At 74.4% G+C, this 57,671-nt stretch carries 51 protein-coding genes (2 of these 51 cut by a window edge); 15 read left to right on the forward strand and 36 right to left on the reverse strand.

Annotation, left to right across the window (positions count from 1 at the left end; all coding sequences use genetic code 11):
- The 4 genes from GC722_RS08000 to GC722_RS08015 all read right to left on the reverse strand — a co-directional run.
- A protein-coding gene (locus tag GC722_RS08000) for an HAD-IB family hydrolase (RefSeq protein ID WP_331714535.1) crosses the window boundary here: on the reverse strand, positions 1-1,121 show its 5' end (the start). Its footprint begins 1,252 nt before the window's first position; the window shows 1,121 of its 2,373 coding nt (coding positions 1-1,121); its start codon is at positions 1,119-1,121; the stop codon falls past the left edge of the window.
- Entirely contained in the window at positions 1,118-1,870 is a 753-nt protein-coding gene (gene priA / locus GC722_RS08005) for a bifunctional 1-(5-phosphoribosyl)-5-((5-phosphoribosylamino)methylideneamino)imidazole-4-carboxamide isomerase/phosphoribosylanthranilate isomerase PriA (RefSeq protein WP_156609803.1), read from the reverse strand. Before priA ends, GC722_RS08000 begins: the two co-directional genes overlap by 4 nt.
- Before the next feature lie 116 nt (positions 1,871-1,986).
- On the reverse strand, positions 1,987-2,967 hold the full coding sequence (locus GC722_RS08010) for a hypothetical protein (protein ID WP_156609448.1): 981 nt from the start codon (positions 2,965-2,967) through the stop codon (positions 1,987-1,989).
- Between the two features lie 17 nt (positions 2,968-2,984).
- A complete protein-coding gene (locus GC722_RS08015; protein ID WP_156609449.1) occupies positions 2,985-3,878 on the reverse strand; it encodes an N-acetylneuraminate synthase family protein in 894 nt (297 codons plus the stop codon).
- A 160-nt stretch (positions 3,879-4,038) separates the two neighbouring features.
- Here GC722_RS08015 and GC722_RS08020 point away from each other — a divergent pair, with 160 nt between their 5' ends.
- Positions 4,039-5,025, forward strand: coding sequence for a hypothetical protein (locus GC722_RS08020; RefSeq protein WP_156609450.1), 987 nt, complete (start codon positions 4,039-4,041; stop codon positions 5,023-5,025).
- Between the two features lies 1 nt (position 5,026).
- A complete protein-coding gene (locus GC722_RS08025; RefSeq protein WP_156609451.1) occupies positions 5,027-6,220 on the forward strand; it encodes a hypothetical protein in 1,194 nt (397 codons plus the stop codon).
- Here the strand turns inward: GC722_RS08025 and hisH are convergent.
- The 5 genes from hisH to GC722_RS08050 form a co-directional block, all read right to left on the reverse strand.
- The gene (gene hisH / locus GC722_RS08030; RefSeq protein WP_331714536.1) at positions 6,209-6,847 is read right to left on the reverse strand and encodes an imidazole glycerol phosphate synthase subunit HisH; all 639 of its coding nucleotides are present in this window, start codon (positions 6,845-6,847) and stop codon (positions 6,209-6,211) included. The two genes, GC722_RS08025 and hisH, sit on opposite strands and share 12 nt — an antisense overlap.
- Positions 6,844-7,479, reverse strand: coding sequence for an imidazoleglycerol-phosphate dehydratase HisB (hisB, locus tag GC722_RS08035; RefSeq protein ID WP_156609452.1), 636 nt, complete (start codon positions 7,477-7,479; stop codon positions 6,844-6,846). The genes hisH and hisB overlap by 4 nt, the downstream gene beginning before the upstream one ends.
- Positions 7,476-8,648: a histidinol-phosphate transaminase gene (locus GC722_RS08040; protein ID WP_408609298.1), complete on the reverse strand. Its 1,173-nt coding sequence runs from the start codon at positions 8,646-8,648 to the stop codon at positions 7,476-7,478. The genes hisB and GC722_RS08040 overlap by 4 nt, the downstream gene beginning before the upstream one ends.
- Positions 8,645-9,943, reverse strand: coding sequence for a histidinol dehydrogenase (gene hisD / locus GC722_RS08045; protein ID WP_331714537.1), 1,299 nt, complete (start codon positions 9,941-9,943; stop codon positions 8,645-8,647). Before hisD ends, GC722_RS08040 begins: the two co-directional genes overlap by 4 nt.
- A gap of 73 nt (positions 9,944-10,016) precedes the next feature.
- Entirely contained in the window at positions 10,017-10,403 is a 387-nt protein-coding gene (locus GC722_RS08050) for a hypothetical protein (protein WP_156609453.1), read from the reverse strand.
- A 98-nt stretch (positions 10,404-10,501) separates the two neighbouring features.
- Here GC722_RS08050 and ybaK point away from each other — a divergent pair, with 98 nt between their 5' ends.
- Positions 10,502-11,008, forward strand: coding sequence for a Cys-tRNA(Pro) deacylase (gene ybaK, locus GC722_RS08055; RefSeq protein ID WP_156609454.1), 507 nt, complete (start codon positions 10,502-10,504; stop codon positions 11,006-11,008).
- Between the two features lie 10 nt (positions 11,009-11,018).
- On the opposite strand, the gene GC722_RS08060 is transcribed toward ybaK, so the two are convergent.
- The 15 genes from GC722_RS08060 to hisI form a co-directional block, all read right to left on the reverse strand.
- Positions 11,019-11,756 (reverse strand): hypothetical protein, encoded by a 738-nt coding sequence (locus GC722_RS08060; protein WP_197429903.1) that lies wholly within the window; start codon positions 11,754-11,756, stop codon positions 11,019-11,021.
- Positions 11,741-15,268 carry a DNA polymerase III subunit alpha gene (gene dnaE, locus GC722_RS08065; RefSeq protein WP_156609455.1) on the reverse strand — a complete coding sequence of 1,176 codons (3,528 nt, stop codon included), beginning with the start codon at positions 15,266-15,268 and terminating at the stop codon, positions 11,741-11,743. Before dnaE ends, GC722_RS08060 begins: the two co-directional genes overlap by 16 nt.
- Before the next feature lie 186 nt (positions 15,269-15,454).
- The gene (locus GC722_RS08070; protein WP_156609456.1) at positions 15,455-16,918 is read right to left on the reverse strand and encodes a glutamate synthase subunit beta; all 1,464 of its coding nucleotides are present in this window, start codon (positions 16,916-16,918) and stop codon (positions 15,455-15,457) included.
- Complete coding sequence (gene gltB / locus GC722_RS08075; protein WP_156609457.1) at positions 16,911-21,536, reverse strand: glutamate synthase large subunit; 4,626 nt, start codon at positions 21,534-21,536, stop codon at positions 16,911-16,913. Before gltB ends, GC722_RS08070 begins: the two co-directional genes overlap by 8 nt.
- Before the next feature lie 237 nt (positions 21,537-21,773).
- Positions 21,774-21,998, reverse strand: coding sequence for a hypothetical protein (locus GC722_RS08080; RefSeq protein ID WP_156609458.1), 225 nt, complete (start codon positions 21,996-21,998; stop codon positions 21,774-21,776).
- A gap of 52 nt (positions 21,999-22,050) precedes the next feature.
- A complete protein-coding gene (gene lgt / locus GC722_RS08085) occupies positions 22,051-23,049 on the reverse strand; it encodes a prolipoprotein diacylglyceryl transferase (protein ID WP_331714538.1) in 999 nt (332 codons plus the stop codon).
- Entirely contained in the window at positions 23,046-23,822 is a 777-nt protein-coding gene (locus GC722_RS19210) for a DsbA family protein (protein WP_156609459.1), read from the reverse strand. Before GC722_RS19210 ends, lgt begins: the two co-directional genes overlap by 4 nt.
- Positions 23,819-24,454, reverse strand: coding sequence for an SCO family protein (locus GC722_RS08095; RefSeq protein ID WP_156609460.1), 636 nt, complete (start codon positions 24,452-24,454; stop codon positions 23,819-23,821). The genes GC722_RS19210 and GC722_RS08095 overlap by 4 nt, the downstream gene beginning before the upstream one ends.
- Complete coding sequence (gene trpA / locus GC722_RS08100; protein WP_331714539.1) at positions 24,454-25,311, reverse strand: tryptophan synthase subunit alpha; 858 nt, start codon at positions 25,309-25,311, stop codon at positions 24,454-24,456. Before trpA ends, GC722_RS08095 begins: the two co-directional genes overlap by 1 nt.
- Positions 25,308-26,552, reverse strand: coding sequence for a tryptophan synthase subunit beta (gene trpB, locus GC722_RS08105; RefSeq protein WP_331714540.1), 1,245 nt, complete (start codon positions 26,550-26,552; stop codon positions 25,308-25,310). The genes trpA and trpB overlap by 4 nt, the downstream gene beginning before the upstream one ends.
- A 109-nt stretch (positions 26,553-26,661) precedes the next feature.
- Positions 26,662-27,468, reverse strand: coding sequence for an indole-3-glycerol phosphate synthase TrpC (gene trpC, locus GC722_RS08110; protein ID WP_156609461.1), 807 nt, complete (start codon positions 27,466-27,468; stop codon positions 26,662-26,664).
- Positions 27,469-27,481: 13 nt separating this feature from the next.
- Entirely contained in the window at positions 27,482-27,706 is a 225-nt protein-coding gene (locus GC722_RS08115) for an HGxxPAAW family protein (RefSeq protein ID WP_231747705.1), read from the reverse strand.
- Between the two features lie 20 nt (positions 27,707-27,726).
- Positions 27,727-28,389: a Trp biosynthesis-associated membrane protein gene (locus GC722_RS08120; RefSeq protein WP_156609463.1), complete on the reverse strand. Its 663-nt coding sequence runs from the start codon at positions 28,387-28,389 to the stop codon at positions 27,727-27,729.
- Entirely contained in the window at positions 28,386-29,909 is a 1,524-nt protein-coding gene (locus tag GC722_RS08125) for an anthranilate synthase component I (protein ID WP_156609464.1), read from the reverse strand. Before GC722_RS08125 ends, GC722_RS08120 begins: the two co-directional genes overlap by 4 nt.
- A 9-nt stretch (positions 29,910-29,918) precedes the next feature.
- Positions 29,919-30,275 carry a phosphoribosyl-AMP cyclohydrolase gene (gene hisI, locus GC722_RS08130; RefSeq protein ID WP_331714541.1) on the reverse strand — a complete coding sequence of 119 codons (357 nt, stop codon included), beginning with the start codon at positions 30,273-30,275 and terminating at the stop codon, positions 29,919-29,921.
- A gap of 88 nt (positions 30,276-30,363) precedes the next feature.
- Here hisI and GC722_RS08135 point away from each other — a divergent pair, with 88 nt between their 5' ends.
- Positions 30,364-31,005 carry a TIGR03085 family metal-binding protein gene (locus GC722_RS08135; RefSeq protein WP_331714542.1) on the forward strand — a complete coding sequence of 214 codons (642 nt, stop codon included), beginning with the start codon at positions 30,364-30,366 and terminating at the stop codon, positions 31,003-31,005.
- Between the two features lie 41 nt (positions 31,006-31,046).
- Positions 31,047-31,220 (forward strand): hypothetical protein, encoded by a 174-nt coding sequence (locus tag GC722_RS08140; RefSeq protein WP_156609465.1) that lies wholly within the window; start codon positions 31,047-31,049, stop codon positions 31,218-31,220.
- Positions 31,221-31,229: 9 nt separating this feature from the next.
- Here the strand turns inward: GC722_RS08140 and GC722_RS08145 are convergent, their stop codons facing one another.
- Genes GC722_RS08145 through gatC form a run of 4 tightly spaced genes read right to left on the reverse strand, consistent with a single transcriptional unit; the run spans position 31,230 to position 35,072 of the window.
- Positions 31,230-31,781, reverse strand: coding sequence for a DUF6886 family protein (locus GC722_RS08145; protein WP_156609466.1), 552 nt, complete (start codon positions 31,779-31,781; stop codon positions 31,230-31,232).
- A complete protein-coding gene (gene gatB / locus GC722_RS08150; RefSeq protein ID WP_156609467.1) occupies positions 31,778-33,271 on the reverse strand; it encodes an Asp-tRNA(Asn)/Glu-tRNA(Gln) amidotransferase subunit GatB in 1,494 nt (497 codons plus the stop codon). Before gatB ends, GC722_RS08145 begins: the two co-directional genes overlap by 4 nt.
- Positions 33,268-34,776: an Asp-tRNA(Asn)/Glu-tRNA(Gln) amidotransferase subunit GatA gene (gene gatA / locus GC722_RS08155; protein ID WP_156609468.1), complete on the reverse strand. Its 1,509-nt coding sequence runs from the start codon at positions 34,774-34,776 to the stop codon at positions 33,268-33,270. Before gatA ends, gatB begins: the two co-directional genes overlap by 4 nt.
- The gene (gene gatC, locus GC722_RS08160; RefSeq protein ID WP_408609299.1) at positions 34,776-35,072 is read right to left on the reverse strand and encodes an Asp-tRNA(Asn)/Glu-tRNA(Gln) amidotransferase subunit GatC; all 297 of its coding nucleotides are present in this window, start codon (positions 35,070-35,072) and stop codon (positions 34,776-34,778) included. The genes gatA and gatC overlap by 1 nt, the downstream gene beginning before the upstream one ends.
- 191 nt (positions 35,073-35,263) lie before the next feature.
- On the opposite strand from gatC, the gene GC722_RS08165 reads away from it, so the two are divergent.
- A complete protein-coding gene (locus GC722_RS08165) occupies positions 35,264-35,881 on the forward strand; it encodes an ACT domain-containing protein (protein ID WP_156609812.1) in 618 nt (205 codons plus the stop codon).
- 3 nt (positions 35,882-35,884) lie between these two features.
- On the opposite strand, the gene GC722_RS08170 is transcribed toward GC722_RS08165, so the two are convergent.
- A complete protein-coding gene (locus GC722_RS08170; RefSeq protein WP_197429904.1) occupies positions 35,885-36,094 on the reverse strand; it encodes a hypothetical protein in 210 nt (69 codons plus the stop codon).
- Between the two features lie 80 nt (positions 36,095-36,174).
- Between GC722_RS08170 and ligA the strand changes: the two genes are divergently transcribed.
- Together ligA and GC722_RS08180 are read left to right on the forward strand one after the other, a co-directional pair.
- Positions 36,175-38,349, forward strand: coding sequence for an NAD-dependent DNA ligase LigA (ligA, locus tag GC722_RS08175; protein WP_331714543.1), 2,175 nt, complete (start codon positions 36,175-36,177; stop codon positions 38,347-38,349).
- The gene (locus GC722_RS08180) at positions 38,346-39,050 is read left to right on the forward strand and encodes a hypothetical protein (protein WP_156609469.1); all 705 of its coding nucleotides are present in this window, start codon (positions 38,346-38,348) and stop codon (positions 39,048-39,050) included. Before ligA ends, GC722_RS08180 begins: the two co-directional genes overlap by 4 nt.
- Here the strand turns inward: GC722_RS08180 and GC722_RS08185 are convergent.
- The 3 genes from GC722_RS08185 to GC722_RS08195 are packed head-to-tail and all read right to left on the reverse strand — an operon-like array spanning position 39,028 to position 42,335.
- Entirely contained in the window at positions 39,028-40,053 is a 1,026-nt protein-coding gene (locus GC722_RS08185) for a uroporphyrinogen decarboxylase/cobalamine-independent methonine synthase family protein (protein WP_331714544.1), read from the reverse strand. The two genes, GC722_RS08180 and GC722_RS08185, sit on opposite strands and share 23 nt — an antisense overlap.
- A complete protein-coding gene (gene mnmA / locus GC722_RS08190) occupies positions 40,050-41,165 on the reverse strand; it encodes a tRNA 2-thiouridine(34) synthase MnmA (protein ID WP_156609470.1) in 1,116 nt (371 codons plus the stop codon). Before mnmA ends, GC722_RS08185 begins: the two co-directional genes overlap by 4 nt.
- 24 nt (positions 41,166-41,189) lie before the next feature.
- Complete coding sequence (locus tag GC722_RS08195; protein ID WP_331714545.1) at positions 41,190-42,335, reverse strand: cysteine desulfurase family protein; 1,146 nt, start codon at positions 42,333-42,335, stop codon at positions 41,190-41,192.
- Positions 42,336-42,483: 148 nt separating this feature from the next.
- Here GC722_RS08195 and GC722_RS08200 point away from each other — a divergent pair, with 148 nt between their 5' ends.
- Positions 42,484-43,482, forward strand: a complete 999-nt coding sequence (locus GC722_RS08200; RefSeq protein WP_197429905.1) for a hypothetical protein — start codon at positions 42,484-42,486, stop codon at positions 43,480-43,482.
- Positions 43,483-43,507: 25 nt separating this feature from the next.
- Here the strand turns inward: GC722_RS08200 and GC722_RS19215 are convergent, their stop codons facing one another.
- From GC722_RS19215 to GC722_RS08215, 3 genes are read right to left on the reverse strand one after another with little or no spacing between them, the layout of a single operon-like run.
- Positions 43,508-44,215: an acyltransferase gene (locus GC722_RS19215; protein WP_197429906.1), complete on the reverse strand. Its 708-nt coding sequence runs from the start codon at positions 44,213-44,215 to the stop codon at positions 43,508-43,510.
- A complete protein-coding gene (locus GC722_RS08210) occupies positions 44,212-45,177 on the reverse strand; it encodes a class I SAM-dependent methyltransferase (protein ID WP_331714546.1) in 966 nt (321 codons plus the stop codon). The genes GC722_RS19215 and GC722_RS08210 overlap by 4 nt, the downstream gene beginning before the upstream one ends.
- Positions 45,167-45,976 (reverse strand): enoyl-CoA hydratase/isomerase family protein, encoded by an 810-nt coding sequence (locus tag GC722_RS08215; protein ID WP_156609473.1) that lies wholly within the window; start codon positions 45,974-45,976, stop codon positions 45,167-45,169. The genes GC722_RS08210 and GC722_RS08215 overlap by 11 nt, the downstream gene beginning before the upstream one ends.
- A 125-nt stretch (positions 45,977-46,101) precedes the next feature.
- On the opposite strand from GC722_RS08215, the gene glgX reads away from it, so the two are divergent.
- A complete protein-coding gene (gene glgX, locus GC722_RS08220; RefSeq protein ID WP_156609474.1) occupies positions 46,102-48,156 on the forward strand; it encodes a glycogen debranching protein GlgX in 2,055 nt (684 codons plus the stop codon).
- Positions 48,157-48,189: 33 nt separating this feature from the next.
- Here the strand turns inward: glgX and glgP are convergent, their stop codons facing one another.
- Positions 48,190-50,742, reverse strand: coding sequence for an alpha-glucan family phosphorylase (glgP, locus tag GC722_RS08225; RefSeq protein ID WP_331714547.1), 2,553 nt, complete (start codon positions 50,740-50,742; stop codon positions 48,190-48,192).
- Between the two features lie 122 nt (positions 50,743-50,864).
- Here glgP and GC722_RS08230 point away from each other — a divergent pair, with 122 nt between their 5' ends.
- The 5 genes from GC722_RS08230 to GC722_RS08250 form a co-directional block, all read left to right on the forward strand.
- On the forward strand, positions 50,865-52,937 hold the full coding sequence (locus tag GC722_RS08230) for an alpha-1,4-glucan--maltose-1-phosphate maltosyltransferase (protein WP_408609300.1): 2,073 nt from the start codon (positions 50,865-50,867) through the stop codon (positions 52,935-52,937).
- On the forward strand, positions 52,934-54,328 hold the full coding sequence (locus tag GC722_RS08235) for a phosphotransferase (protein WP_156609475.1): 1,395 nt from the start codon (positions 52,934-52,936) through the stop codon (positions 54,326-54,328). The genes GC722_RS08230 and GC722_RS08235 overlap by 4 nt, the downstream gene beginning before the upstream one ends.
- Positions 54,328-56,343 carry a 1,4-alpha-glucan branching protein GlgB gene (glgB, locus tag GC722_RS08240; RefSeq protein WP_156609476.1) on the forward strand — a complete coding sequence of 672 codons (2,016 nt, stop codon included), beginning with the start codon at positions 54,328-54,330 and terminating at the stop codon, positions 56,341-56,343. Before GC722_RS08235 ends, glgB begins: the two co-directional genes overlap by 1 nt.
- Complete coding sequence (locus GC722_RS19220; protein ID WP_156609477.1) at positions 56,340-57,149, forward strand: NUDIX hydrolase; 810 nt, start codon at positions 56,340-56,342, stop codon at positions 57,147-57,149. Before glgB ends, GC722_RS19220 begins: the two co-directional genes overlap by 4 nt.
- A 215-nt stretch (positions 57,150-57,364) precedes the next feature.
- Positions 57,365-57,671 carry the 5' portion of a rhamnogalacturonan lyase gene (locus GC722_RS08250; RefSeq protein WP_156609478.1) on the forward strand. The gene runs 1,574 nt beyond the window's last position, so the window shows 307 of its 1,881 coding nt (coding positions 1-307); its start codon is at positions 57,365-57,367; its stop codon lies off the right edge, out of view.

Raw genomic sequence — 57,671 nt, forward strand, 5'->3', positions numbered from 1 at the left:
ACCGGCTGGCCGACCTCGGGCTCGGTGGCGCAGACCGCGACGATGGCGTTGACCACGAAGTCGCAGGGCACGATGTCGACCACCGAGTCCGGCGAGGCCGGGAACTCGGGCAGCTGGCCCTTGCCGTAGGCCAGGATCAGCGGCTCGGCCATCTTGAAGCCCTCGATCCAGCCCGGGTAGGGGTGCTTCCAGGAGGACTCGACGATGGCCGGGCGGACGATGGAGACGCGGATGTCCTTGCCGACCTCGGCCACCACCTTCTCCCCCAGCGCCTTGGTGAAGGTGTAGACGTCGGTCCAGCCCAGCGAGCGGGCCCGCTCGGTGCCGGCCTCCACCAGCTTGCGCTGCACCCACTCCCGGCGCCGCCGCTCGGTGTCGGCGGCGGTCGTCAGGTAGCCGGCCTGCCGGTGCTCCCGCTCGGCCTCCTTGCGCAGCCGGGTCAGCTGCTCGGCGGTGCGGGACTGGGCCTCGATGAGCTCGAGCATGGCCAGCCCGCGCTCGGTCTCGGCCTGCGGGTCGACGTCGTGCTCGTGGGCGGCCTCGCGGATCGCCCCGCGACGCCGGCCGGCGGTGTAGGCGGTGGAGATGTGGACGTAGTGCGGGATCCGGGTCCGCTCGCCGTCGGGGCCGGTGACCGCGGCCAGCATCTTCTCCATCAGCGCCCGGGTGCCGATGGTGTTGGTGCGGAAGGCCTGGTCGATCGGCGGGTCGAAGGAGACGTCGCCGGCGCAGTGCAGCACCACGTCGAGGTCCGCCGGCAGGTCGGGCACGTTGGGCAGGTCGCCCTCGATCACCCGGATGCGGGCGTCCAGCAGCGCCTCGGCGCCGCCGGCGGCCTCACGCAGCTCGCTGAAGATCTTCTTCTTCAGCAGCGCCACGACGCGGTCGCGGGCCGGCGTGGAGCCCTTGCGGCGGACCAGCAGCGCGGGCGTGGTGTCGGGCAGCTCGGTGAGCATCTTCCACAGGATCTGCTCGCCGATGAAGCCGGTGACGCCGGTCAGCACGACCACCTTGCCGGCCAGCAGGTCCCGCAGCCGGCCGTCCAGCGTGGGCACCCGGGGCCGGGCGGTGGCGGTCTCGGCGTCGGCCAGCCGGCGGAAGGCGCTGGCGGGCGCGCTCACGAGGAGGCCCCGCCGCTCACCGACTCCACCGGCTCACCGGCCGCCACCCGCAGCGCCTCCGGCAGCCGCAGGTCGCCGACGTAGAGCGCGGTGCCGATGATGGCGCCCTCGACCCCCTGCGGGACGAGCGCGTGCAACGCGGCCACGTCGGCCAGCGTGGTGACCCCGCCGGAGGCGACGACCGGCTTGTCGGTGCGGGCGCACACCGTGCGCAGCAGCTCCAGGTTGGGTCCGGCGAGCATGCCGTCGGAGGCCACGTCGGTGACGACGAAGCGGGCGCAGCCGGCCTCGTCCAGACGCTCCAGGGTCTCGGCGAGCTCCCCGCCCTCGCGGGTCCAGCCGCGGGCGGCGAGCCGGGTGCCGCGGACGTCGAGGCCGACGGCGACGCGGTCGCCGTGCTCGGCGATGACCTCCGCCACCCACTCCGGCTGCTCGAGAGCGGCGGTGCCGATGTTGACCCGCCGGCAGCCGGTGGCCAGCGCCCGCTCCAGGCTGGCGGTGTCGCGGATGCCGCCGGAGAGCTCGACCTGCAGGTCGACGGCCTCGATCACCCGGGCCAGCACCTCGGCGTTGCTGCCGCGGCCGAAGGCGGCGTCGAGGTCGACCAGGTGGAGCCAGCGGGCGCCCTCGCGCTGCCAGCGCAGCGCCGCCTCCACCGGGTCGCCGAAGGTCTTCTCGGTGCCGGCGACCCCCTGGACCAGCTGGACCGCGGAGCCGTCGACGACGTCCACGGCCGGCAGCAGCTCCAGCGCCGGGGCGGCGCCGGGGAGGGAGGGCTCGGCAGCGGAGGGTCCGGTGGCGTCAGGATGCACCCGCCGACCCTATCCGGCCGGGCTGGCCGTCCGCACGTCCGCGGAGCCGGCGCTCAGGCCCGCCGGTGCCGGACCCGCTCCAGGAAGCTGTGGGCGTCGCGGGCGCGGGGGCCCGGCACCAGCCAGGACTCGGGCACGTCGAGGCCGGCCACCCGGACGCCGGTGCCGGCCAGCACCGTGGGCAGGGTGTAGAGGACGGTCGAGGGGAAGCTGAGGACGAGCTCCTCCACGGGGCCGCGGGCCAGCTCGACCTCCAGCGGCAGGTCGGGGCGCTGCACCTCGACCCCGAGGGAGGCCACGGCGGCCAGCTTGGCCTCCTCCTCGCGGCGGTGGGCCAGGTACCGGCGCAGCCCCTGCTGCTGCACGAGCCCCGCGACGGCGTCCAGGTAGGCCTCGCCGCGCACCACCCCCGTCTCCACCAGCGAGGACCCGACCAGAGCGGCGCCGGGCAGCACGGCGGGGTGGGGGTGGCGGCGGCGCAGCCAGCGGTAGTGGTTGGGGCGGACCCGCAGCCCCAGGTCGTCCAGCGGCATGGCGGTGAACACCTCGAGCCGGCGTCGCCGCAGCAGGTCGGTGGTGCGGACGGCGCGCCGGTGCTGGCCGCGCCCGGGCGCCGCCACGTGCCAGCGCAGCATCGGCTCACCGGCCTGCATGCGGCTGGCGAACTCGATGGTGGCGGTGCCGTCGTCGACGACCACCACCGTCTGCCCGGGGAAGACCGGCAGCAGCGTCTGGATCAGCCCCGAGAAGGGGTCGCCCAGCACCAGCCGGCGGGCCCGTGCCACCAGGGGCAGCAGCCGTGCGGCCACCTGGCCGGCGTGCCAGGCGCTGCGCCGTGGTTCCAGCCAGCGGACGTGGACCCTGGGCCCGCGGACCAGCTCGACGGTGCCGCGGAGCTGGCGCCGTGACTCCTCACGCCACGGCGCCAGCACCACCAGGTCGGCCTCGATGTCGGGAGTGGCCGAGAGCCACTCCACCGCGTTCAGCAGCTGGGCCGGGCTCTCGACCAGCGCCAGCGTGTCGGTGCGGGTCACCCCCGGGGTGCGCGGGCTCAGACGCCGGCGCCGACCCGGCGCAGCTTCTTCATCGCGGCGAGCTCGCCCTCGTAGATCTTCTTGACGCCGTCGCCGCGGGCGGCCTCGATGACCCGGATGTCGCGGACCAGCCGCTCCAGCCCGCCCGGCTCCACCGAGGCGGCCTGGTCCGAGCCCCACATGGCCCGGTCCAGGGTGATGTGGCGCTCGACGAAGCAGGCGCCCAGGGCGACCGCGGCCAGGGTGGTCTGCAGCCCGGTCTCGTGCCCGGAGTAGCCGATCGGCACGTTGGGGTACTCGGCGCGGAGCGTGTTGATCATCCGCAGGTTCAGCTCCTCCGGCTTGGCCGGGTAGGTGCTGGTGGCGTGCAGCAGCACGATGTTGCTGCTGCCGAGCACCTCGACGGCGTGGCGGATCTGCTCCGGGGTGGACATGCCGGTCGAGAGCACCACGGTGCGCCCGGTGGCCCGCATCCGGCGCAGCAGCTCGTCGTCGGTCAGCGAGGCCGAGGCCACCTTGTAGGCGGGCACGTCGAACTCCTCGAGGAAGTCGACCGACTCCACGTCCCAGGGCGAGGCGAACCAGTGGATGCCCAGCTGCTTGCAGTAGGCGTCGATCTGGGCGTACTCCTCGTGGCCGAACTCGACGCGGTGGCGGTACTCGATGTAGGTCATCCGGCCCCAGGGGGTGTCGCGCTCCACGTCCCACTGGTCCCGCGGGGTGCAGACCTCGGGGGTCCGCTTCTGGAACTTCACGGCGTCGCAGCCGGCCGCCACGGCGGCGTCGATCAGGGCCATCGCGTTGCGCAGCTCGCCGTTGTGGTTGATGCCGATCTCGGCGCACACGTAGACGGGGTGGTCGGCCCCCAGCACGCGGTCGCCGATGGTGCGGGTGGGCTGAGCGATGCTCATGGTGGTCCTCTCCAGCGGTTCTTCAGGTCCCTCCAGAAAACACACCCGCGACCGTGCCGGAGGGCCTGGAGCGGGCTCCCGGAGGCCTTTTCACCACCTGTTCACGGACTCGTCACCGACGACGCCCCGACCGTCCACCGGGGCCGCTTAGACAGCTACCGTGAGCACTCGTGTCGCAGGACCCCAGCAGCACCCCGGCGCCCGGCTGACCGTCGTGGTCCCGGTGCTGTCGTCGGGGGCGAACACCACCGCCAAGACGCTGCTGCGCGGCACCGACGAGCGGGTGGAGCACCTGGTGGTGGACGCCACCGCCGACGCCGACCCCCGTGGCCGGATGCAGCGCGCCGTCGGGCGGCTGCCCCGCAGCCGGGCCGCGGCGATCCACGACCGGACCGCCGGGCCGGGCCGCCGGCGGGCCGAGGCGATCGCCCTGGCGCTGGCCGACCTGCGCACCGACTGGGTCACCGTGGTCGACGCCGGCGACTTCGTCGCCCCCGGCTTCCACCTGCGCGTGCTGGAGGCGGCCGAGCAGCTGGGCGCCCCGCTGGTGGGCTTCGGCCACACCCGGGTGCGCGGCCCCGTGCGGGTGCCCGAGCCGGCGACCGAGGACAGCTCCGGCGTCGTGGTCGCCCCGGCCTGGCGGGGCCTGGTGGGCCGCGGCCACCGGGTCGGACGGCTCTGGTCGCAGCTGGTGCACCGCTCGCTGCTGGACTCCCCCGGCGCGCCGGTCCCCGACGTCCGCCTGCACCACGGCGCGGACCACCTGCTGGGCTGGGCGCTGCACCTGGCGGCCGGCTCCAGCGCCCTGGTCGAGGTGCCGGGCTACTACCGCACCGTCCACGGCGACGCCGACACCTCCGAGGAGGCGCTGCTGGGCCGCGTCCGCGGCCACCAGCAGGCGATCGACCTGGCCCGCGGCCACATCCGCGCCGACGTGCTGGTGCCCGAGGCCGTCCGCGCCGCGCTGCGGATGATCTGCCGGCTGGTGCTGGCCGACCTCGACGCCGGCTCCCGGCCCCGGCCGCGGCTGGTGGAGCTGGCCGACGAGGTGATGACCGGGGTGGGCCGCCGCACCCTGGACGCCGCCCGCGCCGGGCTGGAACCGGGCGACCAGCGGCTGCTCGCCGCGCTGCGGCCGGCCGCCTGAGGTGGTCACCACCCCCACGCCGGGCACCCTCCTCGTCCTCGTCCCGCACAGCACCGCCTGGCTGTTCGTCACCGCCGCGCTGCGGGCCGGGCTGCTCGGCCACCCCGAGCGGCTGGTGCTGGTCACCACCTCCCAGTCGGGGGTCCCCGAGGCCGGCGACGAGCTGCGTCGCACGCTCGGCTGGGACCGGCTCAACACCGACGTGGACGTGGTGCTGGACCACGACGAGCTGGTGGCCCCGCACCACCCGCTGGGGTGGACGCCGACGACGCCGGCCGAGCTGGCCCGCTGGCGCGAGCTGCTCCTGCAGCGGGCCGGGCTGGGCGGCGGGCCGGTGCGGCTGCTGCTGCGCGACCTCCACCTGGCCCCGGCCCGCACGCTGGCCGCGGCCCTGCCCGAGGCGGCGGTGGACGTCTACGCCGAGGACCTGTCCGCCTGGGCCGCCACCCCCACCGTGCTGGAGCCCTCGGTGGCGGGCCGGGTGGGACGTCTGCTGCACGTCGACCTGTGGCCCGGCCTGATCCCGCGGCTGCTGGCCGAGACCGGCTGCCGCCCGGTGGCGCTCGACCCGGCGCAGCTGCGGGCGCTGGCGGGCGAGGTGGCACCACCGTCCGAGCCGGGCCGAGGACGGGTGGCGGTGCTGGTCGAGGAGGACCTCGCCGGTCTCGGGCTGGACGAGGAGGAGGTGGCCGCCCTGGTCGCGCGCCAGCTGGCCGCCGCCCACGCGGCGGGGGCCGACCGGGTGCGGGCGGTGCGCGACCCGCTGCCGGCGCTGGGCAGCGACTCCGAGGCGCTGGCCGAGGCCGGGCTGGTGGAGCTCGACGAGGACGCGGTGCCGCTGGCCGCGGTGCTGGCCGCCGACCCGGTGGTCGTGGTGGGGTGCCGCTCCACCCTGCTGCTCACCGCCGGGGTGCCGGCGGTGGCCGTCCAGCCGGAGGGGGTGCTGGAGCGGCTGCGGCCGTGGGCGCACCCCTCCCGGCTGCCGCTCGTGCTGACGGCGCTGCGCTGCGGGCCGGACGCACCGGCGGCCGGGCTGGCCGAGGTCCAGCAGCTGGTGGACGCGCTGGCCCACACCACGCAGCCGGCGCTGCACCCGGCCGGGGCGACCCCGGCCCGGGCGCTGGCGGCGGAGCGGCCCGGGCTCGCGGAGCGCTTCCTGCTGCCGGGGAACCCGCTGGTGGGCTCAGCCGGCTGAGCCGAGCGAGCCCACCCAGTTGGCCAGCAGCGCGGCCCCGGCCCGCCCCGACTTCTCGGGGTGGAACTGGGTGGCCGCGACCGGGCCCTGCTCGATGCCGGCCACGAACACGTCCCCCTGGTGCTCCGCGGTGGTCACCACGGCGCCCTCCCGGCGCAGCCGCTCGACGTCGCGGACGCCGTAGGAGTGCACGAAGTAGAACCGCTCGTCCTCGACGCGGGCGAACAGCCGCGACCGCGGGTCGGCCTGCACGGTGTTCCAGCCCATGTGCGGCAGCCGGGTGGCGCGGACCTGCTCGACCACGCCCGGCCAGATCCCGCACCCCTCGGTGCGGACCCCGTGCTCGATGCCGGCCTCGAAGAGGATCTGCGCCCCCACGCAGATGCCCAGCGTGGGCAGCCCGGCGTCGCGGCGCTCGCGGACCACCTCGTCGCCGCCGATGCGGCGCAGGCCCTCCATGCAGGCGGCGAAGGCGCCGACCCCGGGCACCACCAGCCCCGGCGCGCTGCGGGCGCGGTCGGGGTCGGTGGTCACCTCGACCCGGGCCCCGGTCGCCTGCAGCGCCCGCTCCGCGGAGTGCAGGTTGCCCGAGCCGTAGTCGAGCAGCACGACCTCCGGGGTGCTCACAGCGCCCCCTTCGTGCTCGGCACGCCGCTGACCCGGGGGTCGGGCTCGACGGCGGTGCGCAGCGCCCGGGCCAGCGCCTTGAACTGGGCCTCCACCACGTGGTGGGGGTCCCGCCCGGCCAGCACGGTGAGGTGGATGCAGATCCCGGCGTGCAGGGCGATGCTCTCCACCACGTGGCGGGTCAGCGAACCGGCGTAGGGGACGCTGCCGCGGCCGCCGCCGATGAGCGCGTACTGCTGGCCCTCCGGCTCGCCGCCGTGAACGACGTAGGGCCGTCCCGACAGGTCGACGACGCACTGGGCCAGCGCCTCGTCCAGCGGCACCAGGGCGTCGCCGAAGCGGCGGATGCCCCGCTTGTCGCCCAGCGCCTGCCGCAGCGCGTCGCCGAGGACGATGGCGGTGTCCTCCACGCTGTGGTGGGCGTCGATCTCGACGTCGCCGCTGGTGCGCACCCGCAGGTCGATCAGCGAGTGCTTGGACAGCGCGGTCAGCATGTGGTCGTAGAAGGGCACGCCGGTGTCGACGTCGGCGGCGCCGGTGCCGTCCAGGTCGAGCCGGAGGCTGACCGAGGACTCGCTGGTGACGCGCTCGAGCTCGACCACGCGGGGCGAGGAGGCGGGGACGTCGCTCATGTGGGCTCTCCTGGGTCGTGGGGTGCGGGCGGGCGCCAGCCGGGCAGGGTCTGCTCGGCGGCGACCTCGGTGAGGGCGGCGCGGAAGGCGGCCATCTCCGCCGGGGTGCCGGCGCTGACCCGCAGCCAGCCGTCGGGCCCCGTCTCGCGGATCAGCACGCCGCGCGCCAGCAGGCCCTGCCAGACGGCGTGGCGGTCGGCGAAGCGTCCGAACAGCACGAAGTTCGCGTCGGACTCGGCCACCTCCAGCCCCCGCCCGGCCAGCCACCCGACCAGGGCGTCGCGCTCGCGGCGCAGCGCGTCCACCTGGGCCAGCATCTCCTCGGCGTGGGCGAGCGCCACCCGGGCGACCGCCTGGGTCACCGCGGACAGGTGGTAGGGCAGCCGCACGATCCGGCAGGCGTCGACCACCGCCGGGGCGGCGGCCAGGTAGCCGAGGCGTCCGCCGGCGAGGGCGAAGGCCTTGCTCATCGTGCGGCTGACCACCAGCCGGGGGTGGTCGGTGAGCAGGGTCAGCGCCGACGGCGTGCCGTCGCGGGCGAACTCCTGGTAGGCCTCGTCGACCACCACGAGCCCGTCGGCGGCGCGCAGCGCGGCCTCCACCACGTCCAGCGGGGTGGAGGTGCCGGTCGGGTTGTTGGGGGTCGTGATCAGCACCACGTCGGGACGGTGCTCGGCCACCGCCCGCTCCACCGTGGCGGCGTCGAGGGTGAAGTCGGCCCGCCGCGGGGCGGTGAGGTAGGCGGTGTGGGTGTTGCGGGCGTACTCGGGGTACATCGAGTAGCCGGGCGTGAAGGAGAGCACCGAGCGGCCGGGGCCGCCGAAGGCCTGGAGCAGGTGCGTCATCACCTCGTTGCTGCCGTTGGCCGCCCAGACGTTCTCCGGGCCCAGGCCGTGACCCAGGTAGCGGGCCAGGTCGGCGCGCAGCTCCCACGCCTCCCGGTCGGGGTAGCGGTTGAGCCCGGCGCCGGCCTCCGACACCGCCCGGGCCACGTCGGCCAGCACCGCCGGGCCGGGCGGGTAGGGGTTCTCGTTGACGTTGAGCCGGTGCGGGACGTCGAGCTGGGGGGCGCCGTAGGGCTCCTCCCCCACCAGCTCCGGCCGCAGCGGCAGGTCGGCCAGCCGCACCCCGGCTCCGGGGACGGTCGGCGGCGCCACCGGGCCGCTCACGCGAACCTGGCCGAGACGGCCGCACCGTGGGCGGGCAGGTCCTCGGCCTCGGCCATCGCCTCGATGTGGCGGGCCACCAGCCGCAGCGCGTCGCGGTCGTAGCTGATCACGTTGACCGCCCGCAGGAAGGACTTGACGTTGAGCCCCGAGGAGTGGGCGGCCGCCCCGCCGGTGGGCAGCACGTGGGTGGATCCGGCGCAGTAGTCGCCCAGCGACACCGGCGACCAGGGGCCGACGAAGATGGCGCCGGCGTTGCGGACCCGGGCGGCGACCCGTTCGGCGTCGGCGGTGTGGATCTCCAGGTGCTCGGCGCCGTAGGCGTCGACCACGACCAGCCCCTGCTCGAGGTCGCGCACCAGCACGGTGGCCGACTGCGGGCCGCCGAGGGCGGCCCGGATCCGGTCGCCGTGCCGGGCGGCGGAGACCTGCACGGCCAGCTCGGCCGCCACGGCCTCGGCCAGCGCCTCGGAGTCGGTCACCAGCACCGACCCGGCGCTGGGGTCGTGCTCGGCCTGCGAGACCAGGTCGGCGGCCACCAGCCGCGGGTCCGCGCCGGCGTCGGCCAGCACCGCGATCTCGGTGGGTCCGGCCTCGGAGTCGATCCCGACCAGGCCCTTGAGCAGCCGCTTCGCGGCCACCACGTAGATGTTGCCCGGACCGGTGACCAGGTCGACCCGGCGGCAGAGGCCCTCGACGCCGTGGGCGAACATGGCCACCGCCTGGGCGCCGCCCACGGCGTAGACCTCCTCGACGCCCAGCAGCGCGCAGACCGCCAGGATGGTCGGGTGCGGCAGGCCGCCGAACTCGGCCTGCGGCGGGGAGGCCACCGCGATCGACTCGACCCCGGCCACCTGGGCGGGGACGACGTTCATGATCACCGAGGACGACAGCGGCGCGAGCCCGCCGGGGACGTAGAGCCCGACCCGCCGCACCGGGATCATCCGCTGCGCCACCAGCGCGCCGGGGGCCAGCTCGACCTCGGTGCGGGCGGTGCCCAGCTCGGCCTCGCTGACCTGGCGGCGGCGCCGGACGGCCAGCTCGACCGCCTCCCGCAGGGTGGGGTCGAGCTCGGCCAGCGCCTGCTGCATCGCCTCCGCCGGCACCCGCAGGTGCTCGGGGCGGACCCGGTCGAAGCGCTCGGACAGCTCGAGCAGGGCCTCGGCCCCGCGCTCGGCCACCGCCGCGCAGATCGGGCGGACGACCTCGACCGCGGCCTCCACGTCCAGCTCGGCGCGGGGCAGCAGGGAGCCGGGGTCGGCGAGGTCGGACTGCCTCAGGTCCAGGGTGCGCAACACGACACCGCAGTCTAGGTGGGGCCACCCACCGCACCGGCACCGTCCCAGCGGCCCGGACGCCGGCGGGGGCGGGTCACCGCGGCAGCGGCCGGAGCCGGTCGGTGGGCAGCTCGACCCGCAGCGGCTCCCCCAGCCGCGACGAGCCGACCACCAGGGCGAAGTCGGCCGTGCTGAGCACCGCCGACTCCGGCGTCACCTCCACCACGACCACCTGCTGCTCCTGCCCGGCCAGCGGGCCGTCGTCGTGACGCAGCAGCCACCGTTCCGCGAGGTAGGACAGCCCCACCTCCTCCAGCACCTGCTCGGCGGCGGGGACGCTCATCGGTGCGCCGAGCGGGGTGCCGAGCAGGGTCATCGGCACCACCTGCTCGCCGTCGGCGCCGGGCTCGGCCGGAGCCAGGTACCCGATCAGCTCCAGGTCGTCGGCGCGGTAGGAGGGCAGCCAGCTCGACGGGATCATGGCCGCCATCCTGGCGGCTACCGGTGCCGGGCCCCCACCGGTTTTCGCGCGTGGCGCGACGGCCCCACCGGTCCCGCCCGGTGTGCTGGGATGGGGCCATGGCCAGGAGGGAACGAGGACCACGGGGACGCGCCGGTGCCGCCACGCCGGCGCTGGAGGTGCTGACCGCGGCGGGGACGGCGCACACGCTGCACCCCTACGAGCACACCGAGGGCGAGACGCACTTCGGGCAGGAGGCGGTGGCCGCCCTGGGCGTGCCGGCCGAGCGGGTGCTCAAGACGGTGGTGGCCGACTGCGGCGGCGAGCTGGTGGTGACGGTCGTCCCGGTGGCGCGCCAGGTGGACCTCAAGGCGCTCGCCGCGGCGCTCGGTGCCAAGAAGGCGGCGATGGCGGCGCCGGCCGCGGCCGAGCGGAGCAGCGGCTACGTGGTGGGCGGGATCTCCCCGCTGGGGCAGCGGACCCGGCTGCGGACGGTGGTGGACGCCTCCGCGCTGGACCACACGACCGTGCTGGTCTCGGCCGGCCGCCGCGGGCTGCAGGTCGAGCTGGACCCGGCGGACCTGGTCGCCCTCACCGGCGCGGAGGTCGCCGCCGTCGGGCGCTGAGCCGCCGAGCTCAGGGACGCCCGGGCGAGCCGGCCGAGGTCGGCTGGTCGACGGCCCCGCCCGGGTGCACCGGACCCGCGCCCGGCAGGTCCTCGGGCAGCACGCCCGCCACCGCCTCGTGCCGCCGGCGCCGCCCCGGCCCGCGCCGCCGGCCGAACAACGGGGTGGGCTCCTCGTTGTCGGGGGCCAGCGAGGACCACAGCAGGATCGGGATGCTGGCCATGAAGGGCCACACCAGCAGCGACACCGGGGCCCGCAGCGTCAGCTGGATCGGCACCAGGTCGCCGGGGCGGGCCTGGGCCAGCCGGGTCTCGAAGTCGCCGGGGCCCATCGTCCAGCCGACCAGCCAGGCCAGCCCGCCGGCCACCAGCGCGCCCGCCGCGGCGAGCAGGATGACCGTCCAGCCGACCCGCACCAGCCGCCACCAGGCCAGCACCCCGATCAGCAGCCCGCCGACGGCGGCCAGCAGGCAGAACCAGGCGTCCCCGCTGAACTGCTCGGCCAGCCCCCGCTCGCTGGTGGTCGCCCGGCCCTGGTCGTCGACCAGGTAGCCGGGCAGCACGGCCAGCTGCGACCACAGCAGCCCGGCCAGCGCGCCGACCACCAGGCAGGTGCCGAGGAAGACGCCCAGCTCCGACACCAGCCGGTGCCGGCGGGAGGTGCGGCTCTCCCCCGGCAGCAGCACCGGCTCCTCGCCCTCGGGCGCCGGGACGTCCGGGACGGCCTCGCCGTTCACGCGCTCAGACACGACGGCCCCAGCAGCGCCTTCAGGTCGGCCATCAGCGGGGGCGAGGGGGTCACCCGCAGCTGCTGGTCGATCCGCCAGAGCGTGGTGCGGCTGCCCGAGGACAGCCGCAGCTGCACCTCGGTCATGCCCGGGTGGCTCTGCAGCACGCCGCGCAGCTGCTGCACCACCGGCGGGGTGCAGCGGGTGGCCGGCAGCGAGATCACCACGGGTCCGCTCGGGCCCTCGGTGATGTCGGGCAGCGTCATCTCGCTGCCCATCAGCTCCACGCTGTCGTCGGACTCGCGCACCCGGCCCTTCACCCGCACCACCGTGTCGGTGGCCAGCATGGTGGAGACCAGCTCGTAGGCCTTGGGGAACATCAGCACGTCGATGGAGGCCTCGAGGTCCTCGACGGTGACGATGGCCCAGATGTCGCCCTTCTTGGTGGTCTTGCGCTGGATCTGGGTGATCATGCCCGCGATCGTGGTGATGGTGTCGCGGGGCCCGTCCTCGGCCACCAGCTGGCCGATCGAGATCTCCCGCGAGGACTCCAGGATGTGCTCCAGCCCCTGCAGCGGGTGGTCGGAGACGTAGAGGCCGAGCATCTCGCGCTCGAAGGCGAGCTTGGTCCGCTTGTCCCAGTCCTCGACGGCAGGCACCACCTTGGCCGCCATCGGGCTCTCGTCGGCGAACATGCCGAACAGGTCGTCCTGTCCGTTGGCCTCGTTGCGCTTGAGGTCGATGACCTCGTCCACCGCGGAGTCGAACACCTCCATCAGCGCGCGGCGGGTGTGGCCCATCGAGTCGAAGGCGCCGGCCTTGATCAGCGACTCGATCATCCGCTTGTTGCACACCACCAGCGGCGCGTGGTCGAGGAACTCGTAGAAGTCGCGGGCCTTGCCGTGCTCCTCGCGGGCGGCCACGATCGCCTGCACCACCGCCCCGCCCACGTTGCGGATGGCGTTCAGCCCGAAGCGGATGTCGGTGCCCACCGGGGTGAAGTCGGCCTCGGACTCGTTGACGTCGGGCGGCAGCACCTTGATGCCCATCCGCCGGCACTCGCCGAGGTAGATGGCCATCTTGTCCTTGTCGTCCTTGACCGAGGTCAGCACCGCGGCCATGTACTCGGCCGGGTAGTTGGCCTTCAGGTAGGCCGTCCAGTACGAGACCAGCCCGTAGGCCGCGGAGTGGGCCTTGTTGAAGGCGTAGTCGGAGAACGGCACCAGGACGTCCCACAGCGCCTTGATCGCCTCGCGGGAGAAGCCGCGCTCGACCATGCCCTGCTCGAAGCCGACGTACTCCGCGTCGAGCACCTCGCGCTTCTTCTTGCCCATCGCGCGACGCAGCAGGTCGGCCTTGCCCAGCGTGTACCCGGCCAGCTTCTGGGCGATCTCCATCACCTGCTCCTGGTACACGATCAGCCCGTAGGTCGTGCCCAGGATGGGTTCGAGCGCCTCGGCCAGCTCCGGGTGCAGGTAGCTGACCTCCTGCTGGCCGTTCTTGCGCAGCGCGTAGTTGATGTGGCTGTTGGCCCCCATCGGCCCGGGCCGGTACAGCGCGCCGACGGCGGAGATGTCCTCGAAGTTGTCCGGCTTCATCAGCCGCAGCAGCGAGCGCATCGGGCCGCCGTCGAACTGGAACACCCCCAGGGTGTCGCCGCGGCCGAGCAGGGCGTAGGTGGCGGGGTCGTCGAGGTCCTTGCTCAGCGCGTCCAGGTCGATGCTCACCCCGGCGTTGAGCTCGACGTTGCGGACCGCGTCGTCGAGGATCGTCAGGTTCCGCAGCCCCAGGAAGTCCATCTTGACCAGCCCCAGGGACTCGCACCCGGGGTAGTCGAACTGGGTGATGATCGCGCCGTCGGCCTCGCGCTTCATGATCGGGATGACGTTCTCCAGCGGCTCGCTGGACATGATCACCCCGGCCGCGTGCACGCCCCACTGCCGCTTCAGGCCCTCGATCCCGGTGGCCTTGTCGACCACGGTCTTGACCTCGGCGTCGGCCTGGTACAGCGCCCGGAACTCCGCGCCCTCGGCGTAGCGCTTGTGCTCGGGGTTGAAGATCTCGGTGAGCGGGACGTCCTTGCCCATCACCGCCGGCGGCATCGCCTTGGTGATGCGGTCGCCGATGGCGAAGGGGTAGCCAAGCACCCGGCCGGCGTCCTTGACCGCCTGCTTGGCCTTGATGGTGCCGTAGGTGATGATCTGGCTGACCCGGTCGTCGCCGTACTTCTCGGTGACGTAGCGGATCACCTCGCCGCGGCGGCGCTCGTCGAAGTCGATGTCGAAGTCGGGCATCGACATGCGCTCGGGGTTGAGGAAGCGCTCGAAGATCAGCCCGTGCTGCAGCGGGTCGAGGTCGGTGATCCGCATCGCGTAGGCGCACATGGAGCCCGCACCCGAGCCACGGCCCGGGCCGACCCGGATGCCGTTCTCCTTGGCCCAGCGGATGAAGTCCGAGACCACGAGGAAGTAGCCGGCGTAGCCCTTGGAGATGATGACTTCCTGCTCGAACTCCGCCTGCCGGCGGACCGCGTCGGGCACGCCGCCCGGGTAGCGGCGGTGCAGACCGCGCTCGACCTCCTTGACGAACCACGACGTCTCGTCCTCCCCCGGCGGGCAGGGGAAGCGGGGCATGTAGCGCCCCTCGCCCTCGGTGAAGGAGATCTGGCAGCGCTCGGCGATCTCGAGGGTGTTGTCGCAGGCCTCGGGCAGCTCGGCGAAGAGCCGGCGCATCTCGGCCGGGGACTTGAGGTAGTAGCCGTCGCCGTCGAGCTTGAACCGGTTGGGGTCGTCCATCGTCGACCCGGACTGGACGCAGAGCAGGATCTCGTGGGCGGCGGCGTCGCTCTGGTGGACGTAGTGCAGGTCGTTGGTGGCCAGCAGCGGCAGCTGCAGCTCCTTGGCCAGCCGGAGCAGGTCCTGGCGGACCCGGGTCTCGATGCTGAGCCCGTGGTCCATCAGCTCCAGGTAGTAGTTCCCGGCGCCGAAGATGTCGCGGAACTCCGCGGCGGAGGCCCGGGCGTTCTCGTACTGGCCCAGCCGCAGGTAGGTCTGAACCTCGCCCGAGGGGCAGCCGGTGGTGGCGATCAGCCCCTTGGCGTAGGTGCTGAGCAGCTCCCGGTCCGCGCGGGGCTTGTAGAAGAAGCCCTCCAGCCACGACTTCGAGCTGAGCCGGAACAGGTTGTGCATGCCGGCGTCGTCCTGGGCCAGCAGCGTCATGTGGGTGTAGGCGCCGCCGCCGGAGACGTCGTCGCCGCCGCCCTTGCCCCACTGCACCCGCTTGCGCTCGCTGCGATGGGTCTTGGGGGTGACGTAGGCCTCGAGGCCGATGATCGGCTTGACCGAGGTCTTCTTCGCCGCCTTGTAGAACTCGTAGGCGCCGTAGAGGTTGCCGTGGTCGGTCATCGCCAGGGCGGGCATCTGGTGGCGCTCGGCCTCGGCGAACAGGTCGGGCAGCCGTGCCGCTCCGTCCAGCATCGAGAACTCCGAGTGCACGTGCAGGTGGACGAACCCGTCCTTCTCAGACCCTGGCATGAGCGTGTGGCTGACCCTTCCTCGACACCCGGCGCCGCGTCCGGCGACTGCCCGCCCGACGGCTCGACGCGTCCGGGACAGACTAGTACCGAGCCCGGACAGAACCGACCACCCACGCCACGGCGGCGCCCGATCAGCTGCGTGGTCGCAGCCGTTCGGGCGCCGCCGGAGGTGGGGCTGGTGAGCTCAGGCGATCAGCGGGCGGACGTGCGGGCCGATCGGGCGGGGCAGCTTGGACGAGCCGCTGAGCAGGGCGTCCACGCCGTTGGCGCAGGAGCGGCCCTCGGCGATGGCCCACACGATCAGCGACTGACCGCGGCCGGCGTCACCGCAGGCGAAGACGCCGGGCACGTTGGTGGCGTAGGACTCGTCGCGGGCGATGTTGCCGCGGGCGTCCAGCTCCACCCCCAGCTGCTCGACCACGGTGCCGGTCTCGGGGCCGGTGAAGCCCATCGCCAGCAGCACCAGGTCGGCCGGGATGGTCCGCTCGGTGCCCTCCACCGGGACGAAGCGGCCCTCGCTGAAGGTGACCTCCGACAGCCGCAGCGCGGTGACCCGGCCGTCCTCGCCGAGGAACTCCGAGGTGGAGCTGGCGTAGATGCGCTCCCCGCCCTCCTCGTGGGCGGAGGAGACCCGGTAGATCATCGGGTAGGTCGGCCAGGGCTGGTGGCCCGGGCGGGCCTCCGGCGGCTGCGGCATGATCTCGAGCTGGGTGACCGAGGCGGCCCCCTGCCGGGTGGCGGTGCCGAGGCAGTCCGCACCGGTGTCGCCGCCGCCGATGATCACCACGTGCTTGCCGGCGGCGGTGATCTGGTCGGGCACCTGCTCCCCCAGCGCGGCCCGGTTGGCCTGCGGGAGGTACTCCATGGCCTGGTGGATGCCGGCGAGCTCGCGTCCCGGCACGGGCAGGTCGCGGGCCCGGGTGGAGCCGATGGCCAGCACGACGGCGTCGTAGCGCTCACGCAGCTGGTCGCCGGTGATGTCGACGCCCACGTCCACCCCGGAGCGGAAGATGGTGCCCTCGTTCTGCATCTGCCGGATCCGGCGGTCGAGGACCTTCTTCTCCATCTTGAACTCGGGGATCCCGTAGCGCAGCAGGCCGCCGGGGGCGTCGGCGCGCTCGTAGACCGCCACCGTGTGACCGGCCCGCGAGAGCTGCTGGGCCGCCGCCAGGCCGGCCGGGCCGGAGCCGATCACGGCCACCGTCTTGCCGGTGTGCCAGTCGGGGATCTCGGGGCGGACGCGCTTGTCCTCCCAGCCCTTGTCGATGATCGAGACCTCGACGTTCTTGATGGTGACCGGGTCCTTGGAGATCCCGACCACGCACGCGGTCTCGCAGGGCGCCGGGCAGAGCCGTCCGGTGAACTCGGGGAAGTTGTTCGTGGCGTGCAGCCGCTCCAGCGCCTGCTCCCACTCCCCCCGCCAGACGAAGTCGTTCCACTCCGGGATCAGGTTCCCCAGCGGGCAGCCGCTGTGGCAGAACGGGATGCCGCAGTCCATGCAGCGCCCGGCCTGCTCGCTGATGATCGGCAGCAGCGCCCGGCCGGGTCCGCCGGGGTACACCTCGTTCCAGTCCCGGACGCGCTCGGCCACGGGCCGGCGCTCGGCCACCCGGACCGGGGTGGTCATGAAGCCTCGGGGATCAGCCATGTGCGGCCTCCATCATCTTGCGGGTGGTGTCGAGCTCGTCCAGGCCGGCGGCCTCGGCGGCGAGGCGGGCAGCCATCACCTTGGCGTAGTCACGCGGCAGCACCTTGGTGAAGCGCTCCGCGACGGAGCTGCCCGAGGAGTCGGACAGCAGCTGGGCGGCGGTGGGCGAGCCGGTCTCGTCCAGGTGGCGCTGCAGCAGCTCACGGACCAGGGTCACGTCCTCGCCGTCCAGCGGCACCGGGTCGACCAGCTCGGTGTTGAGCCGGCCGGGGCGCATGTCCAGCACGTAGGCCACGCCACCGGACATGCCGGCGGCGAAGTTGCGGCCGGTGCTGCCCAGCACGACGGCCACGCCGCCGGTCATGTACTCGCAGCCGTGGTCGCCCACGCCCTCCACCACGGCGGTGGCGCCGGAGTTGCGGACGCAGAACCGCTCACCGACCTGGCCCCGGATGAAGATCTCACCCGACGTGGCGCCGTAGCCGATGACGTTGCCGGCGATGATCTGCTCCTCGGCCCCACCGGTCTCGGAGTGCTCGTCGAGGAAGGCCGCGCCCTGCTCGGGGCGGATGATGATCCGCCCGCCCGACAGACCCTTGCCGACGTAGTCGTTGGAGTCGCCGGTCAGCCGCAGCGTCACGCCGCGGGGCAGGAAGGCGCCCAGGCTCTGCCCGGCCGAGCCCGACAGCGCCAGCTCGACGGTGTCGGGCTCCAGCCCGGCGCCGCCGGTGGCCTTGGTCACCTCGTGGCCGAGCATGGTCCCCACGGTGCGGTCGACGTTGCGGACGGCGAACTGCCCGCGCACCGGCTCCGGCGTACGGCCCTCGCGGGCCGCCTCCAGGACCGGCGCGGCGAACTCGATCAGCCGGACGTCGAGCTTGCTCTCCAGCCCGTGGTCCTGGGTGGTCACCCGGTGCAGCGGCGCCCCCTCGGGCAGCGCCGGCGCGTGCAGGATCGGCGTGATGTCGAGCCCGTGCGCCTTCCAGTGCTCCACCGCGCCCGAGGCGTCCAGCGCCTCGACGTGGCCGACGGCCTCCTCGATGCTGCGGAAGCCGAGGGCGGCCAGGTGCTCGCGCACCTCCTGGGCCAGGAACTCGAAGAAGTTCACCACGTACTCGGCCTTGCCGCTGTAGCGCGCACGGAGGTCCGGGTTCTGGGTGGCGACCCCCACCGGGCAGGTGTCGAGGTGGCAGACGCGCATCATGACGCAGCCGCTGACGACCAGCGGGGCGGTCGCGAAGCCGAACTCCTCCGCGCCCAGCAGGGCGGCCACCACCACGTCGCGGCCGGTCTTGAGCTGGCCGTCGCACTGCACGACGATCCGGTCGCGCAGCCCGTTGAGCAGCAGCGTCTGCTGGGCCTCGGCCAGGCCGAGCTCCCAGGGTCCGCCGGCGTGCTTGAGCGAGGTCAGCGGCGCCGCGCCGGTGCCGCCGTCGTGGCCGGAGATCAGCACCACGTCGGCCTTGGCCTTGGACACGCCCGCGGCGACCGTCCCCACGCCGACCTCGGCCACCAGCTTGACGTGCACCCGCGCGGACGGGTTGGCGCACTTCAGGTCGTGGATGAGCTGCTTGAGGTCCTCGATGGAGTAGATGTCGTGGTGCGGCGGCGGCGAGATCAGCCCGACGCCGGGGGTGGAGTGCCGGGTCTGGGCCACCCACGGGTAGACCTTGGCGCCCGGCAGCTGGCCGCCCTCGCCGGGCTTGGCGCCCTGGGCCATCTTGATCTGGATGTCGTCGGCGTTGGTCAGGTAGTCCGAGGTGACGCCGAAGCGGCCCGAGGCGACCTGCTTGATGGCGCTGCGCCGCTCCGGGTCGTGCAGCCGGTCGGTGTCCTCGCCGCCCTCGCCGGTGTTCGACTTGCCGCCGAGGCGGTTCATCGCGATGGCGAGGGTCTCGTGGGCCTCCTTGGAGATGGAGCCGTAGGACATCGCCCCGGTGGAGAAGCGCTTGACGATCTCGCTGACCGGCTCGACCTCCTCGATCGGCACCGGGGTGCGGTCGGTGCGGAAGCGCAGCAGGCTGCGCAGCGTCATCAGCCGGGCGGAGTTGTCGTCGACGCGGGAGGTGTACTGCTTGAACACGTCGTAGCGGCCGGCCCGGGTGGAGTGCTGCAGCCGGAACACCGTCTCGGGGTCGAACAGGTGCGGCTCGCCCTCACGGCGCCACTGGTACTCACCGCCGATCTCGAGCTCGCGGTGGGCCAGCGGGATGCCGTCGCCGGGGTAGGCGGTGGCGTGGCGGCGGGCGATCTCCTCGGCCACCTCGTCCAGGCCGATGCCGCCCATCTTGGAGGTGGTGCCGGTGAAGTAGCGGTCCACCAGCTCGCCCGACAGCCCGTAGGCCTCGAAGATCTGCGCGCCGGTGTAGGAGGCGACGGTGGAGACGCCCATCTTGCTCATCACCTTGAGCACGCCCTTGCCGAGCGCCTTGGCGACGTTGGCCACCGCCTTGCTCGCGTCGATGTCGACGTAGACCTCGCGCCGGGCGAGGTCCTCCGCGCTCTCGAAGGCCAGGTAGGGGTTGACCGCGGCGGCGCCGTAGCCGAGCAGCAGCGCGACGTGGTGCACCTCGCGGACGTCGCCGGCCTCGACCACCAGCCCCACCTTGGTGCGGCTCTTCTCCCGCACCAGGTGGTGGTGCACGGCCGCGGTGAGCAGCAGCGAGGGGATCGGCGCCAGCTCGGCGTTGGAGTGCCGGTCCGACAGCAGGATGATCCGCGCCCCCGAGGCGATGGCCCGGCTCGCCTGGGCGCAGGCGTCCTCCAGCGCCTCGCGCAGCGCGGCGCCGCCGCCGTCGACCCGGTACAGGCCGCGGACGACGTGGGTGGAGAAGCCGGGCAGCCCGTCGTGGCGGTGCACGTGCAGCACCTTGGCGAGCTGGTCGTTGTCGAGCACCGGGAAGGGCACCACGAGCTGGCGGCAGGAGGCCGGCTCGGGGGCCAGCAGGTTGCGCTCGGGGCCGAGGGTGCCGGCCAGCGAGGTGACCAGCTCCTCGCGGATGGCGTCCAGCGGCGGGTTCGTCACCTGCGCGAACAGCTGGGTGAAGTAGTCGAACAGCAGCCGCGGGCGCTGGGAGAGCACGGCCAGCGGGGTGTCGGTGCCCATCGAGCCGATCGGCTCGGCGCCGGCGGCGGCCATCGGCGAGATGAGCAGCCGCAGCTCCTCCTCGGTGTAGCCGAAGACCTGCTGGCGGCGGGTCACCGAGGCGTGGCTGTGCACGGTGTGCTCGCGCGGGGGCAGGTCGTCCAGGCTGACCCGGTTCTGCAGCCACTCCCCGTAGGGCTCGGCGGCGGCCAGCTCGGACTTGATCTCGTCGTCGCCGATGATCCGGTGCTGCTCGAGGTCGACCAGGAACATCCGGCCGGGCTTGAGCCGGCCCTTGGCGGTCACCGAGGAGGCGGGGATGTCGAGCACGCCGGTCTCGGAGGCCAGCACGACCAGGCCGTCGTCGGTGACCCAGTAGCGCCCGGGACGCAGCCCGTTGCGGTCCAGCCAGGCCCCGATCTGGGTGCCGTCGGTGAAGCAGATCGCCGCCGGGCCGTCCCAGGGCTCCATCAGGGAGGAGTGGAAGGCGTAGAAGTCCTTCAGCTCCTGGCTCATCTCGGTGTTGTTCTCCCACGCCTCCGGGACCATCATCAGCACGGCGTGGGGCAGCGAGCGGCCGCCCAGGTGGAGCAGCTCGAGCACCTCGTCGAAGGAGGCCGAGTCGGAGGCGGAGTCGCTGCAGATCGGGTAGAGCCGCGACAGGTCGCCGGGGATCAGGTCCGAGGCGAGCAGCTCCTCGCGGGCGCGCATCCAGTTGCGGTTGCCGCGCACGGTGTTGATCTCGCCGTTGTGGGCGATCAGCCGGTACGGGTGGGCCAGCTCCCAGGCCGGGAAGGTGTTGGTGGAGAAGCGGCTGTGCACCAGCGCCAGCGGGGAGGTCAGCCGCTCGTCGCGGAGCTCGGGGAAGACCTCCTCCAGCTGCAGCGGGGTCAGCATGCCCTTGTAGACCAGGGTCCGCGAGGACAGCGAGGGGAAGTACACCCCGACCTGGTTCTGCGCGCGGCGGCGCAGGCAGAACACCTTGCGCTCCAGCGTCATGCCCTCGGAGCCGTCGGCGGCCTCGACCACCAGGTGCTCGAAGTGGGGCATGTTGGCGGTGGAGACCGGGCTGAGGGTGTCGGAGCGGACCGGCACCTCGCGCCAGCCGAGGACCGTCAGCCCCTCGTCGTCGGCCAGCGCCTCGACGGCCGCGCGGGCGCGGCTGCGGGCGTCGGCCTCGCGCGGCAGGTAGGCCATCCCCACGGCGTAGCGCCCGGCCTCGGGAAGCTCGAAGTCGCACACCGCCCGCAGGAAGGCGTCGGGCACGCGGATCAGGATGCCGGCGCCGTCACCGGCCGCCGCGTCGGCGCCGGTCGCGCCGCGGTGGTCGAGGTTGAGCAGGGCCTCGAGGCCCTTCGCGACGATGTCGTGGCTGGCCTCGCCGCTGAGCTGGGCCACGAAGGCCACCCCGCAGGCGTCGTGCTCCTGGCTGGGGTCGTAGAGACCCTGCGCCCCGGGACGCTTCTCGCGGAGCTCGGCCGGCGTCAGCCCGTGAGCGGTCGGGAGGCCGGAGCCTCGGACCTGCTGCGTCATGTCGTCTCCCATCACTGTCTGGTCCTCCGCGGGGGTGTGGACCCTGGTGCTGCGCCAGGCCGGAGGCGCCGGCCCCGCGTCGTTCGGGCGCTCCTCGTCGAGGAGCGTGCTGGTGGGTGCTCGGGCGGCGGGGAGCCTATCGAGACGGTCCCACATCGTGAGCGGACTTGCCCAGATCTTGGACGTCTCAGCGCATGGGCGTGCGTCGTTGCGGAGACGTGCGGTGCGGTCGGAGGGTCAGCGACGGCGACGATCGGTCGCGCGGATGCGGACGGGTGCCGTCCGGGCTCGAGGGGCCCGGCCCAGGGCTGTGACCAGCGCCACGCCGGCCGCAGCGGCCAGGACCAGGACGGCTGCACCGGCCGTGGCCGGCGAAGACGACGCACCCACACCGGCGACGATGGCGGTGACCGTCACGGCGGCAGCGAGGAGCACCATGACGTGCACGGTGTTGCGGTTCATGGGCACCTCCTGCTGCGAGCGACGATGGAGCGAGTATAGGAGTCGCCGCGACTCAGCCTCGACCGGCGGACGGATCTGGACCGTCGGTCGCGTCCTCCTCCGGCTCGTCCATCTCCGGCCTCGACCGCGCTCCCGCCGGCTCCTCCCCCGCCGGCTCGTCCCCCGCCGGCTCGTCCCGGACCGCCCGGCTGGGCGCCGGCTGCTCGGCCTCGGCGTCGGTCGAGGGGGCGCCCGGCTCGACGGAGTCCTCCAGGCCGGGGCGGAAGCGCAGCAGCCAGACCAGCCACAGCAGGCCGCCGACCAGCAGCACCAGGGTGGTGTAGTTGTTCAGCCGCAGCCCGCCGAACTCGTTGGCGGGGTCGATCCGCAGCGCCTCGATCCAGAACCGGCCCAGCGCGTAGAGCACGACGTAGAGGGCGAAGGTCTTGCCGCGGCCGAGGCGGAACCGTCTCCCCGCCCAGATCAGCAGCAGGCACACCCCGAGGTTCCACAGCAGCTCGTAGAGGAAGGTCGGGTGGAAGGTGGCGAACTCGGTGTAGCCGGTGGGCCGGTGGGCCTCGTCGATCTCCAGCGCCCAGGGCAGCGTGGTGGGCGCGCCGAACAGCTCCTGGTTGAAGTAGTTGCCCACCCGTCCGACGGCCTGGGCCAGCACCAGGCCGGGGGCGAGGGCGTCGGCCATGGCCAGGAAGCTGGCGCCGCGGCGCCGGGCCACCAGCCACACACCCAGGGCGCCGAGGGCGACGGCGCCGAAGATGCCCAGCCCGCCCTCCCAGATGTAGAGCGCGCGGACCGGGTCCCGGCCGGGGCCGAAGTAGAGCTGGGCGTCGGTGAGGACGTGGTAGATCCGGGCACCGACGATGCCCAGCGGGACCGCGACCAGCACGGCCGTCTCCAGGGTCTCCGGCCGCCCGCCGCGGGCGGCCCACCGGCGGGAGCCGACCACCCAGCCGACGACGATGCCGACCATGATGCAGAGCGCGTAGGCGCGGACGGGGAAGCCGAAGAGGTACCAGGTGCCCTGCGAGGGGCTGGGGATGAAGAACTCGGTCACGGGGTCTCCTGCAGCTGGGCGGCCAGGCTCGCCGGTGTGGTGGTGGCGAGGTCGAGCGGGGCGCCGTCGAGCAGCACCGTGGGGGTCGCCTCGACCCCGGCGGTCCGCGAGGCGGCGTCGACGGAGTCGAGGTAGGACTGGGCGCCGGTGTCGCGGACGCACCGGGTGAACGACTCCGGCAGCCCGGGGCTGACCTGCTCGGCCAGGGCGAGCAGCACCTCGTCGTCCCAGTCGGCGCGCCAGCTGGCGAAGAGGGCGTCGTGGTAGGCGGGACCGAAGCCGGCCTCGGTGGCGCAGGCGAAGGCGTTCCCGGCCCGGACCGAGGCGGGCGGCTGGACGAAGGTCAGCGGTGCGAGCTCCAGCCGCACGTGGCCCGCGGCCACCGCCTCGTGCAGCACGTCGCGGTAGCCGGTGGCGAAGTCGGCGCAGTGCGGGCAGGAGAAGTCGGCCCACACCGTCAGGGTGCGCGCGCCGTCCCCGCCGCCGAGCAGCACGGGACGACCCGGGGCCAGCGGCTGCGGCGCCCGCTCCGCGGCCGGCACCGGCTGCGGCACGACCAGCTCCCCGGCCGCCGCTCCCCCGCCACCCGGCCGCTGGCCCAGCACGACGGCCAGCGCGACCACCACGACGGCGGCCACGGCGACCGCGGCCAGCACCAGCAGCCGGCGCCGGCGGGCCGCGGCCTGGCGGGCGGCGGCGTCGGCCCGCAGCCGGGCGTTGCGGGCGGACCCGCCGGGGCCGGCGGGGCGTCGCCGGGTGGACCGTGCGCTCACAGCTGCTCCTCCACGAAGGTCTCCAGGTCGGCGGCCAGCACGTCGGCGGAGGTCCCCTCGAGCCAGACCAGCCGGGCCCGCCGCTCCCGGTCGACGCCGACGACCTGCGCACCGTGGGCGATCTCGTAGTCGCCGTGCCCGCCCTGCTGCCGCCCGCCGATCTCGACCCCGAGGTCGCCGGCGACCTCGCGGACCTCGTCCAGGTCACCCCGCAGCCCGAGGTAGGACCCGTCCCAGCGGTCCAGCCAGTGGCGCAGCACCTCCGGGGTGTCGCGCTCGGGGTCGATGCTCACCACGACCACCTGCACCTTGGCGGCGAGGTGGTCCGGCAGCAGCTCGCGGGCCTTCGTGATGGTCGTCATCACCTGCGCGCAGCGGGTGGTGGAGGAGGTGTAGCCGAAGAACACCAGCACCACGGGCTTGGAGGGCGACGTCCGCAGGTTGAAGTGCTGGCCCTGGGTGTCGGTCAGCGTGGCGTCGGGCACCGGGTAGCCCTCGCTCAGCCAGGTGCCGGAGTAGCGGGCGGGAGCCGGCTCCGCCTGCGGCCCGGGCGCTGCGCCGCAGCCGGTGAGGGTGAGGGCCAGCGACAGCAGCACCCCGGTCACCGCGCGGGCGGGCAGCCGGGGCCGCATCAGCCGATCGGCTGGGTGCGCCCGGAGCGCACCCCCGCGGCGAGGTCGTCCACCACGGCGCCGAGCCCGGTCAGGTCGTCGGGACGGCCGGCGTCCTCGGCGTCGAGCAGGGTGCGCACCAGGGCCGACCCGACGATGACCGCGTCGGCGAAGCCGCCCACCTCGGCGGCCTGGGCGCCGTCGGAGACGCCGAGCCCGACGCCGACCATGGTCTCGGGGTCGTGGGCCCGGACCCGGGCCACCAGCTCCGGTCCGGCGGTGGAGGTCTGGGCGCGGGCTCCGGTGACGCCCATCACCGAGGTGGCGTACACCCAGCCGCGGCAGGCGTCCACGGTGCTGGCCAGCCGCTCGTCGGTGCTCGACGGCGAGACCAGGAAGACGCGGTCCAGGCCGTGGGCGTCGGAGCCCTCCAGCCAGGGCCCGGCCTCGTCCGGGGTGAGGTCGGGCGTGATCAGCCCCGCGCCGCCGGCGGCCGACAGGTCCCGGCAGAAGGCGTCGACGCCGTACTGCTCGACGAGGTTCCAGTAGATCATCACCAGCGCCGGGGTGCCGGTGGCCGCGACCGCCTCGACGGCGCGGAAGACGTCGCGGGTGCGCACGCCGCGGGCCAGCGCCCGGGTGGTGGCCCGCTGGATGGTGACCCCGTCCATCACCGGGTCGCTGTAGGGCATCCCGATCTCGACGAGGTCGACGCCGGGGCGCCCCTCCTCGCCGGTCAGCCGGGTCATCGCCCGCACCGAGGTCTCGACGTCGGGGTGGCCCACCGGCAGGTAGCCGACGAGGGCGGCGCGGCCCTCGTCGCGGCAGGCCCGCAGGGTGCGGCCGCTGGTGCCGAGCCGGTCCTGGGTCGCGCTCACTGGTCGCCTCCTGCCGTGGTGTCCGCCGTGCCGTCCAGCCCGAACCAGCTGATGGCCGTGGTGACGTCCTTGTCGCCCCGCCCGGACAGGCAGACCAGCACCAGCGGCCGCGCCTCGGGACGGGTCTCGGCCCACTCCCGGCCCAGCTGCAGCACGCCGGCCAGGGCGTGGGCGGACTCGATGGCGGGCAGGATGCCCTCGGTGCGGGTGAGCAGCTGCAGGGCGTCCATCGCCTGGGCGTCCGTGACCGCCCGGTAGCGGGCCCGGCCGGCGTCGGCGAGCCAGGCGTGCTCGGGGCCGACGCCCGGGTAGTCCAGACCGGCGGAGATCGAGTGCGACTCCCGGGTCTGGCCGTCGTCGTCCATCAGCACGTAGGTGCGCATGCCGTGCAGCACGCCGACCCGTCCGCCGCTGATGGTGGCCGCGTGCCGGTCGGTGTCCACGCCGTCGCCGCCGGCCTCGAAGCCGTACAGCTCTACCTCGGTGTCGGGCAGGAACTCGGCGAAGGTGCCCATCGCGTTCGAGCCGCCGCCGACGCAGGCGGCGACCGCGTCGGGCAGCCGGCCGTAGCGCTCCAGCACCTGGGCGCGGGCCTCGGTGGAGATGATCCGCTGGAACTCGCGCACCAGCCACGGGAAGGGGTGCGGCCCGGCCACGGTGCCGATCAGGTAGTGGGTGTGGTCGACCGAGGCCACCCAGTCGCGCATGGCCTCGTTCATGGCGTCCTTGAGCGTCTGGCTGCCCGCCTCGACCGCGACCACCTCGGCGCCCAGCAGCTGCATGCGGGCCACGTTGAGCGCCTGCCGGTCGGTGTCGACCTTGCCCATGTAGACCGTGCAGGACATCCCGAACAGGGCGGCCGCGGTGGCGGTGGCCACCCCGTGCTGGCCCGCCCCGGTCTCGGCGATCAGCCGGGTCTTGCCCATCCGCTGGGCGAGCAGCGCCTGGCCCAGCACGTTGTTGATCTTGTGCGACCCGGTGTGGTTCAGGTCCTCCCGCTTGGCCAGCACGGTGGCGTTGCCGGCGTGCCGGGAGAACCGCGACAGCTCGGTCAGCGGCGTCGGCCGGCCGGTGTAGCTGCGGCGCAGCTCGTCCAGCTGCAGCCCGAAGGAGGGGTCGGCGCTGGCCTCGGTGAAGGCGCGCTCGAGCTGGCCGAGCGCCGCGTGCAGCGCCTCGGGGACGAACTTGCCCCCGTAGCGGTCGAAGTGGCCGCTGTGGTCGGGCAGGCTCCGCGCAGTCACGCTCTCTCCAGTCCTTGGGTGGTGGCCCGGCGTCGTGCCGGGTTGGTCGATCCGCTCCACCTTAGGCGACCCGGGCGGGCGGCGGGTCGCGCCGCGGCCGGTGCGGACCTCAGCCGCGGTGCTGCAGGGCCGGGTGGGCGCCGGCCGAGACCAGGTCGGCCACCGCGGCGCGGGGCTCGCGGCCGGTGACCAGCGCCTCCCCCACCAGCACCACGTCGGCACCGGCCTCGGCCAGCTCGAAGACGTCGTGCGGGGTGCGGACCCCGGACTCGGCGATCCGCACGATGCCGCTGGGGATGCGCGGGGCCAGCCGGGCGAAGGTGGTGGGGTCGACCTCGAGGGTCTGCAGGTTGCGGGCGTTGACGCCGATCACCCGGGCGCCGGCGTCGGCCGCGCGGGTGATCTCCTCGGCGGTGTGGGCCTCGACCAGCGGGGTGAGCCCGATCGACTCGGCCCGCTCGATCAGCGACACCAGCTCGTCGTCGGTGAGCGCGGCCACGATCAGCAGGGCCAGGTCCGCGCCGGCCGCACGGGCCTCGAAGAGCTGGTAGGCGCTGACGATGAAGTCCTTGCGCAGCACCGGGATGTCCACCGCCCGCCGCACCTGCTCCAGGTCGGCCAGCGAGCCGCCGAAGCGCCGCCGCTCGGTCAGCACCGAGATGGCCGCCGCCCCGCCGGCCTCGTACTCGCGGGCCAGCGCGGCCGGGTCGGCGATGTCGGCCAGGGCGCCCTTGCTCGGGCTGGCCCGCTTCACCTCCGCGATCACCGAGACCCCGGGCGCCCGGAAGGTGGGCAGCGGGTCGAGGGCGCTGGGGAGCTTGCGGACGCGCTCCTTCAGCTCGTCCAGGCCGACCTGCTGCTTGCGGGCGGCCATGTCCTCGCGGACTCCGGCGACGATCTCGTCCAGCACTCCCATCGGGGCCTCCGGGTCAGTCGTTGCCGAGACCGACGGCGCGCAGCACCACGGTGGCGATCATGCCTGCCACGACGATGGCGGCGCCGATGCCGATCACCAGCCAGTTGGGGTCGATCGCCTCCGGGTCGGGTCCGACCAGGAAGCCGATGCTGCCGACCACGAACCCCACCAGGCCGAGCAGCACGCCCGCCCAGGCCGCCGGTGAGCGTCCGTGGTGGTACTTCGGATGGCTGTGCACGGAGCGTTCTGCCGCCTCGGTCATGGTCTCCCCTCGCGTCGGTCGTCCAGCAGGCCCGGCTCTGCTGGGGACATTGTGTCCTCCCCGGGGTCGAGTCGGCCAATCGGGTCCGGTGACGTGGCCGCGGCGGTGCCGGGCTCGTCGCGGGTCGGGTCCTCGCCGCGGTCCAGGGCCCGCCACGCCGCCGCCGGGTCGCCCGGGTCGACCGCGCTGCTGGTCTCGTAGCGGGCCGCCCGGCTGGGCCAGCCCGGCGCGGCCACCACCATCAGCGCCGAGGCGGCGAGCAGCAGCAGCCCGCCGGCGGCGAACACCCACGGCCAGGCGGTCGGGCTGGTCTGCCACCGGTCGGCCAGCGTGACGGCGCTCAGCGCGGCCTGCACCTCGGCGTCGGAGGGCCGAGGCGGGGCCGCGCCGAGCACCAGCGCACCCAGCCCGAGCAGTCCCAGCAGCACCCCCACCGCGCGCCGGCCGCGGGCGCGCAGCGTCAGCGAGAGCAGCAGCCCCAGCGGGGGCACCACCGCGAGCGCCTGGCTGAGCCCACCGGTCGTGGACGTCCCCGTCAGCGCGGTGCGCGCCCCCTCGGCGGTGACGGCGACCCAGTCCTGCCCGGCGCTGACCAGCAGCACGGCCGAGGCCAGGGCGATCCCGCCCCAGCTCACCGTGCGGCTGGTCGAGGGCCTCACGGCGTCCCGCCGCCCGGCGTGGGCCGGCTCGCGGCCAGCGGGGTCATCCGCTCGGCGCGGGCGATGGCCCGCATCACCGCGGCGGCCTTGTTGCGGGACTCGGCGTCCTCGGTGGCGGCGACCGAGTCGGCGACGATGCCGCCACCGGCCTGCACGTGGGCGATCCCGTCCCGGAGCACCGCGGTGCGGATGGCGATGGCCACGTCGGCGTCCCCGGCGAGGTCGAAGTAGCCGACCACGCCGCCGTAGAGACCCCGTCGCGACACCTCGAGCTCGTCGATGATCTGCATCGCCCGCACCTTGGGCGCCCCGGAGAGCGTGCCGGCGGGGAAGCAGGCCAGCACGGTGTCCAGCGCGGTGCGTCCCTGCCGCACCCGCCCGGAGACCGAGGACTCCAGGTGCATGATGTGGCTGTAGCGGCGCACCTGCATGAACTCCGTGACCGCCACCGTGCCGGGCTCGCAGACCCGGCCCAGGTCGTTGCGGGCCAGGTCGACCAGCATCAGGTGCTCGGCCCGCTCCTTGGGGTCGGCGAGCAGCTCGGCCTCCATCGCCTGGTCCGAGACGGGGTCGGCGCCGCGCGGCCGAGAGCCGGCGATCGGGTGGGTGGTGGCGCAGCCGTCCTCGATGGTGACCAGCGCCTCGGGGCTGGAGCCGATGACGTCGAAGCCGTCCAGCCGGAGCAGGTACAGGTAGGGGCTGGGGTTGCTCAGCCGCAGCACCCGGTAGACGTCCAGGGCGTCGGCGGTGGTGGTGACGTCGAAGCGCTGGCTGACCACCACCTGGAACGCCTCGCCGGAGCGGATCTCCTCCACCGCCGCCTCGACCGCCGCGGCGTACTCGGCGGTGGTGCGCTGGTCGTGCACCCGCAGCTCGGACTCCCCGTCGGGGACGGCCACCAGCGAGGGCGTCGGCTCCGCCAGCCGGGCGGCCATCGCCTCGATCCGGGCGACCGCGTCGGCGCGGGCCTCGTCGACGCGCTCGTCGGTGTCGTCGAAGTTGACCGCGTTGGCGATCAGCCACACCTCGCCGGTCTGGTGGTCCAGCACGGCGAGGTCGGAGATCAGCATCCACTGCAGCTCGGGCAGCCCCAGGTCGTCCACGTTGCCGTCGGGCAGGTCCTCGATGCGGCGCACGGTGTCGTAGCCGAGGTAGCCGACCAGACCCGAGGACAGCGGCGGCAGCCCCTCCTGACGGGGGCCGTGCAGCCGCTCCAGCGTCAGCGCCAGCGCCTCCAGCGGGTCACCGCCCTCGGGCAGCCCGACGGGCGGGCGCCCGTGCCAGACGGCCCGGCCGTCGCGCTCGGTCAGCGTGGCGACCGAGCCGACGCCGATGAAGGACCACCGCGACCACACCCCGTGCTCGACCGACTCCAGCAGGTAGCTGCCGGGACCGCCGGCCAGCTTGGCGTACAGACCCACCGGGGTCTCGGTGTCGGCCGCGAGCCGGGTGTGCACGCTGATCACCCGGGCCTCGCGCGCCAGCTCGCGGAAGCGTTCCACGCTGGGCTCGATGTGCATCGCGCCAGCCTAGTGGTGCTGCTCGTCGGCGAGCAGCGTGTGCGTGTCGAAGCAGGACGGCGCGCCGGTGTGGCAGGCCGGCCCGACCTGGTCCACCCGCAGCAGCAGCGCGTCGCGGTCGCAGTCCAGCTCGACCGAGCGCACGTGCTGGACGTGCCCGCTGGTCTCGCCCTTCACCCAGTACTCCTGGCGGCTGCGCGACCAGTAGGTGCCGCGGCGGGTGGTCAGCGTGCGGCGCAGCGCCTCGGCGTCCATCCAGGCCAGCATCAGCACCCGGCCGCTGGCGGCGTCCTGCACCACCGCGGGCAGCAGGCCGTCCTCGTTGGTCGCCAGCAGCGCGGGGAGGTCGTCGAGGTCGGTGCTCACCCGGCCATTCTGCCGTGCGCCGGCCGGGCCGGACGGGTCGTGCCGCGGTGCGGGCACCGCCGGTGGGGGCGTGTCCTAGAGTGCGAGGGTGCATCTTGCCCAGTCAGAACGAGCGGCCCTGTGCGACCTGCTGGACAGCGTCGGCCCGGACGCGCCCACCCTCTGCGGGGACTGGACGAGCCACGACCTCGCCGCCCACCTGTGGGTCCGCGAGACCGACCCGCTGGGGGCGCCCGGCATCGTGGCCAGGCCGCTGGCGGGGCTGACCGAGAAGCGGATGAACGAGACCAAGCAGCGCTGGTCCTACGCCGAGCTGGTGGACAAGGTGCGCCGCGGCCCCAGCCGGTTCTCGCTGTTCGCGCTGCCGGGCGTGGACGAGCCCGCCAACGCCACGGAGTTCTTCATCCACCACGAGGACGTCCGCCGCGCCGGCCCGACGCCGCTCGGACCCCGCCCGCTGGACACCGCCACCGAGGACTGGCTGTGGCGGCGGCTCAAGCTGCTGGGCCGGGCCTCCTTCCGCCGGTCCCCCGTCGGGGTGGTGCTGGAGCGCGAGGACGGCTCGGCGGAGCCGCTGCGGGTGGCCTCGGGCAGCGAGACCGTGACCCTGGTGGGTCAGCCCTCGGAGCTGCTGCTCTACGCCTTCGGCCGCGGCCGGGTGAGCGAGGTGCGCGCCATCGGCGAGGAGGAGGCCCTGGCCCGGCTGGCCGGGGCCGACTTCAGCCACTGACCGACGACCACGCGGCCCAGCGCCGCAGGAGAGGAGCGACCATGACCAACCCGTCCCCCGACGTCCCCGAGGCCGACGCCCTGGAGCAGTCGCTGCCGGTGCACGACGCCCCCGAGGACGGTCTCGAGGAGATCACCGCCCCGCTGGAGGCGGACCCGGCCGACGTGGCCGAGCAGCACCTGGAGGTGCCCGACGAGGACGACCGCCGCGACTGAGCCGGACGCTCAGACCTCGCGGTAGCGGGGCGAGCGGCGCAGCCGGATGCCGGAGAAGCCGAGCCCGGAGGCCACGACCCGCTCCCACCAGCCGAACAGGTCGCCGGTCACCCGGAGGTCGATCCCGGCTCCCGCGTGGGCCGCGACGAGGTCGCCCACCCGGTGGGGGTCCCGCAGCGGCGTGACCGGCCGGTCGGCCACGTGGGCGTGCGGCGGGTCCCCGAAGGGACGGAAGTCCGCCGCCGCGAACGGGTAGGCCCACAGCACCGTGGTGGTCAGCGCCCGCAGCCACCCGTGCTCGAGGACGTGCAGCCGCTCCACCCCCGGCCCGAGCAGCCGGTCGGCCAGGTCGGGGTCGCAGCCGGGGACCCGCCAGGCCATCGCCCGCGGGCAGTCGCGGGGGAACCAGTAGTCCGGGCAGCGCGGGCCGTCGACCGCCCACACGTAGGCCTCCGGCTGCTGGGCGGTGGCCGCCACGTGCGGGACGAACGAGGTGATGCCCGGGTCCTCGCTGAAGTGCCAGACCTCGCCCTCGGGCGCCCGCGCGTGCGTGGTCGTCAGCCCAGCCGGGCGAGGATCAGCTCGCGCACCCGGGCGGCGTCGGCCTGCCCGCGCATCTGCTTCATCACCGCACCGATCAGCGCGCCGGCGGCCTGCACCTTGCCGCCGCGGATCTTCTCGGCCACGTCGGGGTTGGCGGCGATGGCCGCGTCGACGGCCGCGCCCAGGGCGTCGTCGTCGGAGACCACCGCGAGCCCGCGGGACTCGACCACCTCGGCCGGCTCGCCCTCACCGGCCAGCACGCCCTCGATCACCTGGCGGGCCAGCTTGTCGTTGATGGTGCCGGCCTCGACCAGCTGCTGGAGCTGGGCCACCTGCGCCGGGCTGATGGGCAGCGCGTCGAGCTCGCTGCCGGTCTCGTTGGCGCGGCGGGCGAGCTCGCCCACCCACCACTTGCGGGCGGCCTGGGGGGCGCACCCGGCGGCCACGGTCTGCTCGATGAGCTCCAGCGCGCCCGAGCTCACGACGTCGCGCATCTCCAGCTCGGTGTAGCCCCACTCGGCGAGCAGCCGCTTGCGGCGCAGGTGCGGCTGCTCCGGCAGCGTGGCCCGCAGCTCCTCGACCCACTCCCGGCTCGGGGCGACCGGCACCAGGTCGGGCTCGGGGAAGTAGCGGTAGTCCTCGGCGGTCTCCTTGCTGCGCCCGGCGGTGGTGGTGCCGGTGTCCTCGTGCCAGTGCCGGGTCTCCTGGGTGACCGGAGTGCCCTCGCGCAGCAGGGCGGCCTGCCGGGTGATCTCGTAGCGCAGCGCCCGCTCGACGCTGCGCAGCGAGTTGACGTTCTTGGTCTCGGTGCGCGTCCCCAGCGGTGCGGCCGGGTCCGGGCGCAGCGAGACGTTGGCGTCGCAGCGCAGCGAGCCCTGCTCCATCCGGACGTCGGAGACGCCGAGGGCGCGCAGCAGGTCGCGGAGGTGGGCCACGTAGGCGCGGGCCACCTCGGGCGCGCGGGCGCCGGCCCCGGTGATCGGCTTGGTGACGATCTCGATCAGCGGCACGCCCGAGCGGTTGTAGTCCAGCAGCGAGTGGCTGGCGCCGTGGATGCGGCCGGTGGACCCGCCGACGTGCAGCGACTTGCCGGTGTCCTCCTCCATGTGAGCGCGCTCGATCTCGATGCGGAACGGCTCCCCGTCCACGTCGACCTCGACCCAGCCGTCGAAGGCGATCGGCTCGTCGTACTGCGAGATCTGGTAGTTCTTCGGCATGTCCGGGTAGAAGTAGTTCTTCCGGGCGAACCGGCACCACTCCGCGATGGAGCAGTTGAGGGCGAGCCCGATCCGGATGGCCGACTCGACCGCGGTGCGGTTCACCACCGGCAGCGCGCCCGGCAGCCCCAGGCAGACCGGGCAGGTCTGGGTGTTCGGCGGGGCGCCGAAGGCGGTGGAGCACCCGCAGAACATCTTCGACGCCGTGCTCAGCTCGACGTGCACCTCCAGCCCCATCACGGGGTCGAAGGCGGCCAGCGCCTCGTCGTAGTCCATCACCGCGGCACTCATGCCGACACCTCCGCACGCTCGGGGACCCGGTCCAGCAGGGAGCCGCCCCACTGCTCGGTGAGGGCTCGCTCCAGCGCCGCCCCCACCCGGTACAGCCGGTCGTCGGCCATCGGCGGGGCGATGACCTGCAGCCCCACCGGCAGCCCGTCCTCGGGGGCGAGCCCGACCGGGAAGGAGGCCGACGCGTTGCCGGCCAGGTTGCTGGGGATGGTGCACAGGTCGGCGGCGTACATGGCCAGCGGGTCGTCCACCCGCTCCCCCAGCGGCCACGCGGTGGTCGGTGTGGTGGGTGAGACCAGCACGTCGACGGTCTCGAAGGCGGCGGCGAAGTCGCGCACGATCAGCGTCCGCACCTTCTGCGCCGAGCCGTAGTAGGCGTCGTAGTAGCCGCTGGAGAGGGCGTAGGTGCCGATGATGATGCGGCGCTTCACCTCGTCGCCGAAGCCGGCCTCGCGGGTGAGGTTCATGACCTCCTCCGCGCTGCGGCTGCCGTCGTCGCCGACCCGCAGCCCGAAGCGCATGGCGTCGAACTTGGCCAGGTTGGAGGAGCACTCGCTGGGCAGGATCAGGTAGTAGGCGGCCAGCGCCTGCTCGAAGCTGGGGCAGGACACCTCCACCACCTCCGCACCGAGGGAGGACAGCAGCGCGACCGCCTCGTCGAAGCGCTGCTGGACGCCCGGCTGGTAGCCCGCCCCGCCGAGCTCGCGGACCACGCCCACCTTGAGCCCGGTGACGTCGCCGGAGCGGGCCGCGCCGACCACGTCCGGCACGGGGGCGTCGATCGAGGTGGAGTCGAGCGGGTCGTGCCCGCCGATCACCTCGTGCAGCAGGGCCGCGTCGAGCACCGTGCGGGCGCAGGGCCCGGGCTGGTCCAGGCTGGAGGCCAGCGCCACCAGGCCGTAGCGGGAGGTGCCGCCGTAGGTCGGCTTCACGCCCACCGTGCCGGTCACCGCGGCCGGCTGGCGGATCGAGCCGCCGGTGTCGGTGCCGATGGTCAGCGGCGCCTCGAAGGCGGCCAGCGCGGCCGCCGAGCCGCCTCCGGAGCCGCCGGGGATCCGGCTGGTGTCCCAGGGGTTGCGGGTGGGGCCGTAGGCGCTGTTCTCGGTGGAGGAGCCCATCGCGAACTCGTCCATGTTGGTCTTGCCCAGCACCACCAGCCCGGCCTCCAGCAGCCGGCGGGTGACCGTGGCGTCGTAGGGCGGGTGCCAGCCCTGCAGGATCTTCGACCCGCAGGTGGTGGGGGCCCCGCGCATGGTCAGCACGTCCTTCAGACCCAGCGGGACGCCGGCCAGCGGGCCGACCGGCTCCCCGGCGGCCACGCGGGCGTCCACGTCCCGGGCCGCGGCCAGGGCGCGCTCGCCGTCGACGTGCAGGAAGGCGTGGACCTCCTCGTCGACGGCCTCGATGCGCTCCAGGTGGGCCCGGGTGACCTCCTCGCTGGAGATCCGCCGGGCGGCGATGTCGGCGGCCAGGTCGGCCGCGCTGCGGCGCAGGTGCTCGTTCATCAGGCCTCCTCGCCCAGGATCCGCGGGACCCGGAAACGGTCCTCCTCGGCGGCGGGTGCCCCGGCCAGCACGTCCTCGCGCGGCAGCGAGGGACGCACCTCGTCGGGGCGGAAGACGTTGGTCAGCGGCAGCGCGTGCGAGGTCGGCGGGATGTCGGCGTCGGCGACCTGCTGCACCGAGGCGACGGCCTCCAGGATCCCCTCGAGCTGGGGGGCCAGGTGCTGCAGCTCCTCCCCGGTCAGGTCGATCCGGGCCAGCGCGGCCAGCTTGGCCACGTCCTCGGGTGTCAGCGCCACCAGGTGCTCCCATCGTCGTGCTCGGTGGTCCTCGGGGCGGGACCGCGGGGCGTGCGGGTCCGGGCGCAGCCACGGACCCTGGGCCCGGCGACCCATCCTAGGGGACCGGGACGGGCGCCGCCGGGTGCGCGTCCCGCCCAGTGGGGGGTTACACCGTCGTAGCGAAGATGGTTGAGAATGTCCCCGTGTTCCTGATGCGAGTGTCGCTGCCCGACCGCCCCGGATCCCTGGGGGCGGTGGCCAGTGCCGTCGGTACCGTGGGCGCCGACATCCGCTCGGTCGAGATCGTCGGCAAGCAGGACGGCGAGGCCGTCGACGACTTCATGCTCACGCTGCCCAACGGCGCCATGCCCGACAACCTGGTGAGCGCTTGCACCGCCATCGAGGGCGTCCGGGTGCTCTGGTTCTCCCGCTACCCCGAGGGCGGCGGGCTGGAGTCCGACATCGAGGCGCTGGAGCGGATGCAGCAGTCCCCGGAGCAGGCGCCGGAGATCCTCACCGAGTCCGCGCCGCTGGTCTTCCACTGCCACTGGGCGCTGCTGCTCGACACCAGCTCGCGCACGGTCGCCTTCGCCACCGAGATGGCCCCCGACCTCACCGAGGAGGGGGTGCGGGCGCTGGAGCCGGTCGATCAGACCCACAGCGTCGAGCTCGCCGCCGACTGGCTGCCCTCCTGGGGCGAGACCACGGTGGCCATGGCCCCGGTCGGCGACAGCCGCACGCTGGTGATCGGGCGCCAGGGCGGGCCCAGCTTCCTGGCCTCGGAGATGGCCCGGCTCAAGCACCTCGCCGGGCTCGCCGCCGGCTGAGCCTCAGCTGCCGGTGGTGAGCTGGCTGACCAGGAACCAGTAGACCCCCGCCACCACGGCCACGGCCAGCACGAAGACGAGCACGACGAGCCAGCGGGCCCGCTTCTTGCTGCGGGTGCTCGGCACCAGCTCCGGCCCCCAGTCCCCCAGCCCCGGGCGCACCTGCGCCGGCGTGGAGCCGTTGAGGTTGAGGTCGGAGAAGATCTTCGGCACGCCGCCAGCCTAGACCGACGCGCCGGCGCCGCGGGGCCGACCGGCTGCCGGCTGTCGGTGCCGGTGGGCAGAATGAGCCCGTGAGCGACGCACCGCAGGACGAGGACCGCACCACGCAGCAGCGGCTGGCCGAGCTCAGCGCCCGGCTCGAGGAGGCCCGGCTGGCCTACTACGGCGACGACGCGCCGGTGATGTCCGACGCCGACTACGACCGGCTGGAGCGCGAGCTCCGCGCCCTGGAGGAGGCCCACCCCCAGCTGCGCCGGCCCGACTCCCCCACCCAGACCGTCGGCGGGGTGGTCGGCGCCGCCTTCAGCCCGGTGCAGCACCTGCAGCGGATGATGAGCCTGGACAACGCCTTCACCAGCGCCGAGCTGGCCGAGTGGGACGCCCGGGTCCGGCGCGAGCTCGGCGAGGTGGAGTTCGGCTACCTGACCGAGCTCAAGATCGACGGGCTGGCCGTTGCGCTGGTCTACGAGCACGGCGAGCTGGTCAGGGCCGCCACCCGCGGCGACGGCCGGGTCGGCGAGGACATCACCGCCAACGCCCGCACCATCGCCTCGATCCCGCACCGCCTCGCCACCGACGACCCGCCGGCCCTGGTCGAGGTCCGCGGCGAGGTCTTCTTCCCGGTGGCGGAGTTCGAGAAGCTGAACGAGGCGCAGGCCGCGGCCGGCAAGGCGCCCTACGCCAACCCCCGCAACACCGCCGCCGGCTCGCTGCGGCAGAAGGACCCGGCGGTCACGGCCTCGCGGAACCTGGCGATGTACGTCCACGGCATCGGCGCCCGCGAGGGCGTCACCGCGCGGAGCCAGTCCGAGGTGTACACGCTGCTGGCCCGGTGGGGCCTGCCGACGAGCCCGCACACCCGGGTGCTGCCCGACCTCGACTCGGTCGAGCGGTTCATCGCCTCCTACGGGGAGAACCGGCACTCGGTCGAGCACGAGATCGACGGCGTGGTGGTCAAGGTCGACGAGTTCTCCGCCCAGGGCCGGCTGGGCTCCACCAGCCGGGCGCCGCGGTGGGCGATCGCCTTCAAGTACCCGCCGGAGGAGGTCACGACCAAGCTGCTCGACATCGACGTCAACATCGGCCGCACCGGCCGGGTCACCCCGTACGCGGTGATGGAGCCGGTGACGGTGGCCGGCTCGACGGTCGAGATGGCCACCCTGCACAACGGCTACGAGGTCAGGCGCAAGGACGTCCGGATCGGCGACACGGTGATCGTGCGCAAGGCGGGCGACGTGATCCCCGAGGTGCTGGGTCCGGTGCTGGCGCTGCGGGGTCCGGACGTCCGCGAGTTCGTCATGCCCACCACCTGCCCCTCCTGCGGCACCCCCGTCGGCCCCGTCCGCGAGGGCGACAAGGACTGGCGCTGCCCCAACGCCCAGCACTGCCCCGCCCAGCTGCGCGAGCGGGTGTTCGCGCTGGCCGGCCGCGGCGGCCTCGACATCGAGGCACTGGGGTGGGAGGCCTCCATCGCGCTGACCGACCCCGAGCACGGGCGTCCGCCCGAGGCCACCACCGAGCGCCAGCAGCCCGTGCTGACCTCCGAGGCGGGGCTGTTCGACCTCCGGGTCGAGGACGTCGCCGGCGTGCAGGTGTGGCGGCGCCGCAAGAAGAACGGCGTCGAGCAGGAGGCCGCGCTGGAGCCGTTCTTCTACACCCGCGGCACGGCGAAGCAGCCGCCGGCTCCGCGGGCCACCACGCTCACCCTGTTCGAGGAGCTCGAGAAGGCGAAGAGCCAGCCGCTGTGGCGGGTGCTGGTGGCGCTGTCCATCCGCCACGTCGGCCCCACCGCCGCCCGCGCGCTGGCCCAGTCGCTGCGGTCGATGGAGCGGATCCGCTCCGCCGGCGTCGAGGAGCTGGCCGGCATCGAGGGGGTGGGCCGGATCATCGCCGAGTCGGTGGTCGAGTGGTTCGGCGTCGACTGGCACCGCGAGATCGTCGACCGCTGGGCGGCGGCCGGGGTGCGGATGGCCGACGAGGTCGACGCCTCCGTCCCCCGGACGCTGGAGGGGCTGACGCTGGTGGTCACCGGGTCGCTGCAGAACTGGACCCGGGACGAGATCAAGGAGGCCATCCTGGCCCGTGGCGGGAAGGCGTCGGGCTCGGTGTCGAAGAAGACCGACTACGTGGTGGTGGGTGAGAGCGCCGGCAGCAAGGAGGCGAAGGCGCGCGAGCTGGGCCGCCCCATCCTGACCGAGCAGCAGTTCGAGGTGCTGCTCGCCCAGGGCCCGGGAGGGCTGTCGTGACGCTGCCCGGCGAGGAGCAGGTCCCCGCCGCGGCCGTGCCGCGGCCCGGCCGGGTGTTCGACGCCGTCGGCGGCGGGCTCTACGCCGCCGTGGCCGCGCTCGGGCTGGGGGCCGTGTTCACCGGCCTGGGCACCGCCACCTGGCTCTCGATCGCCGCCTTCGCCCTCACCCTGGCGGTGGTGCACCTGACCACCAACCGGGCCCGCACCCCCGCGACGCCGGCGGCACCGACGCCGTGGCGCCGCAGCGACGGCCGCGACCTCGGCGTGCTGCTCAGCGCGGTCGGGGTGACGGCGCTGCTGGCCCGGGCCGCCGGCGACCTGGGCGAGTCCACGGCCGGCTTCCTCGCCTGGCTGCTCGGGCTGGTCGCGCTGGCCCTGGTCCGGCTCGGCCGGGTCGGGGTGGACCAGCTGCTGGCGCGCGGGCGGGCCGAGACCTGCCTGGAGCTGCTGGAGGACGAGCTGCGGCTGATCGAGTCCGAGGCCTCCCGCGCCGGCGGCTGGTCCACCGAGCTGCGGCCCCAGCAGCACCTGGTCCGGCAGGCCCGCGACCTGCTCAGCCAGGAGCTGCGGCTGCTCGAGGCCCGTCAGGTGCCGGTGGCCGACGTCGAGCGGGCGCGCGCCCAGGGGGTCGAGGTGCTGCGGCGGATGCCGCCGCGGGCCGGCCGGGAGCCCGGGGTCAGCGGCCCAGCTCCTCGGTGACGACGGCGGTCGCCCGCACCAGGGCGCGCAGCGTCCGGGTGGCCGGGGCGGCGCTCCAGCCGGCCAGCCCGCAGGCCGGGGTGAGCAGCACCCGCCCGGCCACGTCCGGCCCCAGCTCCAGCGGCTGCAGCACCCGCAGCGCCCGCGTCGCCAGCTGGTCCGGGGTCAGCGGCGCGTCGGGGACGGCGGTCGGCTGCACGCCGAGCCCCACCTCGACCGCCCCGGACTCCAGCGCCTCCGCCAGCCGGTCGAGGTCGGCCGCGGTGAGCTGGTCGGCGTCGAGCAGCAGCCCGCCGACGCCGGCGCCCAGCACCAGCGCGACGTCGAGCCCCGGGGCGCAGCAGTGCAGCCGCACCCGCTGCCCGCCGGCGGCCAGCACGGCCTCGACGACCTGCTGCAGGGCCTGCGACACCTCCGGGCGGTCGACCCGGCGGTGGCGGGAGAAGCCGCTGGCGGTCCGGATCGAGCCCGCCATCACCGCCGGCAGCTGGGGTTCGTCCAGCTGCACCGCCAGCTCCAGGTCGGGCAGCCGCCGCGACACCTCGGCGACGAGGTCGGCCAGCCCCTCGGCCAGGCTCTGCCCCAGCTCCCGGCGGGCGCCGGAGTCGGCCAGCACCCGGTCGCCGCGGGGACGCTCGATCCCGGCGGCCAGCGTCCAGGGACCGGCGCAGGTGAGCGTGAACGCGCCGCGGTAGCCCTGCGCCGCCTCCTCGAGCAGGTCCAGGTCCTGGCGCAGCAGCGAGCGGGCCCGGCGGGCGTCGACGCCGGGGCCGTCGGTGAGCCGCCAGCCGGCCGGCTGCAGGTCCAGGCTGAGCCCGGAGAGCACCGCCCCGCTCCGGCCCAGGAGCTGGGCGTGCACGCCACGGGCGGGCAGCTCGGGCAGGTACGGCACCCCGGGGCCGTCGGCCTCGCCCAGCTCGCCCAGCGTCAGCCGGAGCGCGGCCGCCATGTCGGTGCCGGGCCAGGAGCCGGTGCCGGTGGCCCGGACGCCGACGCCGCTCACCGGGCGGCCACCGGCTGCGCGTCCCGGGCGCCGGTCGTCCCGTGTCGGGTGGAGTCGATGGTGGCGCTGCCGACCACGCGGGTGCCGTCGTAGAGCACGACCGCCTGGCCGGGTGCGACCCCGCTGGCCGGCCGCTCGAGGCGGACCAGCAGCCTGCCGTCCCGCAGCTCCGCCCGGGCGGGCAGCGCCTCGCCGTGGGCGCGCAGCTGCACCGTCCCGTGCCACTCCGCGACCGGCGCCTGCCCGGTCCAGCCGGGGCGGATGCCCTCCAGCTCGCGCACCTCCAGCGCCTCCCGCGGGCCGACGGTGACGGTGCGCTCCGCCGGGGAGATGTCGAGCACGAACCGGGGTCGCCCGTCGGGGGCGGGGACGCCGAGGCGCAGCCCCCGCCGCTGGCCGACGGTGAAGCCGTGGGTGCCCTCGTGGGAGCCGAGCACCGTGCCGTCGGTGTCGACCACCGCACCCGGTTGCGACCCGAGCCGGGAGCTGAGGAAGCCGGCGGTGTCCCCGTCGGCGATGAAGCAGATGTCGTGGCTGTCGGGCTTGTCGGCGACCAGCAGCCCGCGGGCCGCCGCCTCGGCGCGGACCTGCGGCTTGGGGGTGTCCCCCAGCGGGAAGGCCGAGCGGGCCAGCTGCTCGGGCCCCAGCACCCCGAGCACGTAGGACTGGTCCTTGTCGCCGTCCACCGCGCGGTGCAGCTCCACCCCGTCCGGGCCGGGGAGCAGCCGGGCGTAGTGCCCGGTGGCCACCCGGTCGAAGCCGAGCGCGAGCCCGCGCTCGAGGACGGCGGAGAACTTGATCTTCTCGTTGCAGCGCAGGCAGGGGTTCGGGGTCCGGCCGGCGGCGTACTCGGCCACGAAGTCGTCCACCACGTCGGCGGCGAAGCGCTCGGAGAGGTCCCAGACGTAGAAGGGGATGCCCAGCACGTCGGCGGCGCGGCGGGCGTCGTGGGCGTCCTCGCGGGAGCAGCAGCCACGGGCCCCGGTCCGGAAGGACTGCGGGTTGCGGGACAGCGCCAGGTGGACGCCGGTCACCTCGTGACCGGCCTCCACCATCCGCGCCGCCGCGACGGCGCTGTCCACCCCGCCGGACATGGCTGCCAAGACCTTCATGGGCCCGAGGTTACCGGCCGCGCGTCAGGCCACCCGCCGAGCGGTGCGGACCGCCCCGGGCAGCACGCGCAGCAGCGCGTCGACGTCCTCGGCCGTGGTGGTGGGGCCGAAGGAGAACCGCAGCGCCGAGCGGGCGGTCGCCTCGTCCGCACCGGCGGCCAGCAGCACCGCGCTGGGCTGCACCACCCCGGCCGAGCACGCCGAGCCGGTGGAGCAGTCGATGCCGGCGGCGTCCAGCAGCATCAGCAGGTCGTCGGCGCGCACGCCCTCGAACCCGAGGTTGACCACGGCCGGGCTGACCTCGCCCCCGCCGTTGCGGCGCCAGCCCTCCAGGCCGCTGGCGGCCAGCCCGGCCAGCAGCCGTCCGGTCAGCTCCGACGCCCGCCGCCGGTGCTCGGCGCGGCCCGCCACGGCCTCGGCGCAGGCGGCGGCGAGGGCGGCGGCGAGGGCGGCCGGCACGGTGCCGGAGCGGATGTCGCGCTCCTGCCCGCCGCCGGAGCCGACCGGGTGCAGCCGCACCTCCCGGCGCACCAGCAGCGCGCCCACGCCGACCGGGGCGCCGAGCTTGTGCCCGGAGACGGTGAGCAGGTCCAGGCCCGAGGCGGCGAAGTCGACGTCGAGCACGCCCACGGCCTGGACGGCGTCGCTGTGGCTCCAGGCGCCGCTGCGGCGGCAGGCCTCGACGAGCCGGTCGAGCGGCTGCAGGGTGCCGGTCTCGTTGTTGACCCACATCACCGAGGCCACCGCGACGCGCTCGTCCACCCGGTCCCAGACGTCCTCGCGGACCCGGCCGTCGGCGTCCACGCCCAGCCCGACGACCCGCCCGCCGTCCTCGGCGAGGGCGGCGGCGGTCGCCGCCACGGCCAGGTGCTCCACCGTGGACACCGCCACCGCGTCCCGGCCCTCGGCGCGACGGGCCCGCCAGCCGCCCCGCACCGCCAGGTTGTCGCCCTCGGTGCCCCCCGAGGTCAGCACCACCTCGCCCGGGTGGGCACCCAGACTGGCCGCCAGCGACTCGCGGGACTCCTCCAGCAGCCGCCGGGCGGCGCGTCCGGAGGCGTGCAGCGAGGACGGGTTGCCGGTCAGCGCCAGCCCCTCGACCAGCGCCGTGCGCGCGGCCGGCGACACCACCGTGCCGGCGGCGTGGTCCAGGTACACCCTCGCGCTCACGGGGCCATCCTCCCCCACCCACCCGCGGGCGTGACGGTTCCCGCCACCGTCGACCACTACGCTGAGCCCGGCCGGCCGCAGGAGCCGGCGCACGCCGACCGCAGTCGAGGTGACGATGAGCACGCCCGGACCCTGGGCACAGCCGGCCGTGACCGGACCCCGGTGGGGACGACGCGTCGTCGTCACGCTGGTGTCGGTGCTGCTGTCCTCGCTGCTCGGCGTGCTCGGCGGGGTGGCGGTGCTCAACGGCAGGACGGCTCCCGACGACCCCTCGGCACCCGAGCCGCCGCCGGTGGCGGCCCGGCCGTCGGACACCGTCCGCCGCTACCTGGAGGCGCTGGCCGCCGCGGACGCCGGGGCCGCGCTGGCCGAGGCGGCCACCCAGCCCGCGGACCGCACCCTGCTCACCGACGAGGTGCTGCGCGCCAGCCAGCAGATCGCCCCGCTCTCGGCCATCACGGTGCCCGACACCGACGCGGGCTCCTCGGTGGAGGCCAGCTACCGCCTGGGTGAGGAGCAGGTCACCCGCCGCTTCCGGGTGGCCGAGGTGCCGGGCGGCTACCAGCTCGAGACGGTGGCGGCCACCCTCGACGTCAGCCGGCTGCGCACCGAGGCGCTGCCGCTGACGGTCGCCGGCACCGACGTGGCCGGCGACTCCGTGACCCTCTTCCCGGGGGTGTACGCGGTCGAGACCGGCAACGAGTACCTCGCCTACGGGTCCGGGCAGCTGCTGGTGAAGGACCCCGACGCCTACCTCGACACCAGCGACCTGGCCCTCGACATCACCGAGGAGGGCGTCACCGCCTTCACCGAGCTCGTGGAGGCGCACCTCGACAAGTGCCTGGCCTCCAGCTCGCCGGAGCCGAAGGGCTGCCCGTTCGCGGCCAGCGTGTCCTCCAGCTACGAGGTGAAGAAGGGCAGCGGCAGCTGGGAGGCCGACGACGAGCTGCTCGCCGGCTTCGAGCCGCGGCTGGACTACGAGGACCCGACGGTGGCCACCGCCTACGTCAGCGGGCAGCTGACATTCAGCTACCGCTACACCAGCGACTTCGAGGACGGCACCCAGGACGGGGAGATCCGGACCTACCTGGGCGCGGACTACTCCCTCGACCTGGACAGCGAACCGCTGGAGGTGACCGCCGGCTGAGCGGCGCCGCCGCGGCCGTCGGGGCTCAGCCCTCCTCCGGGTCCTCGCCGGCCACCAGCCGGCGCACCCGCTCCTCGGCCTCGGCGCCCAGGGCGTCGACGTAGGCGCGCACCTCGGCGTCCCGGCGCCAGCGCTCCGCCCGGTCGGCCACCACCCGCCCGGGGACCCCGGCCACCACCGACCCGGCCGGGTAGCGCCCGCGCGCCACGGTGTGCGCGGCCAGCACCGAGCCGGCGCCCACGTCCGTGCCGCGGACCACGGTCACCCCCGTACCCAGCCAGCAGTCCGGGCCGATGCGCACCGCCGAGCGGACCAGCCCCTGGTCCTTGATGGGGGTGGCCGGGTCGGCGTGCACGTGGTCGAAGTCGCACAGGTACACCCGGTCGCCGATGATCGTGGCCGCCCCGATGCGGATGTCGAGGTGGGCGTTGAGGGTCAGGTCGTAGCCGAGCACGCACTTGGGCCCGACCTCCACCGTGCCGGCGTGGGCGCGGAGCTTCACCCGGTCCGCCAGGTGCGTCCACGCCCCGATCCGCAGCCGTGCGCCCGGGGCGACCGTGAGCTCGACGTCGCGGCCGAGGAAGACGAACCCGTCGAACTCCACCCGCGGCCAGCGCAGCCGGGCCAGCCGGTAGCGCCACCAGGCCCGCAGGTAGACCGGGCGCAGCCAGCGGCGCCGGAGCAGCCAGCGCAGCGTCCGCCAGGCCCGGACCGGGGCGGACGCGGCGGTCACCGCGGCTTGAACGCGGTGACGGACACGTTGTAGTAGAGGGCGCCCGGCACCACGCGGGTCAGCCGGCGGTCCAGCCGGTCCAGGGCCAGCCAGGAGCGGTAGGCGAAGAACCGCCACCGCAGCCCCAGCCGCTCCTCGGTCAGCGCCGCCTCGAGGGTGCGCACCGGCCAGCCCCACCAGGCCGCGGTCAGCTCGTCGCTGCTGGTGCGCACGCCCGCCAGCCCGGTCCCGCGGACGAGCTCGGCCAGCTCCTCGGGGTCGAAGGTGTGCAGGTCGACCACGGCCTCCAGGGCGGCGGCCCGGCTGGACTCGTCGAGCTCCTGCTCCGGCCGGACCCACTCCCGCAGCCGGGGCACCCGGGTCAGCGCGCGGGTGCCACGCCAGGTGAGGGTCGACAGCCGGCGCGCGATGCGGTGCCCGACGCGGGTCGGCTCGCCGCAGACCACGACCCGCCCGCCGGGCTTGAGCACCCGCGCGATCTCGCGGAAGGCCCGCGCCACGTCGGGGATGTGGTGGATGACCGCGTGACCCACCACCAGGTCGAAGGTGTCGTCCTCGAACGGCAGCGCCTCCGCGTCCGCCACGCGCCCCTCGACGTCGAAGCCCAGCCGGGCGGCGTTGGCCAGCGCCACCTCCACCATGCCGGCGGAGATGTCGGTGACGCAGGCGCGGCGGACCAGCCCGGCGCGCATCAGGTTGAGGGTGAAGAAACCGGTCCCGGCACCGATCTCGAGGCTGAGCGGGTAGGGCTGCGACGTCCGTCCGGCCGCGCCCTCGAACCGCTGCCGGGCGTAGTCGGTGCAGCGGTCGTCGAAGGAGATCGACCACTTGTCGTCGTAGCTGCCGGACTCCCAGTCGTGGTACAGCACCTGGGCCAGCTTCGTGTCGTGCCAGGCGGCCTCCACCTGCTCGGGGCTGGCGGGGGTGCGGGCGCCGGGCGTCCCGGCCGGCTCAGCGGCCACGGAACTCCGCCTTCCCCGGTCCCCGCTCCAGGAAGGACTGCATGCCCCGCGTGCGGTCCTCGGTGGCGAACAGGGCGGCGAACTGCTGGCGCTCGATCTCCAGCGCCACCGGCAGCGCCACCTCCAGCCCCTGGTCGACGGCCTCCTTGGCCGCCCGCAGCGCCAGCCGCGGCCCGCCGACGAACTGCCGGGCCCACTCGTGGGCGGCTGCCAGCACCTCCCCGGCGGGCAGCACCCGGTCGACCAGACCGATCGCGAGCGCCTCCGGGGCGGGGACCTGGCGCCCGGTGAGCACCAGCTCCTTGGCCCGGCTGGGCCCGACCAGGCGGCTCAGCCGCTGGGTCCCGCCGGCTCCCGGGATCACCCCCAGCAGGATCTCGGGCTGGCCCAGCACGGCGTCCTCGGCGGCGAAGCGGACGTCGGCGCAGAGGGCGAGCTCGCAGCCGCCGCCGAGCGCGTAGCCGGCCACCGCGGCGACCACCGGCTGGGGCAGCCCCGCCAGCATCGCGAAGGTGCTCTGCAGCCGGCCCGACCAGCCCACCGCGGCCGCGTGGTCGAGCCCGGCCATCTGCTTGATGTCGGCTCCGGCGGCGAACACCCGGTCCCCGCCGGTGAGCACCACGGCGGCGGCCTCCTCCGCGGTCGACAGCCAGTCGGCGGCCCGGCGGAGCCCCTCGACCACCTCGGCGTCGATGGCGTTGACCCGGGGCCGGTCCAGCCGCAGCTCCGCCACGCCGGCGTCCACCGTCAGCCGGACGGCCGGCGTGCCGCAGTCGACCACGTGCGGATCGGTGCTCATGCAGCGCACTGTAGTGGGCCTCCTCCCCGGTGCACGCGGGGCGATGCGTCAACGGCCCGCGCGCTGGACCTGCGTGGGGCAGACTGTGCTCCCCGGCCGCCGGCCGGGGCAGGAGAGGAAAGACCATGGACGTGTGCGTGACCGCCCCCGCCGACACGTCCCGCCTGGGCGCGACGCCGCTGGCCGAGGGCACCCGGTTCGGGCTGTGGGCGCCGGGGGCCACCCGGGTGCAGCTGGTGCTGCTGGACGAGCAGCACCGCCCGGGCCAGACGCTCGACCTGGCCGAGGGCGAGGACGGCACCTGGGAGACCACCGTCGCCGGCGTCGGTGCCGGCCAGCGCTACGGCTACCGGGTGCACGGCACCTGGGACCCGGCGCGCGGGCTGCGGGCCAACCCGGCCAAGCTGCTGCTGGACCCCCGCGCGCGGGCGGTGACCGGCGAGCTGGACCTGTCCGGGCCGGTCCGCGACCACGTCCCCGGCCACCCGGACCAGCGCTGCGACCGGGACTCGCTCGGCCACGTGCCGGTGGGGGTCGTGGTGGCGCCGCACCGGCCGCCGGAGCCGTTGAGCCGTCCGGCCGGCGGGGACCTCGTGGTCTACGAGACCCACCTGGCCGGCACCACGCGGCTGCACCCGGAGGTGCCGCCCCGGCTGCGCGGCAGCTACGCCGGCTTCGCCCACCCGGCCGTGGTGGATCACCTGCGGTCGCTGGGGGTCACCGCCGTGGAGCTGCTGCCGGTGCAGCACTTCGTCTCCGAACCCCACCTGGTCGAGCGCGGGCTCAGCAACTACTGGGGCTACAACACCCTGGGCTTCTTCGCCCCGCACGCCGGCTACTCCTCCTCCGGCAGCACCGGCGGGCAGGTGACCGAGTTCGTCGACATGGTCAGCGCCCTGCACCGGGCAGGCATCGAGGTCGTCCTCGACGTGGTGCTCAACCACACCGCCGAGGGCGACCAGACCGGGCCGACGCTGTCCTTCCGCGGGCTGGCGAACTCGCACTGGTACCGGCTGGACGACCACGGCCGCCAGGTCGACACCACCGGCTGCGGCAACTCCGTCGACACCTCCGAGCCCGGCGTGCTGGCTTTCGTGCTGGACTCGCTGCGCTACTGGGTGACCGAGATGGGGGTGGACGGGTTCCGCTTCGACCTGGCCAGCACGCTGGTCCGCGACGGGTCCCACGCCGTCGACCTGGACCACCCCTTCCTCCGCGAGATCCGCCGCGACCCGGTGCTGAGCGGTGTGCGGCTGATCAGCGAGCCGTGGGACCTGGGGACCGGCGGCTACCTGGTCGGCCGCTTCGGCGAACCGTGGGCGGAGTGGAACGACCGCTACCGCGGTCTGGTCCGCGACTTCTGGCGGGGGCGGGCCGACGGCGTGCGCGAGCTGGCCACGCGGCTGAGCGGCTCGGCCGACCTGTTCGACCCGGGCAGCCGCCGGACCGGCAGCAGCCTCAACTTCGTCACCGCCCACGACGGCTTCACGCTGCGGGACCTGGTGAGCTACGAGCACAAGCACAACCTGGCCAACGGCGAGCACAACCGCGACGGCAGCGACGACAACCGCTCGGTCAACCACGGCGTCGAGGGCGAGACCGACGACCCGGCCGTGGTGGCGGCCCGCCACGCCCACGTCCGCCACCTGATGGCCACCCTGCTGCTCTCGGCCGGCTCGCCGATGATCACGGGCGGGGACGAGCTGGGGCGGACCCAGCGCGGGAACAACAACGCCTACTGCCACGACGACGAGCTCACCTGGCTCGACTGGTCCGAGCCCTGGCAGGACGTGCTCGACACCACCCGGGAGCTGCTGCGGCTGCGCCGCGAGCACCCGCTGCTGCGTGGGGAGCGCCGCCAGCACGGCGACGGCGTCGCCCAGCTGCTGTGGCTCAGCGGCGAGGCCGACGCGCACCAGCCGGGCGGGGTGGCGCGGATGGACGTGCACCGGTGGGCGGACCCGCACCGCCACCTGCTCGGCATGTACCGCAGCGACGAGCAGGAGGCCCTGCTCGTCTGGCTCAGCGCGCAGGGCGGCTCGCCGCTGCTGCACCTGCCCGGGCAGCCGCTGGCGCAGCGGTGGGAGCTGCTGCTCGACACCAGCGGCAGGGCCGCCCTGGACGGCGGCACGCTGCGGCTGCAGGGCGCCGCGGTGGTCGTGCTGCGCTCACCCCGCTGACCGGCTCCGCGGCCGCGGACGCGCCCCGGCCCGTCAGTGGTCGGGCAGCGTGGCCAGCCCCAGCTCGGCCGCGACCGACAGCCGGGGGTGGCTGGGCACGACCCGGACGGTGAACCCGCGCGAGCCGGTCTGGCGGACGGGCAGCTCGGCGGCGTAGCGCCAGGTGCCGTCACCCAGGTCGCTGCAGGAGGTGAAGGCCCGGCTCGTGATGTTGCGCAGCTCGTCGTCGCCGTCCAGGTCGCCGGTGACCACCTGCACCTCGACGTCCTCCGGCGACAGCTCGCCCAGGTGCACCTGGGCGGTGAAGCTGAGCGGCCGGCCGACCTCGACGCTCTGCCCGCCCGAGCTCTCCGCGTGCAGCACCTTCACCTGCGGCCAGCCGGCCCGCACCCGCCGCTTCCAGGCGGCCAGCGCCTCGGCCTGCTCGCCGTCCAGGCCGCGGGCGGCGACGGCCGCCGGGTCGTAGAGGCCGGTGACGTAGTCGCGCACCATCCGCGAGGCCAGCACCTTGGGCCCCAGCACCGAGATGGTGTCGCGGATCAGCCGCACCCAGCCCTGCGGCACCCCGTTGACGTCGCGGTCGTAGAACCGGGGCACCACCTGGTTCTCGATGATCGAGTACAGCGTCTCGGCCTCGGCGGCGTCGCGCTGGTCCGGGTCGGCGATGCTCTCCGCGGAGGGGATGTCCCAGCCGCAGCGCGGGTCGGACCACTCGTCCCACCAGCCGTCGCGGATGGACAGGTTCGCCGCCCCGTTGAGCGCCGCCTTCATCCCCGAGGTCCCGCAGGCCTCGAAGGGCCGCAGCGGGTTGTTCATCCACACGTCGCAGCCCGGGTAGAGCAGCCGGGCCATCGAGATGTCGTAGTCGGGCAGGAACACCAGCCGCTCGCGGACGTCCTCGCGGTCGGCGAAGCGCACCATCTGCTGGATCAGCGACTTGCCGGTGTCGTCGGCCGGGTGCGCCTTGCCGGCCACCACGATCTGGATCGGGGTGGTGGGGTGGTTGAGCAGCCGGATCAGCCGCTCGGGGTCGCGCAGCATCAGCGTCAGCCGCTTGTAGGAGGCCCCGCGACGGGCGAAGCCGAGCGTCAGCACGCCGGGGTCGAGTGCGCGGGAGATCCACTCCGTCCCGCCGGGCAGCCCCCGCTGGCGGACGCTGGCCGAGAGCCGCTGCCGCGCCATGGTCACCAGGTCGGCCCGCATCCGGCGCTTCATCGTCCAGATGGTGTCGGCGTCGACGTGCTGCAGGGCGTCCCAGTCGTAGCCGTCGGGGGCCATCTCCTCCTCACCGGCCGGCAGCTCGAGCAGCTTCAGCAGGGCGGGGTGCACCCAGGTCGGGTGGTGCACGCCGTTGGTGATGGAGCCGATCGGCACCTCCGTGGTGTCGAACCCCGGCCACAGCCCGGAGAACATCTCCCGCGAGACCTCCCCGTGCAGCCGGGAGACGCCGTTGGCGCGCTGGCCGAGCCGGAAGCCCATCACCGCCATGTTGAACCGGGAGGGGTCGCCCCCCTCGTAGTCCTCCGCGCCGAGGGCCAGCACCCGCTCCAGCGGCAGCGGCGCGAAGTCGGCGAACTGGCTCTCGACCATGGCCCGGTCGAACCGGTCGATGCCGGCCGGCACCGGGGTGTGGGTGGTGAAGACGTTGCCGGTGCGGGTCAGCTCCAGGGCCGAGTCGAAGTCGTGGCCGGCCGCCATCTGCTCGCGGATGCGCTCCAGCCCGAGGAAGCCGGCGTGGCCCTCGTTGGCGTGGTACACCTCGGGCGCGGGGTGCCCGCTGACCCGGCACCACGCCCGCAGCGCCCGCACGCCGCCGATGCCGAGCAGCACCTCCTGCGCCAGCCGGTGGTCGGCGCCGCCGCCGTACAGCCGGTCGGTGACGTGGCGGTCGGTCTCGCTGTTGGCCTCGATGTCGGAGTCGAGCATCAGCAGCGGGACCCGCCCGACCTGGGCCACCCAGATCTGGGCCTGCAGGGTGCGCCCGTGCAGCGGCACCTCGACGGTGACCGGGCTGCCGTCGGCGGTGAGCAGCGTCAGCGGCATCGCGCTGGGGTCGAGCAGGGGGTAGCGCTCCTGCTGCCAGCCGCCGGCGTCGAGGGACTGGCGGAAGTAGCCGTGCCGGTACAGCAGCCCCACGCCCACGATCGGCACCCCGAGGTCGCTGGCGGCCTTGAGGTGGTCGCCGGCGAGGATGCCGAGACCTCCGGAGTACTGCGGCAGCACGTCGGAGACGCCGAACTCGGCGGAGAAGTAGCCGATCGCCGCCGGCGCGGCCGGGTTCTCGGCCGCGTGCCGCTGGAACCACAGGTCGGCGCTCAGGTACTCGGCGAGGTCGGCCTCCCGCAGCGAGACCTGGCGCACGAAGCGGCGGTCCTCGGCCAGCACCTGCAGCCGGGCGGGGTCGACCTGGGCGAGCAGCCGCAGCGGGTCGTGCCCGGCCGCCTCCCACAGCTGGGGGTCGACCGAGCGGAACAGCTCCTGGGTCTCGGTGTGCCAGGACCAGCGCAGGTTCCGCGCCAGCGTGGCCAGCGGGCTCAGGGCCTCGGGGAGGACGGGGTGGACGTTCAGCCGTCGGAGTGCGCGCACGGAAGGAGGCTACTGGTCCCTCCCCGAGGTGTCAGGAGGGTCGCGACGGCGGTGGGCGCCTGTGCCGAAGCCCGACCCTCCCCGGCCCCGCCGGGCGGCGGCGCTGACGCTACCTTGGGCCCGTGACCACCAGGCGCCAGGACCCGTCCCCCACCGCTTCCTCCCGCCCCCAGCCGCCGCGCCGCCGCGAGCTGGGCGTCCCGATCGGCCGGATCCCCGTCACCGCGGTGAGTCCCGTGGTGGAGGGCGGCGCCTACCCGGCGAAGGCCTCCGTCGGCGAGCGGGTGCCCATCCGCGCCAAGGTCTTCCGGGAGGGCCACGACGCGGTGAACGCCTCGGTGGTGCTGACCTCCCCCGACGGCACCGAGCGGCTGGTGCCGATGACCGCGCTGCCGCCGGCCGGGCTGGACGACTGGGAGGCCCACGTGGTGCTCGACCAGGAGGGGCCCTGGACGTTCCGGGTGGAGGGCTGGTCGGACCCGTGGCTGACCTGGGTGCACCACGCCGAGGCGAAGCTCCCCCTCGGCATCGACGTCGAGCTGGTGTGCCTGGAGGGCCAGCAGGTCATCGGCGCCGCGGCCGAGGCGGCCACCGCCGCCGGGCAGACCGGGGACGCGGCGCTGCTGCGGGGCACCGCCACCGCGCTCAGCCCCGACGCCAGCCCCGCCGAGCTGATGGAGGTCGGGCTCAGCCGCAGCGTGCGGCGGGCCATGGCCACCCACGGGCCGCGGGAGCTGGTCTCCCCCACGCCGGACTACCCGATCTTCTGCGACCGCCAGCGGGCGCTGTTCTCCGCCTGGTACGAGTTCTTCCCCCGCTCCCAGGGGGCGTACTGGGACGAGGACACCAAGGCATGGGTCTCGGGCACCTTCGACACCTCCCACGAGCGGCTGGAGGCGGCCGCGGCGATGGGCTTCGACGTGGTCTACGTCCCGCCGATCCACCCGATCGGCCGCACCTTCCGCAAGGGCCCGAACAACACCCTCACCCCCGGCCCCGGCGACCCCGGCTCGCCGTGGGCCATCGGCGGCCCCGAGGGCGGTCACGACGCCATCCACCCCGACCTGGGCGACATGGCCGCCTTCGACCGCTTCGTGGCCAAGGCGCGCTCGCTCGGGCTCGAGGTCGCGCTCGACCTGGCCCTGCAGGCCTCCCCCGACCACCCGTGGGTCACCGACCACCCGGAGTGGTTCGCCCAGCGTCCCGACGGCACCATCGCCTACGCGGAGAACCCGCCCAAGAAGTACCAGGACATCTACCCGGTCAACTTCGACCGCGACCCCGAGGGCATCTACGCCGAGGTGCTGCGCATCGTGCGGCTGTGGATGTCGCACGGGGTGCGCATCTTCCGGGTCGACAACCCCCACACCAAGCCGGTGAACTTCTGGGCCTGGCTGCTGGCCGAGGTCCGCCGCACCGACCCCGACGTGCTCTTCCTGGCCGAGGCCTTCACCAAGCCGGAGATGATGCGCACCCTGGGCAAGGTCGGCTACCAGCAGTCCTACACCTACTTCACCTGGCGCAACGAGAAGTGGGAGCTGGAGCAGTACCTCACCGAGGTGACGCAGGAGACGGCGCACATCATGCGGCCCAACTTCTTCGTCAACACCCCCGACATCAACCCCACCTTCCTGCAGAGCGGGCGGCCCAGCGCCTTCACCATCCGCGCCGTGCTGGCGGCCACCATGTCGCCCACCTGGGGCGTCTACTCCGGCTTCGAGCTGTGCGAGCACGTGCCGCTGCGGGTCGGCGGCGAGGAGTACATGGACTCGGAGAAGTTCCAGTACCGCCCCCGCGACTTCGACGCCCCCGGCAACCTCAACCTGCTGCTCGGCCGGCTCAACGAGATCCGGCGGGCGCACCCGGCGCTGCAGCAGCTGCGCGACACCCGGCTGCACCACGCCCCCAGCGCCGAGGTGCTCGTGTTCTCCAAGAGCTCCGGGCAGGACCACGTCGTCGTGGTCTGCAGCCTGAACCCCTACGAGACCCGCGAGAGCGAGGTCTACCTGGACCTGGCCGCGATGGGTCTGCCCGGCGACGCCCTGCTCGAGGTGCACGACGAGCTCAGCGGGGAGGTCTACTCCTGGGGTGCCCGCAACTTCGTCTCGCTCAGCCCGGCCCGGCCGGCGCACCTGCTCAGCATCCGCTCGGTCAACGGCCAGCCGCTCGCCGCCGGCGCCGGGGGCACCGAGTGAGCGGGCTGCTCGAGCACATCCGCCGCGCCCGCTGGTTCGGCGGCAAGGGTCGCGAGACCGAGCTGCTGGGGGTGGAGCCGCTGCCCTGGCTGACCCCGGCCGGCAGCTGGCCGGCGGTGCGCCCCGAGATCGCCGAGATCGGCTACGAGGACGACACCGTCGAGCAGTACCAGCTGCTGCTGTCCTACCGTCCCGCGGGCGGGCAGGGCGCCGGCGGGGACGTCCTGGCCACCGAGGAGGTGCCCGGGCTCGGCCGGGTGGACGTCCACGACGCCACCCGCGACCCGGAGGCGATGGCGGCGGTGCTGCGGGCCCTGGTCGCCGGGCGCACCGTCGAGGAGGGCGCCGCGTCGCTGCGGTGCCGCACGGTCCCCGGTCACCGGCTCACCGACGACCTGGCGCCCCGGCTGTTCGGCGGGGAGCAGTCCAACTCCTCGGTGATGCTGGGCGAGGTCGCCATGATCAAGGCGTTCCGGCGCCTGGAGCCCGGCCGCAACCTCGACATCGAGGTCCACCACGCGCTGGCCGGTGACCCGCGGGCGCGGGCCGCACGGCTCTACGGCTGGATCGAGGCGGAGTGGCAGAGCGGTTCCCGCCACCACGCGGCCGACCTGGCCATGGTCGTCGAGCAGCTGCACCAGGCGCGCGACGGCTGGGAGCTGGCGCTGGCCGCCTGCACGGAGGGCACCGACTTCACCGCCGAGGCGCACGCCCTCGGGGTCGCCCTGCGCGGCGTCCACGAGGCCCTGGCCGACCACTTCCCCACCGGGGAGGTGCCGGGCCAGACGCTGGGCCAGACCATGGTGCGACGCCTGCACGCAGCCGTGCGGGAGGCCGGCGAGCTCGCCGACGTCCGCGAGGAGCTGGAGGCGCTGTTCGCGCGGGTGGAGCCGCTGCGGCCGACCACCCAGCGGGTGCACGGCGACTTCCACCTGGGCCAGACGCTGCTCACCTCCGAGGGCTGGAAGATCATCGACTTCGAGGGCGAGCCGATGAAGACGATGGACGAGCGCCGCGAGCCCGACTCCCGCTGGCGTGACGTGGCCGGGCTGCTGCGCTCCTTCGACTACGCCGCCGGCAGCGCCGCCGCCGCGGCCTCGGCCGACCCCGTCGGCAGCGCGGCGGCGACCGCCGCGCAGGGCTGGGCCCAGGCCTGCACCGACGCCTTCCTCACCGGCTACAGCGGCGACCGCCCGCTGTCGGCCGAGGACAGCCTGCTGCTGCAGGCCTACGTCGCAGACAAGGCCGTCTACGAGGTGGTCTACGAGGTCCGCAACCGCCCCGCCTGGGTGGGTATCCCGCTCCGGGCGCTGGAGCGGCTGGTCGTCCCCGACGGCGACGACCAGAGCCCCGGCTCCCACCCTGCACCCGACGACCGAGAGGACCGCTGATGGCACACGACCGCGAGGGAGGCCTGCGCGGCTGGGACTTCGAGGGGTTCCACTCCGGGCACGACACCGAGGCCTGGCGGCGTCTCGGCGCCCACGTGATCACCGTCGCCGACGACGAGCGCGGCTCGGTCGACGGCACCCGCTTCTCGGTCTGGGCGCCCAACGCCCAGCGCGTCCAGCTGATCGCCGACTTCAACCACTACGTCCCCGGCGACCACGAGCTGCAGCGGATCCCCGGCTCGGGGGTCTGGGCCCTGTTCGTCGAGGGCGTCGGCGCCGGCAGCGTGTACAAGTACCGGATCCTGGGCGCGGACGGGGTCTGGCGCGAGAAGGCCGACCCGATGGCCCGCCAGGCCGAGGGGCTGCCCTCGACCGGCTCGATCGTCCACGCCAGCAGCTACACCTGGGGCGACCAGGAGTGGCTGGAGCGCCGGGCGCGCAGCCGCCCGCACGCCGAGCCGATGAGCATCTACGAGGTGCACCTGCCCTCGTTCCGGCCCGGGCGCACCTACGCCGACCTGGCCGAGGAGCTCGTCGAGTACGTCACCTGGCAGGGCTTCACCCACGTCGAGCTGATCGGCGTCGCCCACCACCCCTTCCTGGGGTCCTGGGGCTACCAGGTGACCGGCTACTTCGCCCCCTTCGCCTCGATGGGGACCCCGGACGAGCTGCGACTCCTCGTCGACCGGCTCCACCAGGCCGGCATCGGCGTCATCATGGACTGGGTGCCCGGCCACTTCGCCACCGACGAGTGGGCGCTGGCCAACTTCGACGGCACCTCGATCTACGAGCACCCCGACCCCCGCCGGGGCCAGCACCTGGACTGGGGCACCTACATCTTCGACTTCGGCCGCAACGAGGTGAAGTCCTTCCTGGTCTCCAGCGCGCTGTACTGGGTGGACCAGTTCCACATCGACGGGCTGCGGGTCGACGCGGTGGCCTCGATGCTCTACCTGGACTACTCCCGGACCGAGTGGCTGCCCAACCGCTACGGCGGCCGCGAGCACCTGGAGGCCATCGAGCTGCTGCAGTTCGTCAACCGCCACCTCTACGAGCGGGTCCCGGGCGTGGTGACCATCGCCGAGGAGTCCACCTCCTGGCCGGGCGTGACGCGGCCGGTGCACGAGGGCGGGCTCGGCTTCGGGTTCAAGTGGAACATGGGCTGGATGAACGACTCGCTCCGCTACCTGGGGCGGGCGCCGGTGCACCGGCAGTACCACCACCACGAGATAACCTTCGGGCTGGTGTACGCCTTCTCGGAGAACTTCGTGCTGCCGATCAGCCACGACGAGGTCGTGCACGGCAAGGGCTCCATGCTGGGCAAGGTGCCCGAGGACGACTGGCGCAAGTTCGCCACCCTGCGGGCGTTCTACGCCCTGCAGTGGTCGCACCCGGGCAAGCAGCTGCTGTTCATGGGCTGCGAGTTCGGCCAGCGCAGCGAGTTCAGCGAGGACCGGGGTCCGGACTGGCTGGCCACCAGCCACTGGGGCCACCGGGGACTGCAGCTGCTCGTCCGCGACCTCAACAGCATCTACCGCGAGCACCCGGCGCTGTGGCAGCAGGACAACTCGCCCAGCGGCTTCTCCTGGATCTCGGCCGACGACGCCGGGGGGAACGTCTTCTCCTTCCTGCGCTACGACGAGCAGGGCCGGGCGATGGCCTGCCTGATCAACTTCTCGGCCGAGCCCCGGCGCGACTACCGGATCGGGCTGCCGGCCGAGGGCCGCTGGCGCGAGGTGCTCAACACCGACGCCGAGCACTACGACGGCACCGGCGAGTTCGGCAACCTGGGCGCGGTCACCGCGGTCGAGGTCGGCTCCCACGGGCTGCCGGCCAGCGCCACGGTGACCATCCCGCCGCTCGCCGCGGTGTGGCTGGTGCACGACCCGGTGCTCAGCCTCAGCGAGGGCGAGGACCAGGCCACCGAGGAGGCGCCCGCCCCCGAGTCCGCCGCGGCCGAGCCCGCCGCCCCCGAACCCGTGGCTCCGCGGGCCAAGCGGGCGCGGCGCCGGTGAGCAGCACGTCGGGCGGCTCGACCGAGCTCAGCATCCAGGTCACCCGCCACGACGGGGTGGGCACCCTCAGCTGGGCGATGGCCACCGACAGCGACACGCTGGCCCGCGCGCTCAGCGCGGTGGGTGACGAGTCGATCCTGGCCGGCGGGCTGCGCCGTCTGGAGGTGTCGCTGCCGGCCTCGGACACGATGGCCCGCCGGGCGGTGCAGAAGGCCGGCTTCCGGCAGGAGGGACGGCGGCGGCTGGCCCTGCGCACCGGTGCCGACAGCTACGAGGACGTGGTGCTCTACGCCCGGCTGGCCAGCGACGTGGTGCACGGCCCCGACGGCTTCTCGGGCGTGATGAACAGCGTGCTGCCCCGCACCCGGGTGATCGCCCACGTGCTCTTCCGCGACCGCGCCGGGCGCTACCTGTTCTGCCAGACCACGTTCAAGCCGGACTGGGAGCTCCCGGGTGGCGTGGTGGAGCCGCGGGAGTCGCCGCTCGCCGGCGCGGTGCGCGAGGTGCGCGAGGAGCTCGGCATCGACGTCACCCTCGGCCCCGTGCTGGCCGTCGACTGGCTGCCGCCGTACCAGGGCTGGGACGACGCGGTGGAGCTGATCTTCGACGGCGGGGTGCTCGACGAGGCGCAGGTGGCGGCGTTCAGGCTGGAGCCCCGGGAGATCGCCTCGGTGCACTGGACCACCGCCGAGCAGGCGCTGGAGCGGCTGCGTCCCGGCGCGGCCCGCCGGCTGCTGCACCTGCAGGCCCACCCGGGGCGGGCGCACTACCTCGAGGACGGCTCACCGGTCCTGGACGAGGGCTGAGCCCGGTCCCGACCGGCACGCCACCGGCCGCACCCGGTTGACAGGAAGCGCTTCCCCGGCGAGTCTGGTCGAACCGCAAGCGGTTGCGACATCACCCCCGATGTCGTCCATCAACGTCGATGAGCCGGCACGGCATGAACCCCCCCTCGACTCGCCACCACCCCGTCCGTCGAGAGTTTGAATCGATTCATGCGCCGGCGGGAAGGCACGACAGCATGCACCCCCTCCCCCGCACCGGACTCGCCGTGGGCCTCACCACGGCCCTGGTGACCACCTCGCTCGCCCTGGCCCCCGCAGCCGAGGCCGCACCCCCGCACGCGAACCTGGCCCCCGCCACCGACACCCGTTGGGCCGAGGACCTGGACCGCGCTCCCGTCGCCGTCCGCACCGACGACGGCAACGTCCTCAGCTGGCGTGTGCTGGGCAGCGACCGTCCGGGCGTGATGTTCCACGTCTACCGCGACGGCGAGCGGATCACCCGCGCACCGCTGCGGGGCGCGACCAGCTTCGTCGACGCCGACG

Source organism: Auraticoccus cholistanensis, assembly GCF_009742705.1.
GTDB lineage: Bacteria > Actinomycetota > Actinomycetes > Propionibacteriales > Propionibacteriaceae > Auraticoccus > Auraticoccus cholistanensis.

What these genes read in the sequence shown, in the direction of transcription:
- GC722_RS08015 (WP_156609449.1), bottom strand. Translation starts at nt 3,878, where the DNA reads ATGAGCATCGCTCAGCCCACCCGCACCATCGGCGACCGCGTGCTGGGG.
- hisB (WP_156609452.1), bottom strand. Translation starts at nt 7,479, where the DNA reads ATGAGCGACGTCCCCGCCTCCTCGCCCCGCGTGGTCGAGCTCGAGCGC.
- GC722_RS08050 (WP_156609453.1), bottom strand. Translation starts at nt 10,403, where the DNA reads ATGATCCCGTCGAGCTGGCTGCCCTCCTACCGCGCCGACGACCTGGAG.
- ybaK (WP_156609454.1), top strand. Translation starts at nt 10,502, where the DNA reads ATGGCCAGGAGGGAACGAGGACCACGGGGACGCGCCGGTGCCGCCACG.
- dnaE (WP_156609455.1), bottom strand. Translation starts at nt 15,268, where the DNA reads ATGCCAGGGTCTGAGAAGGACGGGTTCGTCCACCTGCACGTGCACTCG.
- GC722_RS08070 (WP_156609456.1), bottom strand. Translation starts at nt 16,918, where the DNA reads ATGGCTGATCCCCGAGGCTTCATGACCACCCCGGTCCGGGTGGCCGAG.
- gltB (WP_156609457.1), bottom strand. Translation starts at nt 21,536, where the DNA reads ATGACGCAGCAGGTCCGAGGCTCCGGCCTCCCGACCGCTCACGGGCTG.
- GC722_RS08080 (WP_156609458.1), bottom strand. Translation starts at nt 21,998, where the DNA reads ATGAACCGCAACACCGTGCACGTCATGGTGCTCCTCGCTGCCGCCGTG.
- GC722_RS08095 (WP_156609460.1), bottom strand. Translation starts at nt 24,454, where the DNA reads ATGCGGCCCCGGCTGCCCGCCCGCGCGGTGACCGGGGTGCTGCTGTCG.
- trpC (WP_156609461.1), bottom strand. Translation starts at nt 27,468, where the DNA reads ATGGGAGTGCTGGACGAGATCGTCGCCGGAGTCCGCGAGGACATGGCC.
- GC722_RS08125 (WP_156609464.1), bottom strand. Translation starts at nt 29,909, where the DNA reads ATGCACATCGAGCCCAGCGTGGAACGCTTCCGCGAGCTGGCGCGCGAG.
- GC722_RS08140 (WP_156609465.1), top strand. Translation starts at nt 31,047, where the DNA reads ATGACCAACCCGTCCCCCGACGTCCCCGAGGCCGACGCCCTGGAGCAG.
- gatB (WP_156609467.1), bottom strand. Translation starts at nt 33,271, where the DNA reads ATGAGTGCCGCGGTGATGGACTACGACGAGGCGCTGGCCGCCTTCGAC.
- gatA (WP_156609468.1), bottom strand. Translation starts at nt 34,776, where the DNA reads ATGAACGAGCACCTGCGCCGCAGCGCGGCCGACCTGGCCGCCGACATC.
- mnmA (WP_156609470.1), bottom strand. Translation starts at nt 41,165, where the DNA reads ATGAAGGTCTTGGCAGCCATGTCCGGCGGGGTGGACAGCGCCGTCGCG.
- GC722_RS08215 (WP_156609473.1), bottom strand. Translation starts at nt 45,976, where the DNA reads ATGAGCACCGATCCGCACGTGGTCGACTGCGGCACGCCGGCCGTCCGG.
- glgX (WP_156609474.1), top strand. Translation starts at nt 46,102, where the DNA reads ATGGACGTGTGCGTGACCGCCCCCGCCGACACGTCCCGCCTGGGCGCG.
- glgB (WP_156609476.1), top strand. Translation starts at nt 54,328, where the DNA reads ATGGCACACGACCGCGAGGGAGGCCTGCGCGGCTGGGACTTCGAGGGG.